We start from the raw sequence: 57,671 nt of genomic DNA, 5'->3' as shown, positions 1-57,671 counted from the left end.
CTTCCCTCTTGTTTTTTTCATGAAGTGTTCTGATGATAGTTCCGATTGCTTTTCCTCTCATACTTGGACTTTCAAAAAGTTTTTTCTTATACATATGATCTTCTGCTTTTTTGAATATTTCTTCGATTATTTCTTTCTCCGTATTCTTAGTTTCATAACCAAAGGAAATGGAAATATCAATGAATTCTATTTTTTCCTTTGCTGATAAATCACTTATACGCCTAATGATCTGATCTGCTTCAAATCCATCGGTTTTAGGTAATATGATAACAAATTCATCCCCGCCAAGTCTTGCGATAATATCATCCTCTCTGCATGCTAGTTTCATTACCCTTGCAACTTTCTTAAGAAGCTCGTCGCCCTTAACATGGCCAAACGAATCATTAACAATCTTCAAACCATTTACATCCCCCATAACAATGGTGAGAGGCAAGTTTCTAGGCGAATCCAGTCTCTTTAATTCTTCTTCATAAAATCTACGATTATATAAGCCAGTAAGCTGATCATAATAACTTAAGTGTTCTATTTCCTCTTGCTTTTGTTTAATCTCGGTGATGTCATTAATAGCAATAAAGCAATATTTCTTATCTTTAACATAAATATTTTCTGATGATAACAGAACATGCTTGATGTCTCCGTTCTTAGCTTTTAAATCTACTTCTACAGACCTTATATTTCCATTACTATCTGCTTTTAATAATACCTTATTTCTTGTTTGCGTGGTCATTATATCTAATTCTGCAGCTGTTTTGCCAATAACTTCATTTTTATCAAATCCTAATAAATCATAAAATGCTTCATTTACTTCAATGTATTTATGGTCTTCCAAATCACTTAAACCACAAGCAGAAGGATTGATGTGAAATAATTTTGAAAACTTCTCTTCACTTTCCATTAAGAGCCCTTCTGCCACTTTCCCTTCGGTGATATCTATAAGCAAGTAACTTACAAATCCTCTTTTTATATCAAATTTACTTTTTTTAACATCGAACCACTTAATTCCACTGTTAGTTTCAAAAAAAATCTGCTTTCTGTTTATCTCGCTATCACATAAATTTCCAATTATATAATCAATGCTTTTCGCTTGATTATGAAATAAAGTCTTTGCAATAATATTTGAGCAAACTATGTTTTCTGCTTTATCAATCAAAAATGCTGGTTCACCAATATTCTCATAGGTACCCTTCCACATTTTTTTTTGCACTTCAAGCATGTTATTTTTAATTTCATTAATAGCAAACAAACCAGCTAATATCATTATAGTTATTTCAACTGGTTCAACATATGTATCTAACTTTAGTAAAACAATTATTATTGCAACCCAAGGAATGTAAAATGATCTTTTTAAAAAAAGAACACTATTTTTTTTATTAGATTCCTCTACCATTTTATATGACTTTGTTAATGCAATAATTGAAAATAGCAACAACACTATATAGTATGTCAACATGGAATAGAAAGCATGTCCTCGTAGGGCATGAACTATACCAAATCCCCTCACAACTCGTAAATCAATGCTTTTATAAATTAAGTGATGAATCGGATTTGATATAAATAGTAACCATAAGAATGTGGAAACTGTAAATAAAACACTCTTTACTTTTTTCGATATTTTAATTTCTGTTAACTCTGCAATAAATAGAATTCCCAAAGTTGGGATAAACGTAGACCCTAGAAACTCAAAATTACGTACAAGTAAAAAAGTATTTAGATCTTCACAATTAAGTTCCAAGAAATATCCAAAAGAATAGACTGCAGCGGCAAACATAAGAAAAGAAAAATAATTAACGTTGATTTTCGCTATTTGCCTAAATAATCTAATTCCCACTACAATATAAACAATAGATAATATGGGGATAATATTTACCATTAAATTAACTATAATATTTTGAACATTCATCTCAATCCCTCATTTTTAATTTATTCCATTTTATAATTCTACAACCAATTACAAAATTCCTCTTTTTTAAACAAACTTCAATATAAAATCAAAGAAAATTTAAATGTGCTCCCACCTTATTCCCCATAATGATTTACAGTTGATTTATAACATTAAATATATATTATTAATTCAAGGAAGTGAACATATGAGAGTAATAAAAATTTTGCCATGTTTCGAAATCCTATTTGCATATAAAAAAGAGGCTGTCTCTTCAAATGATTTTTTAATCATTTTGAGACAGCCCACTTTAAGTATTAGTTGCTAAATAAACTTATTAATGTATCTAAATCAGAACTTATTTTTTGTAATACAGGTGTCTTGCTTGTTTGTAATGGTGCTATCTTATTAAGATCATTTACTAAAGTTGCATAATCTTTATTAGCAATATCAGTTTTATTAGTGTTTCTATTAGCTTTTAAATTTATGTTGATACCTTCTAATATATCTCTATCTGCTTTTATAACAACTCTTTGAGCTGTTATAGCCTCCTTCTTAGATTTCAAAGTTTTGTTAGCCTTATCTTGTGCTATTAATGTTTTTACTTGTGCAATTTCCCCTTTTATATCATCTTTAATTACCTGATTTGTATCATGGTTTTTCTTGATTGTTTCTCTTTCTAATTTTATCTGACTTACATAAGGTGCTTTAGGTGATTTTTTTTGAGTTGTTACTGCCTTAGCATCTGGTTCCGTTTTAGTTGTTAATGTTTGAGCACTTACACCAATTGGTATCAACATTGATAGTACTAATACACATAGTATGTTTTTCTTTAACATAATTTTAAGCCTCCATTATTTAAATTTGTATTACAATATTAATTATATATTTAAAATATGATGTAATTATTGAATTATCATGTTAAATTATGTGAAATTATGCCCTACATTTTAATACAAACCGCTTAAAGACTTACCACATAAAGCCCCCACATCCTTATAGAATGTAGGGGCTTTATTTACTATTCCTAACTTTTATTACATCTGCTTTAATGTACGCTGTAAAAATTCCTTGGTACGTTCCTCTGTAGGATTATTAAAAATTTGCTCTGGACTTCCTTCCTCTGCTATGACCCCTTTGTCCATAAATATTACGCGGTCAGACACTTCTTTTGCAAATGCCATTTCATGAGTTACTATTATCATAGTAAGACCAGACTGCGCAAGTTCCTTCATAACTTTAAGAACTTCTCCTACCATCTCAGGATCAAGGGCTGATGTAGGTTCATCAAAGAGCATTACATCCGGCTCCATAGAAAGTGCTCTTGCAATAGCCACACGTTGTTTTTGACCACCTGATAATTGTTTTGGCTTTGCGTTAACATATTGCTCCATTCCAACCACCATCAAATATTTCATAGCTACTTTTTCTGCCTCTTCTTTGGAACGTTTTAACACTTTCATTTGTCCCACCACACAGTTGCTTAGGACATTATAATTATTAAATAAGTTGAATTGTTGAAACACCATACCAAGCTTTGTACGGTACGCGAAGATATCATGTTTATCATCTAGTATATTTTCTCCTTTATAGATGATTTCACCACCACTTGGTTTTTCTAAAAGGTTAACACACCGAAGAAGAGTTGATTTCCCAGATCCAGAGGAACCTATGACGCAGACTACTTCTCCAGTATTTACTGAAAAATCAATATCTTTTAACACTTCATGAGTTCCAAAGGATTTACTTAAATGCTGTATATTAATTACTTTTTCCATATTTCCTACTCCCTCGCCTAATATTTATTTCCACCACTATTTTTGCTCTATGCAAAACATCTTAGTGAGTCTATACCTGCATTTGATTAGCATTCATAATATAATCTTCAGGACCATCTATCTTATTTTCAATATAACGCAAAATTCTTGTTACTGTGAAGGTCATTAAAAAATACAAAACACATGCAACAAAAAATGTATCAAAATAATTGAAATTATTTCCTGCAATTGATTTTGTTTGGAAATATAATTCTGTTACGGAAATTACATTAAGTACCGATGTATCTTTTATATTGATTACAAATTCATTACCCGTTGCTGGCAGAATATTACGAATCACTTGTGGTATTACTACATTAATCATAGTTTGAATATGATTCATACCTATAGCATGAGCTGCTTCAAATTGTCCTTTATCGATAGAAACAATACCGCCACGTATGATTTCTGACATGTAAGCCCCTGTATTAATTGAAACTATAAAGATTGCTGCATATAACCTGTTCATATTTATACCAAATGCTAAAGCAGATCCATAATAAATTACCATTGCTTGTACAATCATAGGAGTTCCACGGAATACCTCTATATAAACAAAAAGAATAGCATTAACCGTTTTAAGCATGACCTTTTTTATTCCTCGGTCAGCTACTGGAATAGTGCGTACAACTCCTATTAATAAACCGATTATGGAACCTATAACAGTACCAACCATGGAAATTAAGAGTGTCACACCTGCTCCACGTAGGAACATTGGCCAGTTATTTAAAATTATTTTTACTATCGATTCAATACTCATCTTTCTCCTCCTAACAGTCGAATATAAATACTATTTAGCTGATGGTTGGTTCTTTATAGCAGTATCCATAATGTTTTTACGATCTGCCTGTGATATACCAGCTAATGTTTTATTGATTTTTACAGTTAAATCACTACCTTTTGCAAGACCTACAGCAATTGACGTATCCGAGTCTGTTGTAGTAAATCCACTTTTAAATTCTACCATTTTAAAGTTAGTATTTGCAGCCTGCGAACTAATACCTTCAGGACGTTCTGATACGTAACCATCAATCATTCCTGATTGAAGAGCAACTCTCATGGTAGGAAAGTTGTCCATAGCTGTTTGCTTCTTTACACCTTTAATTTGATCTATTACTGAATAATGGAAAGTATTTAATTGAGCAGTTATCTTTGCTCCCTTAAAGTCCACAATAGAAGTAGCTGCATCATATTTTCCACCCTTTTTAACAACCATAACTAAATCTGATTTATAGTAGTTATCCGAGAAATCAATCACCTCCGCACGTTTTGCTGTGGGTGACATACCTGCAATAATTGCATCCACTTTGCCTGAAGCTAATGCTGGTACAAGACCATCCCATTCAGTTTTAGTAATAACCAATTCTTTTCCTAAATCTTTAGCAATTTTTTTAGCAATTTCTACATCATATCCGCCTGCATATTCTGCGCTGCCTTCAATTTTAACACCATCATTAGAAGCATCTATTTGAGTCCAGTTAAATGGCGCATATCCAGCTTCAAGACCTACTTTAAATGTTCCACCCGCCTCTTCTGCTTTTACCTCTTTTGAACTACTGCTTGACCCACATCCTGTTAAAAGCATAACTACTGATAGAGATACTGCTATTAATAATAATAATTTCTTTTTCATGATTACCTCTCCCCTTTTTTTACAAAATTTATATAATATATTCAAATTAAAAATGCCACCCTTACATGAAGGTGGCGCTATTAAGCCTCTTAGGAATTTTCCAAAACAAAAAAGACCTGAGATAAACTCAGGTCTCAACATGCATAGTTGTCCCTAAACCTCTTCTTTTCCCGAGTGAGATAGCACAACTCAATAAACTGGGAAGTTTATTGAGACAGTCCTATAGCTATTAACTACAGACCCAGCAAATATTCTTAAGATTATATTTACTTCGGCGACCTTTCCTTCTCTTTAGTATCAATGCTTCTCAAACTCCACTAAAGACTGTTAAATGTCGCGCCTCTACCCCACATATAAAAGTGAGGTCTTATTAAATTATACTTTTTACTTTACAACAATATATTACATTTGTCAACCTAATAAACCAAAATACGAATGCAGTATGTTTTAGATTTTATAATTTATGGTAGGAAAGTACCAATTAAGATAAAATATGGACTTGCATCACATATACATATATTTATAGTCCTCAATACATATGTAGCATATCTAATGATATATTAACAAAAAATATTGCTAGTACTATTATAATAATAGGTCGCGCTATTTTCATTCCATTTTTCGTAAAATAAATGGTACCAATGTAATTTCCCGCAATACTGAAAACTCCTGCAGTCAATCCCAAAATAAAAAATATTTTTCCGTTAATTATGAAGGTAATTAATGCTGCCACATTTGAAGATAAGTTAATAACTTTTGTCGTTCCTGCAGATATATTTAAATCTAAGTGAGCGATGCCTGTCAATAACAATAATAAAAATGTTCCCGTCCCAGGTCCATAAAAGCCATCATAAACTCCCACAATAAATGCGATTAGCATACAAATTATATAGGTCTTAGTGGGTGTTAATGTTTTAATGTCTTGATTGGCCTCAAGATTAGACTTGCGCAAAACATAGTAAGAAGTAATGGGTAAAATGAGTAACATTAAAATCTTAAAGTAGAAATCATCAATTTTTAAGGAAAGCATGGCACCAAGTGGTGATCCTATCAATGCACATACCGCACTACAAGCTGCCAATTTGAACTTAATATATCCGTTTTTGGCATAGCGATATGTAGCTAAAGCTGTTCCCATACTTGAACTCAATTTATTTGTACCAATAGCAAAGTGAACCGGCATTCCAGAAAGCATAAATGCCGGAAGTGATATAAGCCCTCCACCACCTGCAATTGCATCTATGAAGCCAGCAAGAAAAACCAATGGACATACAATAATGTATTCAATCATATTAAATCTCCTCTTAAACTCTTTAATGAATTGATATTATCATTGATTTGTTGTATAATCAAATTTATATATTTTATCTAATGTATAAATTTAATTTATAGAGGTGAAGAAATTGTTTGAAATCATGAATTATGTTTATGAGGTCTACAAGTCTGGGAGTTTCTCAAAAGCATCAAGAAACTTGTATATGACACAACCAGCCTTAAGTATTGCAATTAGTAAATTAGAAAAGAAAATTGGTCAGACTTTATTTGAACGAAAAACATCCCCACTTAAGTTAACGAATGCTGGATACATGTACATAGAGAAAGCGGAAAAAATTATATCAATGGAACAAGAATGCGCTGATTACTTTCAAAATTTGAATGAAGTCAAAGTTGGAAAAATTACAATTGGGGGTGCTATCATATCAATGACCTATTTGCTCCCTGAACTTATTGTTGGATTTTCAAATCAATATCCAGGAATTGAAATTGCTGCACAAGAAGCCTCTCTTCCTGTGCTAAAAAGTATGCTAGCAGATGGAAGCATTGACTTAATTTTAGATACTGATTGGTTTGAAGACGAAATCTTTCAATCTGTTCCTTTATTTACAAACCAAATTTTATTGGGCATACCTCTGAATCTTCCTGTAGATACGAACTTTTTTGCTTGTGGTATGACGTCTGAAGAAATCAGAGCAGATAAACATATTTCTCAGAGCCAGCCAGCTATTGACCTATATGGTATGGATGGATTCCCTTTTCTTTTGCTAGATACAACGAGTGAAATTTTTGGAAGATCAAAATCAATTTTTAATTATTATAATATTGAACCATTGGTAAAGATGTCATTTAATCAGCAGATGACTTCCTTCGAATTTGCTTCAAAAGGACTTGGAGCTGTTTTTATTTCAGATACCCTTGTCAAGTGTTCCCCAAGCGAAAATAATCTTCGCTTTTACAAACTCAATTGCCCTATGCCAAAACGAGGAGTGTCCATTGCTTATAAAAAGAAAAAGTATATTACCAAAGCAACTCAGTGTTTTATTGATTACACTACTGAATTTTATAAAAAGAAAGCACCTTACGTGACGTAATCATTTATACTTAAATTTAATTTAAGCATTAGGGTTAAAGGTTCAAACTGTTTAATCTGTATTTTATCAGTGGAGCTCTATTGTTCTATTTGTAAATAGTTTATTTTCTTATAACTCTAATTCTTAAATAAATAAGAAAAAGTTAAAGCAACCATAATTCCCATAATCAAGACAAAAACAAGGAAAATTTCAGATTTAAATGCAGCACTATATTTTCCTTTATTTAGACCATGTTCTTCCTTATATTTGTTTCTAAGGTCTATGAAGGTTGTTTTAAATCTCTTGTCTATTAACATAATAGCTAAGCATATAATGCACATACACAGGTAGAATAACACTGCTCTAATGCTTGTTTTTAATACTAGTTTTTCAAAATAAATTGCTCCTAAATTATATAGTGCATGAAGTGCAATAGGTGCTATTATGCTATCTGATATAACATACAGCAGCCCAAAAAATAAACCAGGAATCATGGTGAAAAATCTAGCCCCATGGGCAATTCCAAATATAATAGAAGAGACTACCACTGCAAACAAATCTCCATGCTTTCTCAATTTATTAAGTAATATTCCTCTATAAAGTAGTTCTTCTACAACCAAAGCAAATATAAAAACCAATAGTTGTACAATTTGACACAAAAAACATTAATGGTTCTCTGTATATCTTCTCTCATATTTGCCTCCTTGATTTTCTACTTTTAAATTCTTTTTTTATTAAAATATGCTTTCATAGCTAAAATAATAATTAATACTGACCCAAATAGAATTATAATGGATACTTTTACTTGAGTTGAAAATATTATCCTACAAACAGAATATCCCCCATATGCTATATCACAAATAGCTACAAATACCAATATTTTGCTTGGACGTTCAATATTAATATATTGGTAAAAAGCTATAGATCCTATAATCCATGAAACAATAAAAAACAAATATGAACTATTTTCAAGCATACTATTGGCGGAATTTTCATAATACATATTAATTCCAGTAAAAATTAGACCGATTATAAAAATACCAATTGCTACTTTTACCATCAATAAAGTATAATCAGTTTTCTTTTTCCATACGGTGCTCATTTCCGAAATAACATCATTTTCTTGTCCAAAATTCTTCAATGCTATTTTTATACTTTCATCTTCACTAAGACCTTGTTTTTCAAGCTCATGGGCTTCATCATAAAGACTCGCTTTTAATTCTTCCCTAAGTATCTGTATGTCCTTAGCAGACTCATTAAATTCATCACAAATACTATCTACATACCTATCTATTTCATTCATTAATACTCACCTCCAAAAATTGATTTAATAATTCTCTAAGAACAAGCCACTCTTGAACCTTCTCGCCAAAAAAGTTCAAACCTTCTTGAGTAATTTTGTAATAACGTCTTCTCCCTCCACCAGTATTTTCATCATCATTCCAATATCCCTCCAGATAATCTTTCTTTTCGAGTCTTTTTAAGGATACATATAAGGTTGCTTCCTTCATTTCAAAACTTTTATTTGTTTGCTTTATGGTTTTTCCAATTTCATAACCATACATATCTTTATGCTTTAAAACTGATAGAATAATTATATCAACATAGCCTTTTAATATTTCTTTTTCAAATTCCACTAGAATTTCGCTCCTAACTATTAGTATTTTATAATGTACTTGATAATATATAGTAGTTCTGTATTTAATTATATATGAACTACTATATAACATCAAGTAGTTTAGTGAAAATATTTTAATTTTCTGAATATATTTTAAATTTGTAAAGTTAAAGAAAAAATGTCTTTAACTTTCTATGTAATCAATTGATATACATAAATAATTAAAGACATTAATTATCAGATGGAAATGAAGTATCTTTTATCGTCCTTCGCATACAAAACTTGGTTTATTAAATGCTATGTCTAATATCCCATTAGTTAGAAGTCCTGTTTTAGAATCTATCTTACTCAAAATCACCTGATTACTACCTTGATTTGCTATAGCTAAAAAGTTATCCATATTTACTAATGATATATGTCTAGGCCATTCCCCAAAGCAAGAACAATCTCCCATCTTTTTAAGATTTCCATATTCAAACACACTAAAAACTGCAATGGTATTAGCACCACGATTAGCCGCATAAATATATTTACCATCAGCTGTCATACAAAGTGTGGAACAATAACTCTTTTCACAAAAATTCTCTGGAAGCGTGCTTACACTATCAAGCAATGTCATTTTTCCATTGTCATTATTAATAATAAATATTTTATTTGAATACTCTGAAATAACATATATGGTTTCTTCATTATGACTTAAAAGAATATGCCTTGGTCCTTCGCCCCTCGGAAGTTGCAAATAACCATTTTCAAACAATTTACCTTGTTTTATTTTATAGCTATAAATCATATCAAGAGCAATATTAGCACTATAAAGTATAGTTTCTGATTTATTTGGTACAACACAATGAGCGCGACTTACTTTATCCTTATTACCACCTTGCACTATAAAACTCAACATTTCCTCAAAACCATTTTCCCCTATTTTTATAGAAAAAATCTCACCACCTTCGTAGCAAGCTCCTACCAGCACTCTATTCTTAGGCAAATATGTTATATAGCATAATAAACCACCCTTTATCAGCTTTGTATCGATAAGAAAATATTCCTCCAAGTTCTTTTTAAACATATGAATATAACTATTACCTTCAAGCTCACTTATACCAATAATGTATTCCTCAAATACACTTAAATAGGATGAGCTTTCTGCATCCCTTATCAATTGATTTTCTAATATATTTCCATTCTCTATTTTAAAAATGCCAATAGATGTTGTAGCCCCTGACCCATATCCTGAAATATATAGCTTCAAATTAGTTACCTCCTCTCTATACTTTTTTATATTTTTTAATTTGGTTTAATTTCTTGCCTCGATCCCCTGTCTATTAATCGTTGAACTTTAATCACATAATTTTACCGAATCCGTCAAAATTAATATCTTCCAAAAACACATTTTCCTTTTTAGCTTCGTCTTTTGAACGATATACCATAAAATCCGATGGATTTTTGAGATTTGTTATAAGTAGTTTAATGGATTTAGGATTTTGAACAAGTTTAAGTTGTTCTGAAATCTCATGCTGATATTCAAAAAATTGTGAATGCTTTTTTCTCTGATTCTTCACTATATCAGATATATTATAAGGTAACTGCATTTGTTCATACTCAACTATGTCTCTCCAGTACGGATAAAAAATGAGAAGCTCCAGAAACTCTTTAAAACTGCCCGCTATTTTTCCATGCTTTCCTTCCTTATTTATATATCCAACTGGGTAATCATCATCACTCCCAAGTGCACCCATTCCACCGATTGTCCCGAAATATGTTCCATTACTATCAGCAGCGAAAATTGCTAACATGGGCACTGGATAAAATTCAAAGTTCCTCAATTTATCTGTGGTACAGAAAATCAAATCACAATTATCTTCCAGTAGTTTATAGATTTTGTTTTTATACTCATTCCCATCAACTGGAATAATCATTTTTCCTGATGCAATCATTTTAATTTCCTTACCATCTTCAGAACGAATAAAGTATCCACTCAAATTATTAGTCTTTTCAACGTCTATTAAAAGTTTTTCAGGTATATACATTATCTCTCATACTCCTTTATATCAAAACTTATCTTCGCATTATTCGTATAAAATAAAATTACTACATAAAATGCATAAAAAGAATCCAATAGTATTTAGAATAATATCATTTATATCAAATATTCCGCTGTGGGAAACATGCTGTATTGCTCCAATCATCAATATGTATACTACTGTTCTTATTTTTTTCTCTAATCCAATAGTAGCACCTATTAAGATAATAAAATATAACAATTATATATATATTTGTTATTAATATAAAAAAGTGCGAGAATGTCTCGCACTTTTTAAATTTATAGAGATTTATGAAATATACTGATTTAGTATCCTCGTGAAATCTTATAAAAAGATGATACTACAGTATACTTGTTATTACTGCGGAACCTTTGCTGTCACTTTAAGAGTTTCAGATAATAACTTAGCATCTGCCCAGTCACCATGGTCTTCGCTTATAATTCCACTTCCACCATCTGATACAATTAGCTTAAGTTCACTCTTTTTAGTAACATCAAGATTTATTAATTTAGCTGGTGCATCTTTTGTCATAGTTCCGCTATCAAAGGCCTTTAGACCATCTAAATATATTTGGAATCCTACTCCATCATAAGCTCCTCCTATTTCTTGATCTTGACCTACATAACATTGGAAGTTTTTGTAGGTGCCACCTGCTAAATTGTATACTACTTCAGAAACTGCATGAGTTCCTAGTCCTTTTGCAAAGGCCATTGGACCAGAAACACCTGCTAAAGTTATTACATTTTCATCAATTGATTTATCCTTCTGTACAGTTTTCCATCCAGAAATAGCACTCTTCCAATTCATATCACTTAAGTAAGTACACTGAGCAGTTACAAGTACATTGGCTTTGGCCATTCCAGGTACAACTGCTCCATTTGATGCTATTTCCCCATTTACCGAGAAGTTGCCCTCTTTTTCATATTTTAATGGATCAATCTTATCCCAAGTTACTGTTGCCTCTTCTGTGGACCCATCGCTATATTTTGCAGTAACAGACTGTGGTAAAATCGGTGCTACTTTAAGTCCAGTAGAAATATTAACAGTTATTGCACTTGTGATTTCTCTAACTGAAACATTAGCTATTGCTTTTAAATTAGAGCCCTCTATAACTCCCTCTACAGTGAATTTTTCTATTGCTGAATATTTAGATGCAGCTATAGCATCCCATTTTACTTGTAACTGCCTTGTTGCATCAGCACCTATAGCTGCTGTAACCGTTGAAGGCAGTATTGGTGCTGTGCCTTTATAAGTAGTCACATTTACAGGCTCAATACTCTGTTCATTAGCAGGTAATACCTGTTTGCTTATATCCATAGGACTTGATTTTTTAGATATAGGTTTTAATTTAATGTTATAAGAGTATGTCTTATTAGCTGGCAATGTATATTCTGCATGAGTCCGTGCACCCCAGCTGTTGTCTCCGCCTACCCCCATTTGTTTGTAGTTTAAATGGAGCATTGTGTCTTCAATTTTTGTAAGCTGATATGGATGCGCCTGCATAGTTAAATCTTCTGTTGTATAATGAAGGGCACTAGCCTCCATTAAAGGATCCCCAGAAATCATAAGTCCAGTACCCTTTCTGTTTGTAACAGTCATCCATCTTAAATCTGTTTTATTTCCAGTTTCTGATGGCTCAATATATGGTATATATTGGTCTGTTACTGTGCTGTTATAAACTCCTACATATGCTGCTGAATTTCTATCCATATAATTTTCCTGTGGTCCACGACCATAATAAGTTAAATTCTCAAATCCCTTAGGCATTTTCATCTCCATGCCTATTTCAGGTATCTCAGGAAGGGTTTTACTACCTGGTATAAGAGTGTTTGATATATCAACATCCCCGCTACCATATATGGTGTAAGAATATTTATACTGTGATTCAACTGTAGTTGGCAGTGTGGCCGTTACATCAATTTTCACAGCCTTCTCACTCAATTTTGTTACCACCACAGTTTTTATTGTTCTATTTTGCCCTGCATTACGCCAAGTGGCAGTTCTAGTAGGTCCACCATTTCCCTTATCATTATCTGTGGGAGCTCGCCAGAAATTAGGTGCAAGTTCGCCACTTACAAGTTCTGTTCCTTCAAAGTTTAAGGATGTAACAGAGCCTCTAGTTTTATCGAAATTAAGTTTAAAGTCTTCTCCTACTACGGATACCTTAGTACCTGTCTCTGTAGTTTTAAGTGATGACATTTTTGATACATCTAAGGTCTTCTTAATTGGTATTTCAAAAGGTACTTTATACTGATCTGATGCTATTTCATGACCAGATTTAGCCCAAATGGTGTCTTTAGGATTAGTAAAACTAAAGTTTAACCAATATTCAGCTCCACTTTTTGTTTTTAGTTTAGATTTAGCTATAGGTATTGTTATAATGCTACTAGTTTTGGGTGCTATATTAAGGTCTGAAATCTTACCTTTATTAATAACCTTGTCATCTTCCATAAGGTTCCATGAACCATTAAAGGCGTTTAGATTTGTAAATAAATATTTATTTGTAATCTTAACTTTTCCATTTAATAAATCCACAGGAGTAACCTTTATATTTTGATAAACATGTTTTACTTCAGTTAACTCTGGCTTTGGTGTTCCGTCTGCTAGAAGCTCTCCATTAGCACAAAAATTTCCATCATTAGGATTGTCTCCCCAATCTCCACCATATGCATAGTATTCTGAATTTGTTGGTGTTTTTGCCACTAAAGCTTGATCAACCCAATCCCATATAAATCCGCCTTGTAGATTAGGATATTTTTCTATAACGTCCCAATATTATTGTAAGTTTCCGTTGCTGTTACCCATAGCATGAGCATATTCACACATAAGATAAGGTTTTACATTTCCAGATGCACCATAACTTGCAACGGTATTAACACCTGGGTACATTTGACTTGTCATATCTGAATACTTACTGTCGCCTTCATAGTGCACAAGACGTGTTGAATCCGCCGAGTGTGCATAATCCTGCATGGCTTTGAAGTTAGTTCCAGTTCCAGCTTCGTTGCCAAGCGACCAGATAAGGACAGAGGCGTGATTTTTGTCTCTTTGCACTACACTTTTTATTCTGTCAACACAGGCATCAGTCCAATCTGGATTACTCTTTGGCAGAGTTCCACTTACCCCGTGACTCTCTAGGTTTGCTTCATCGATTACATAAAGTCCATATTCGTCACATAACTCAAGCCATGCTGGGTCATTTGGAAAATGTGAAGTACGAACTGCATTTAAATTATTCTGCTTCATTGTTGTAATATCATAAATCATATCTTTTACAGATAATGTTTTACCTGTTTTAGGATTTGTCTCCACTCTATCAGCACCTTTAAACATTATTGCAGTGCCATTTAATTTCATCTGATTTCCTTTTAATTCAAACTTTCGGAACCCAACCTTGTCCGCATCTGCTTCAATAACCTTTCCAGACTTATCTTTAACTGTTAATACAAGCGAATAAAGATATGGACTTTCTGCAGACCATTTCTTTGGGTTCTTTATAGATTTGCTTAAATTAACTGCTTGTTCAATTCCACTTGAGAAATCGCCAGTGGCAGTAATAGGCTTGTCAAATACAGGCTTTTTATGATCATCATAAAGCATGGCCTCTAGAGTAAATGCTCCACCTGTAGTATTATTTTCATCGTAGTTATGTAGATCTGCTTTTATTGATAGTGTAGCATCTGTATAGGTTGAATCTAAATCTGTTTCAACTTTAAAATCTCTTAAGGTTTCTTTAGGTGTTGAGTACATAAATACATCACGAAATATACCACTGAGCCTTATACCATCTTGATCTTCAAGCCAACTTCCATCTGACCATCTATAAACCTCCATAGAAATTGTATTATCACCAGTTTTTAAATATTTAGTTATATCAAAGTCTTTTGGTGAATAGCTATCTTCAGCATAACCAACCTTTTGTCCATTGATCCATAGATAAAATGCAGAAGATACTCCTTGAAATGACATGAAAGTTTGTCTTTGGTCCCAATTACTAGGTACAGTGAAGGTCTTTTTATAGGATCCCACAGGATTGTATACTGTAGGTGCTTTGGGCGGTGGTGTTTTTGTTAAACTTTCATAGCCTGTCCAAGGATATGTAATGTTTGTATATATTGGATAATCATAACCTTGAGTTTGCCAGTTACCAGGAACCTTTATTGAGCCCCAGTCACTTGTGTTATAGTTGTCCTTGTAGAAATCTACAGGTCTTGCTTCTGGATTTTTAGCAAGATTAAATGCCCAAGTTCCATTAATGTGTTTTAAATAAGTTGAATCAACTCTTATCCCTCTATTAGAAATATCCTTATTTATATCAGTAAGAGCTGCAGCTGCATTTTTAAAAGGAATAGAAGTTGCTGTAGTATGTACAGGTTCTCTATTTACTTGAAAGGTTTTAGGATTGTTATTCCATTCAGGATAATCATTTAAAAGAGTATCTGCTAAAACAGATATTCCACTACTAATAATTACATTACTTAAAACGAAAGTCATTGTCAGTACTGTAGCTAATAAACTTTTATACTTCTTTCTCATTAATATCCCCCCCATTTTTTATATTACTAAAATACTATACTTACAATATTCTTAAAATTCCATCTCCTTTCTTAAATAAATTTTGTATTATTATCATTTTTTTAAATTAATAATAATTTCCATTAAAATTGTTATTAGGAAATATTTCCCATACAAATTATACCATTGTATATAATATTGTCAATATTCTGTCTTTTTTTAAATAAAAACGCATTAATAGTTACTCTATTTCTTTATTTCCCAAGCAATATGTATGATTTTACATTATTTTTAATTTTGATACGTTTCAATTATGTACTAATGTAGACAATATAAGAATATTGTTACATACAATAATAGCGCTTGGCTTATTATCAATAAAAATAGCATGCTAATTATAAAGTTAATTAGCATGCTAAATCTTTGAAAGTGAAACGACATTTTATAAGTGTAAACCCCATACCGCATTTCTACTCTCGTCTATTTCTGCTCAGTCTGTTTTTAATCTTAGGATATATTTTGTTTATTCTTGCTAATTTAGTTACCAATTTGTATACGTAAACTTAGATTGTTTTAATTTAAGTTTTTTAATCACCCGACATACCCGTGGACGGTTATAACGTTGTGCCATAATTGGGTATAAGTTGAAAAATATATTCAGAAAAATTAACCAGATTGTTTCCTTAAAAGAATATGTTATACCTACATATATAGTGACTAACGCAATTATAATAGCGATAATTCCATGTCCAAATTCAGAAGCCCTTGTTCTATACTCATAATATTTTAATAAAGTCAATGATCTTCTAATAGGAGTTTCCTTTTTTCTGCTTTTCTCCCAACCACTAAGTACTAGTAATTTTCTAAAATAATGTACTCCGAGGTACTTGTATATTTTTCCTTCTTCTTCAATAGGATGACTATTAAAATAAGGTGATTTAAATGCTGGTATCAATAATGTTTCCCCTATAGACATCCAAATCATCAGTAAAAAGTTTAGTATAATACTATATGATAAGGAACTCATATTCATAAATGGAAATAGAATGAATACCCCTACTCCACATGTAGCAATGAATACGATAATCCACTTGAGATATGTATTTTTATTTATTTTAATCAAGTTGTTTGCGCCCCTTTATTATATGCATAGATATTCCATGAATTCTTAGTACATCTAGTTTGCTCTACTATAATGGGAGGGCTTTTGTTCAAATACATCAATTATATTAGCTAAATGGCCATATACCATTACTCTATCATTTTTCATAATAACTTCATCCTTTGAAATATCCCCCATTAACAGATCTTCCCTTTTAATATTTAGAACTCTTATTCCATAGTCATTACTAATTCTTGTCTCCAATAAAGTCATATTATTAAGCTTTTCAGGGACCTCAACAATCTTTATCTCCACAATTACAAATCCATGAAAATTATCAAAAATCAGCATAGGATTCGCCTTCTTACTAAAAATTAGCTTTGTTGCTATACGCTTTACGACATTATCAAAGCTTACTCTAAAAAATGGTATCTTTTTCATTATTGTAATAAAAGCCAAAAAAATTAAAAGATATAAAATAGAGTGAACTACATCAAAATCTTTATTTCTTGAAAAAGAAATAACCGTGTTGACCAACAGTGAAACTATTGCCACATTGAAAATATTACCGAAAAGCATAATTGTAATAGCACTTTTCCTCCTTTTTCTAGAACAAACAATAATTTCACTTTCTGTAGTTGTGAACCCACAATTTGTAAGCAGTGAAATAACTTGAAATTTAGCCCTAGTATTAGACACTCCAGTAAGCATCAAAATCACTGTAAATATTTCAATAATGGTAATATATAAGATAATTAAAAATAATAATATTAATAAAGCTAGATTAATAGACATCCTTTCATCCCCTCATAACAAACCTAAAAATACGTTCCTCTGAAAAAATATTTCCTATAAAAGCAAATAAATTTGATAATAGTACCCTCTTGTTGACTTGCATTTTAAGACTTGCTAACAGCTAGTTTTCCAATTTCCAGTACAAGATAATTTATAACATACACTACCAAACTAAGAACTCCGAATAAAAGTGTAAATTTAAGGGTCTTTAAATTTACGATACTTTGTAATATGGTTATTATATTTGTAGGATGGAGAATTATATCCCAGCTATTCCATCTATTAAATCTACCTATGAAAATAGCAAATCCAGTTAGTATATGAACAATTAAAACAAGTATCCAAGAAACCATACTATTATATTTCTTTATCAATGAATGATGAATTATATATAGCGAAATAAAACCAACTACATACCCTATCCATACACCTATACTAATATTCACAAAATCTAACCAAATATTTACATTGTCATTAAATATAATTCTAGCTTCTCTTGTATAAGGTGAATAATTAGGATTAATAAGATGATATTGATTAGAACTGAGATGAATAAAATCTGTAATTATATAGGTGGAGTTTGGATAAAATAATAGCCACAGTATGCCTAAAAAAATAGTTATAATTTTAATCAACCCATTTTTTTTATACTTTGAATTAATATAACATAATAATGATACTATTTCGAGTGGCACCCAGGCTAAAATTACATTCCAAATCATAAAAATGTTTTTTTGCCCTATCCCACCACTAAAAATATTCCAAATAAAATATAATAATGTTACAGCTCCAAGAAGCTTCTTAATCATTCGAAACTTATACTTAATATTACCCACACCATCATCCTCCCTAGTTACCATTCATTCTATCCATTAACGATAGCATATACCTTCTCAGGAATCAATATTTCTTGAATTTATGCCACTTCCTATGAGAATTTCTATCTTGTGTTCTGATTTCTCCACCATTTCTTTTAGAAGCTCTCTACCTTGCGTACAATCGTTTTTCTGACCTGAGGTTAGTTACAATGGGATTATTGGGGTTAGTGATGGGTTTAATACACCTAAAAAGGGTTCTAGCAAAGCTGCTAGAGCCCTTTATTTTGGAGCACATGAAGAGTGCCCCAGATGCTTAGTACGTTTAATAATGCCTGTACAGTTGTTGTCTTCTTAAGTTATCATTATGCATCATGGATATCATCTAATTTCGTTTAGTTTTTAGCAAACAATAAGTTGTCCATTGCAATATTTTGAAGGTTGACGCAGTTAAAAATGCATACAAGAAATTGAAAAATTTAGCTACAGCAATTATAAATTTCAATTATAAAAATGCTGTAGCTAAATTTATTGAAATGCACAGTATAGTAGCAAGCGGCCACTAAGGCAACTGCACCTCGGTAAAATTTGTTAATATTATACATATGAATTATTTAAAATGATTTGTTGCTTTAGCAACAGAATCCTTAAGCTCATTCCAAGCATTCTCAGTTCCTTCTTTCATATCTTTCCATGAGCTTTCACTGGCTTTACTAAGTTGTTCGTATTTTTTCTTCAATCCATCCCTTTTACCTTCAAGCATCTCCACCTGTTTAAGATATTCCAATTTCATGTCAACATTGATCTCAGTAGCTTTACCATGCATCTCCGATATTTTAGCACTATATTGTTCTAACTGCGCCTTAATTTTTTCTAAATACAAATCTCTTTTTTCCATTTCTAATACCTCCTTTTATTTTTTTGCTATCTCCTAAACTTTCTAGTGTCTTCTTCTTCCACCAACAAAATCAAAAATGAATATAATTACAGCAATGACAAGTAATGTGTGTATCATTCCGCCGCCAATATTAAGTACGAGCCCTAACACCCAGAAAATTATCATTATTCCTACGATCCAACGCAAAAATCCCATATATATCACCTCCTTTAATCTGATAGTATTTAGATGTCTTTTCCTTAATAAATTACATTAACCAGGCAATTATTCTTAGTATAATATTTTCTATGTTAATTTTTTTCCTAGAATCATATCCACCAGAAATAGTATTATGGCTAGTACAAGTAAAATATGGACCATACTGCCACCCAGGCTAAATATAAGCCCCGAAACCCAAAAGCATACTAATATTCCGCTTATCCAACGTAAAATTCCCTCATAAATAACTCCTTCATAAACTTCTTTGGGTTCTATAACTTCTTTATTCTTTTCTATTTCTGTGAAAACTTCATCATCTGTCAAGTTTTTATCTTTCTTTTTAAATAACTCAAGTATATATTCTTCCATAAGTGTCCTCATATTATATCTCCCTTTGAAATTATTTAATTTCAAAATATATATTATTTTATAAATTTAATTGTTTTAAATTAAAATAAATAAAAGAAATATAGCTATTCATTACTCCACCTTTGTCTAATCATTTTTAAAATATTTTATTGCCATAAGCCAAAAGTAAATTCTCTTATTTATACTAGCGTATTTATTGAATAACTCATTATTCGAATATTCCTACTAATATTTAAACTTCATTATTTGTAATATTCTACATTTCTACTATAATTCCTTTTTTTGTTAAGAAATATGTAGTTTTTTTTGTTTTTTACAAAAATAGTGTAAATTTAGATTTAAAACTACAAAAAATGATAAAATTCACGGTAACTAAAAAGGATTAAAAGGAAAAATCTATTTTACTGGAGATTTTGTGTTTTGCCTTAATTGTATATCCATTTATGATAGGTTTATAAAGTACTGCAGAGAGCAAAATTTCCACAATAAATTAGGCGATGAATGGATGTCATCGCCTTGCTTGAAATTATTTAGCTGACTTAAATATAGCTACTAATCTACGATACTTTGCAAGAGAATGACTGTGTGCCTGATGAATTTGAAATGTATAATTTTACAAAAGATCCTATAGAATCAATAAATCTTGCAAATCCTGAATTTGCAACAGTTGAATCTTCTGCTATCAGGGTTGTATTGGCTAAATTGTTGGCGGAGCAACGCAAAACAAAAAGACTTTATCCTACTAGTAGTGTTATGACAGGAAAACCTTCTTGTAAAGATTGCATACCTAATCTTGGCATATAATTTTACTTGAGTGGTCGCGTTCCGCAACCTTAACACATGAGCAAAAGTTAACTTGTTTTATACAGATCGAGATAACTGGTCACAAGAATCAGTCCATTATTGTAAATAAACATCATCAGATGTTAAAAAATGGATTACTAAAACTTATAAGCAAAACAAAATAATGCAATTGGTTAATGAGTTAAGCAACTTATTAGAAATAATTAGTCTAAAATTTTAAATATATCCGTTATTTTCTCAATGGTATAATTATAACTATCGACTTTACCAAATCCATAACTAGCAAATACAAATGGTATATCTGCAAACTTGGCGGCATCACAGTCAGTTTGAGCATCTCCAATATAAATTGTAGAATTAAGTTTATGTTTCTTTATAATAATTTTAATATTTTTTCCTTTTGCTAAACCAGTATTACCTGAACATTCAATATCTTTAAAATACTTTCCAATCTTATGATATTGTAGAAAGGCCTCTATATAGCCTTTTGGGCAGTTACTAACTATAAACAATGAATAATTCTGTGATAGAGTTTGTAAAACATCCTCTAGGTGTAAATAAAGTATTCCGCCTTCTTTTAGGAGTAACTTCCTTGCTTCTTCACCGCAAGCATGAATTCTATACATTCAGATTTTTCTAAATATGGAAATAGTCTATTACCCATTTGCTGAATCTACATTCCCATAACACTATGTACCACCTCGAGTGTTAGATGATCTCTAACCTTTTTATTACTATCAATAACCATATCCCAAGCCCTTAGCATTCCATCTGTTGAATCCCATAGAGTTCCATCTAAATCAAAAATAATTGAGTCTATATTCATGTATTATATCTCCTATTCTTTAAAAAACCACACAATGGATTAACTCCATCCTGTGGTCTATTTTTACTAGTTCATTTTTCATATCATGTTTTATTTATGAATAGAGTCCTGATAGAACTCATAAGCCTCTTTATCAGTTGCTTTGTGGTGGACGATCAAACGAATTGATTCTGCCATTGACACTGGTTGTTTACTTTGGAATATGTTACGTCCCATATCAAGTCCATGAGCACCTGCACTAATTGCTCGGTATGCCATTGTAAGAGCCTCATCTTCAGGCAGTTTTTGTCCTCCTGCTACAACAATTGGTACTGGACATGCCGCTACAACTTCTTCGAAATTTTCACAATAATATGTCTTAACAATATTGACACCAATTTCAGCCAAAGTACGTGTAGCAAGTTTGAAATAACGGTCAGTACGTTCCATATCCTTGCCTACTGCGACAACACCCATGGTAGGAATGCTGTAACGAAGACCTTCATTAATCACATTAGATAAGTTACGTATACTTTCCAACTGACCGTCTGCACCAATAAATGCTTGCACAGCCATACAATCTGCATTACAGCGAATCGCATCTTCGATATTAACAGCAACTATTTCATGAGACAAGTCATCGTTTAACATGGATGAACCCGATGAAACACGTAGCACAACTGCTTTATTACCAATTGGAGGTACACATGTACGAAGTGCGCCCCTAGTGCACATCATCACATCAATATGAGGCGCAAGTATAGGAATCAATAAATCCATTCTCTCTAGTCCTGCTACGGAACCCATGAAATATCCGTGATCAAATGCAAACATTACAGTGTTACCACTTTTTGCATCGAAAATGTTAGCAAGATGTTTCTTCATACCCCAATCCAAGTTATTTGCTCCCTTCACATAGAAGCTTTTACTGTTATTTGCAAATGGAACTTCAATTTGATAATCTTTTGCAACTTTGAAACCGTCTTTATCAGCCATAATGCTCATCCTCCTTAAAGTTATGTAATTTAATCCATGCGATGTATATTACTAAATTTAAACCATCATACTACTCTATTTTTTAAGAAATTTTTAAATACTCTTTTTAATGTCACAATTTTCATTATAACCCTTTGTGCTCCCTGTATCTGAAAGGAACACAAAAGGTATGATTCATAATAAATATCAATTACAAAATCTGTTTAAGTGATTATGCATAGACAATAAACTAAAAGTCGAAATTATCCATGTTATCCTTTGTGAATACAGTTCTTTCAGGTAGTAATACAACTCCCGAAGATGTATCAGCATCACTTGCTGCTGGATCAAGTACACTATTCGGCATAACTTCAACCGTACCGATATCAGGTATATTAATCTTATCACCAACTTTTACTTTATTTCCACTAGCTAAGTAGTTTGCAATATAACAACCCATACCACCTTGAACTCCACAATCCCAAAGTCCCCAACGAGTAAGAATACCATCCTTTATATACTGTTTCATGGAGTTAGGTGAAGCAAAACCAGTTATAGTAACATCTTTAGCTTTAAGTCCTTTGTTCTGTGCTGCCTGTGCCTGACCAGGAAGTGAAGTAGAGTCATTGCAAATCACTAAATCAATGTCAGAATGTGCCGCAAGTATAGATTCTCCAACAGAGATAGCTTGCTCAGCATCCTGATTAGAATAATAGTTACTTGGTGCAACATTTACCCATTTAGGATATTTCTGTTTAATGTATTTTTCCCCTTCTACCTGCCAAGAGTTTTGATCAGTAACAGATGCATTTGAATAATGCCAACAATATTTTATAGCATCTACATCCGGATTTTTGCCACGGTCTTTTAACGAATCGTAACTCATCTGAACTAACATCTCTCCTAACTGTTTCGGAGTGCCTTGGGAAACCATAATTTTACGAACGGTTGAATCTACATCTGAGTCCCATGTAGTTACAGTAACACCGGCAGCCGCTGCAGCTTTTAGAGCATCTTTAACGCCGGCAGCATCTACAGATGATAAGCAAATACCATTGGTACCTTTTTCAACTGCCTTATTAATTACAGCTACTTGTGCAGCTGCGGATGCAGTAGCATCACCTTCGTAATCAACCTTGAAACCCCATTTCTTAGCATACTTCTGCGCACCTTTGTTAGCAGATTCAAAGAATGCGTTACCAGTGAGCTTTGGAATGAATGTTATTGTAATATCACTAGCTTTAGTAGTATCAGTTGCTGGAGCAGTTGTTGTTTTTGATGAACTGCAGCCAACTAGGGTCGTAAGAAGCATAGCAAAACTAAGAGTCAATACAAGAGCTTTTTTCATATTAATTCCCCCTATTTCTATTAATTTATTTATGCAGACGTAGATACATCCGCCTGAATACACACATAATATTACTATTAAAAACATAAATGTTTGTTTATACTTAATTAGTGTTTAAAAGCTAAATGACGATGCATAAATGCATAAATCTTTTGATTTTTAGATGCAGTGCTTACCGCAACAACAACTACCAACATAATGCCAACCGGGATATCTAGGTACTGATTTGACAAACCAACCATTGAAAGACCAAATCTTAGAATGCCAATTACAATAGCTGCTAATGCAGTACCAACTACACTTCCTTTTCCACCTAAGGTAGATGCACCACCAAGTACTACAGCTGTAATAAGTGGCATAGTCAAGTCACTTCCAAAATCAGATTTAGATGAGCCAAGGTAACTTGTCATTATGATACCTGCAAAGGAAGCTGCCATACCTGAGAAAATATATGTGCTCATAATAACCAATCTTGTGTTGATACCCGAAAATTCTGCTGCATTTCTGTTAATCCCACAAAGGAATACTTTTCTCCCATATTTTGTACGATGGAGAATGACATATGCGATAATAACAAGCACAAGTAAGATAAAAAACTGTACCGGCACCACTCCGAAAAAACGTGCCTTTGTAAAGCCTGTGAAGTATTTAGGAAATCCGCTGATACCAAGATAAGCGGCCGTATTCGACATATTTGATACTGCAATAGCGAGTCCTGAAAATAGAAATGACCCTCCTAAAGTAACTACCATGGGCTGCACACCAGTAAATGCTATAAAAAATCCACTTAATGCACCACATAAAGCGCCAATAATCGTAGCTATCAGGCAAGCTAAATATATATCAATCCCAGCACTCTTCCAAAGTACACCAATTATGATTGATGTTAAGCCTACAATTGAACCTGCTTGAAGGTCAATGCCACCTGTAATAAACACAAAGCACATAAAAATGGCTATGACACCAATTGAAATAAAGTCATTTACACTGCCGAATAAAACACGAGGTTTTAAAAAATTCGGGTTCAAATTACCAAACAAAGCCACTTCTGCAATAAGGAATAAAAACAGGAAATATTCCCAACGAAACTTAAATTTTGAACAGCTTCCTTTTAACATTCGTTTCATTTCTAGCTCCCCCCTTCCATTTTATTTTCTACTATTGTTTCCGTTCTGGCTGCAAGACGTACACGTCTTGCCTTTTCCGTATTACGTTTCTGCACCACTGCATCTATAACAACGATTGTAATTAGTAGTATTCCTGTAATTGTATTATCATAGTTCGAAGAGAACCCTATGAATACGAGAATACGACTGATGGATGCCATTATTAAAGCACCAAATGTAGCACCGATCATATTTCCGATACCACCAGAAAGACTAATACCTCCGATAACGCAAGCAGCAATGGCTTTCATTTCATAACCATTTCCAGATGTAGGTGTAACAAACCCGATACGGCTTACAAAAATAATAGAAGCAATAGCTGCACACACCGAACATAAAATGAAGCTGATTATCTTAGTTTTATATACTGGAAGCCCTATATGAACAGCCCCCTCCTCATTATCGCCAACCGCTTGAAAATATCGACCGCGCTTTGTTTTCATTAAATAGAAGTGAATTAGAATCATGATAACGATTGAGCATATATATAGCCATGATAATCCTCCCATACCCTTCTGGGAAATTTTCTTAAAACTGCTAGGAACGTTTTCAACCCAAGCACCACCGGTATATACATAAGAAATACCTCGTACGATACCACTAATGCCGATTGTCATTATAATGGAAGGAACCTTAAGAATTCCTACACCTACCCCATTTATAAAACCGATAATGAGGCCAATGCAAACAGCAGCCACCACCGCCAATGGCAATGATCCTCCATCCCTCATAATAGATGCAACCACTGCAGCTGACAGCCCTAAAGTGGCGCCAATAGATGCATCAATCTCTCCAGTGTAGATAACAAATGCCATACCAACCGCACAGATTGTAAAAACCGTAGCGCCATTTAAGCAGAGCATAATATTAGCTGCTGCCAGAAATTTAGGATTTACAATTCCAACAATTGAATACAACGCAAGTAAAAAAATAATGGAGGAGAACTCTCTACGCTTTGACAACCTTTTCATGAAGCCCATGCTTTTATTCACCATCCTTTTTTACCTGATAAACACCAAACGCAGCACTCATCAAATTATTCTGATTGATGTCCGCCTTTTGAAAGGTGTGATTGATATGTCCCTGAAACATTGTCACTGCACGGTCTGATAGTTCTATAATTTCTTCCATATCGGACGAAATTAGTAAAAAGGAAAATCCCTGTTCCTTCAAATGATTTATAATAGCATATATATCACCACGGGCTGAAGCATCAATCCCACGTGTAGGCTCATCCATTATAATCAGTTTTGGATGTGTTGCAAGTGTTCTGGCAATTACAACCTTCTGCTGATTACCGCCTGAAAGACTGCCTATTAATTGATCTTGTCCCGTTACTTTAATACGAAAATCAGATATACATTGATCAGTAATCTTTTTTTCCACCTTATAGTTCATAAAGAATTTACCAAGATGCTTTAGACATCCACATGTGGTATTCATCGTGATATCTCCTATTTTAAAGATGCCATCCTGTCGTCTGTCTTCCGGAACATAATTTATACCTTTTTCCATAACATTGGCAGTGGACATTCCAGTAATATCTTCTCCTGAAAGATAAGCATTCCCGGAAAGAACCACATCTTTACCGAAAATTGTGGTTGCAAGCTCCGTACGTCCAGCACCTACTACACCTGACAGTCCTAAGATTTCACCTGGATATATATCAAAGGAAATATTCTTGAATCCATATCCACAGTATTTCTTCAAGCTAAAAATCGGTTTCAGATTTTTATAATCCGGCGCTTTACTCCTGAAGCTCTTCCCCTTCTTCATATCAGTAGGAAGTAGACCTTGCACAAGCATCTCAAGGGTAAAGTCTTTAATCTGTCCATTAAGTGTTATAATACCATCTCTCATTATCGCAACGCTTGTACCAATCGTAAATACCTCAGCAAGACGATGTGTAATATAGATGATACCGATATTTTTCTTTTTAAGATCCTCTATAATTTTAAATAAAGACTCTACTTCATCAAATGTCAATGCACTAGTTGGTTCATCCAAAATCAATATCTTAGCATTCCGTAGTAGCCCACGTAGTAATTCTACTAACTGTTGTTCTGCAATGGATAATGTCAAAGCCTTCCTATCTAAATCCATGTCCCAGCCAAGCTGTTTCAGTAAATTTGCAAGACGTCTGTGTAATTCACCTGGATTTTCATTAATTCCAATTACAACATTCTCTTCTACACTCATATTTGGGAAAAGCATGGGTTCCTGCGGTACAAGATACATTCCTAAATCCATTGCGTCTACAGGTTTGGAAATTGTAACTTTTTTACCACCAACGTAAATATCACCGACATCTTGCTTATAAATACACATTATAATTTTTACTAAAGTACTCTTCCCCGCACCGTTACCTCCAATAAGAGCTAATACTTCACCTGCACTGACATCCAGGTCAATTCCTTTAAGCACCTGGTTCTTAGCAAACGATTTATGAATACCACGGACGGAAAGAAGTGTATGCTTGGGATCTATTGTTATTTTTTCTAAAACATTCTTCACCATAATCTAGCCCCCATAATCAGATTCAGTTTCATTTGATATGTACTAGTGATTTTTGTTCTGTTTTTATTATAATAAAATATTTAACATGTTTTGTCAACTACCTAGAAATAATTTTTTTAGTTTATTTTATTTAATTTTATATATTGCTCAATATTCTTAGTATATTAATGAAAAAACCTTTACATTTAAATATTATGTAGTATTATAGTATTAAAAATAAACAATTTTTATTCCATTAATTCCTATGTTGACATTGAATAATCAAATTGTTATACTATCAATATATAAATCATATGTTTTAATACAAAACATATGATTATAATTCAAGTACGATTTTATTTCTATTAAACATCAATACAAAATTTACTGTTTTTAATATAATCGTATCAATCATCCTAACGTTAATTTATAGAAAGACTGAGGTAAGCTAAATGGATTATGAAGAATCGCTTATGATTAAAATAACCTGGTACTACTATTTTGATAATATGACCCAGCAACACATTTCGGAGCTTCTCGGCATCTCACGTATGCGTGTTGTGAAGTTATTAGACAAATCGCGCAAAACTGGTACTATTCAATTTAAGATACGAGATGACTCAGTTAACCCAATGCAACTAGAAAAAAGACTAGCTGATACCTATAACCTGAAAGATACATTCATCGTGCCTTCCCCCCCCAGTGACATTACCGTCAATGAGAATATTGCACGTGCTGCTGCTATGTACATCAGTAACCGCCTTGACAGTAATACCTTCATTAATATGGGATATGGTGATACTCAAAGCCGTATACTAAATAATTTGGCAACTATGACAGAGTATCCTCTTTCTGTAGTATCAATGACCGGTGGAGTCAGTTTTTATCTTCCAAATAATATGTCCACCATATTCAATGCTAAACTTTATTTGATTCCGTCACCTCTTTTGGTATCTTCTAAAGAAGTAGTAGATGCAATTTTGAACGAAACATCCGTTAATGAAATTTTACGTATGGTAAAGCTTTCTTCTCTGTCTGTAGTAGGTATTGGTTCTCTTGCAGATAATGCCACAATAGTAAAAAGCGGAATTTTAAGCAAGAATGATTTTCTCTACCTCAAAATGAAGGGTGCAGTCGGTGACATATTGTGCCATTTCATTGATAAAGACGGAAACCTTGTAGAGACAGATATCGAACGCCGCATGATTGGAACCCCACTTCCTACTCTTAGCAGTCTTAATAATGTAATTGGAGTTGCTGCGGGTGATGATAAAGTGGATGCAATCAAAGCTGTCTTAAAAGGTGGTTATATTGATATTCTTATTACAGATGAATCCACAGCTTTGCAGCTATTAGATGATAAGGAAGATTTTTCAAAAAATAAAGAGGACTAGATTTTTTAAATTTAACTCCTTAAGCTTAGTAAATATTTTTACAAAATTGTTTATTTTAATTTTTCAGTGTTCTTTAATTTGTTAATATCCTATATTTTAAAGGAGGTTTTATTAATGAATAAATATCTGATGGCCGTTGATGCCGGTACAGGAAGTGTACGTGCCCTTTTATTTGATTTGTTTGGAAAGCAAATTGGATGTGTGCAGCAGGAATGGACACATAATGAAGATCCAAGGTGGCCTGGAAGCATGGATTTCGATTGGACTCATAACTGGGAATCGGCATGTAGTTGTATCCTCGGTGTAATACATGAAACAAAAATAGATCCAAGTGAGATTTCTGCCTTATCTACTACTTGTATGCGTGAAGGCATTGTTATGTACGATAAGGATGGAAATGAAATCTGGGCTTGCGCAAATGTTGATGCCCGCGCTAATGATGAAGTTGAAGAACTCATCCGCATAAACCCGGAACTTGAAAAAGAAATATATCTTGAATCTGGACAAACCTTTGCCCTAGGTGCCCTACCACGAATACTGTGGGTTAAGAATAAGATGCCTGAAATATATGAAAATATTGCAACAATAGGCATGTTTAATGATTGGCTAATTTATAAAATGACTGGAAGGCTTGCCGTTGAACCTAGCAATGGTTCAACCACTGGTATATTTGATCTTCAAAAGTGTACATGGGATTCGTCTATTGCTAACAAATGTGGCATTAGAGACGATATTTTTCCCACCGTTTCTGAATGTGGAACTGTAATTGGCAACGTAAATGCAAAAGGTGCTAAAGATACCGGTCTTGCGTTCGGTACTCCCGTTGTTATCGGAGGCGGGGATTCACAACTTGGATGCATCGGGGTAGGTGTTGTAAAACCTAACGAAGCCGCTGTCTTTGGTGGAAGCTTTTGGCAGTATGAATATAATACCGATAATGGCAAAACCGATCCAGGTTGTCGTGTCCGTGTGAACTGTCATGCCGTCCCTGGTGTTTGGCAATATGAAGCAATTGCCTTTAAACCCGGTCTCGTGATGCGATGGTACCGCGACAGTTTCTGCCAACTTGAAAAGCAGGAAGGTGAACTTACGGGCAAAGATCCTTATGAGCTAATGGATAATAAGGCTGCTTCAATTCCAGTAGGAAGTTACGGTATGATGTGCGCATTCTCTGACGTAATGAATTTTATTTCTTGGAAGCATGCTTCCCCTACTTTTACGAATTTTGAACTTAATTCTGAGAAATTCAACCGTTATACCTTTTACCGCGCGATTTTGGAGAATACAGCAATGATTACAAAGGGTCATCTTGATCTAGTACGAGAAGCCACAGGTAATATGCCGGAAAGCATAGTATTTGCAGGTGGTGCCTCAAAGAGCCCGCTGTGGTGCCAGATTTTATCCGATGTTCTTGGCCTTATGGTTCGTGTCCCTGTAGTAAAAGAAGCAACTGGCTTAGGGGCTGCTATTCTAGCTGGTTACGGTATAGGAATTTATCCTGATATTTCAAAAGCAGCTAGTGAATTAGTTCGCTGGGATAAAACCTACAACCCGAATATGGCAAACCACTCCTTGTATGAAAAGCTTTATGAACCATGGCGCAAGGTATATGCCGCACAGTTGGAGCTTTGCAACCAAAATCTTACAAAGAACATGTGGATTGCACCAGGGTTATAAACAAATCAGATTAAAGTAATATAATTAATTATAAAAAACGGGAGGAATAGAGTATGTATATTATAGATGAAAAAGATAAAGAATATCGATTTGGCGACAATGGACCCAAGTATTTGATGAAAGGTCCCCGTATGAACTTTGCAATTGTACAATTTCAGCCTGGACAGGATTTCAAAGCACATTTTCACAATATTATGGAAGAGAATTTCTATGTTATTGAAGGTAAAATTGATATCATTGTAGACGGAAATGTAAGCCATCTTACAGAGGGTCAGTTTATTCACATTGAACCAGGTGAAGTTCATTACTGTGTTAACAATTCCAATGAACCTATCAAAATGATTTCCACACTAGCTCCTTTTCAACTGAAAGATAAAATAGACGTAGATAATTTCAAATATTAATTCATTTGCTACAAACATATCTTTATTTAGGTATTTATAATACGAACTAACCCTTCTAAAATATAATTAGATTTTAGAATTTAAAAGACAAGAACTGTATTGGATAATTTCAATACAGTTCTTGTTAAATATAATTTATTTTTACACCTACTTTTACAAGTATCAAACCGAAGTTGTACATTTTCAATTTCTGTTACTTCCCCTAAGACACTTCAAAAAATTAGAAAGTAGTGAGGATTTATGTTGCTAAAATCGCTTCAATTGTATTATTTCCCTTCAATAAATGAAGTCAATTCAATGTTAAATCTATCTTTCTCCTCATAGAATGATGCGTGACCACTAAATTCGAAAGGTACAAGCTTAGAATTTTTAATGCCTTGATTTTGTGCTTGCCCTAATTGGAAGAGGCATACCTTGTCATGAATACCATGAATAATTAAAGTTGTAACACTTATTTTACCAAGATCAGCAAATAACCCCTCTTCACCTAACCAAGTTGTGGAAGTTGCCGCAGTGCCCCAGCTTGATGCTTGTAGCCCTAATTGGAAAATCCAGTCTGAAAGTGGCTCAGTAGTATACTGAAAGAAAAATATGTCTCCAAATCCCCTAAGCATTTTAGGACGATCATTATATGTTTCCTTGATAATGTCTATGACAGCTTGCTTTGGCAAGCCATAAGGGAAATATGGACGCTGAATAAGACTAGGCGCTGCTGCTGCAAAAAGAGCTAGTTTCGATACTCCATATTCATTGTGTCTGGCCATATATCTAATAGCAATGGCTCCTCCTGTGGAGTGACCCGCAAGTGTAAAATTCTTTAATTTAAGAGCATCTACTACTTCTCGAACATCGTCGGATAATCTATCGTAGTCATAGCCCTCAAATGGCTTATCAGAGTCACCAAATCCCCTCTGGTCTATACCAATACACCTGTATCCCATCTTGGGAAGTTGATTAAACTGATATTCAAATAACTTATGACTTCCAGGCCAACCATGAAGGAACAATATTGTTTTATCTCCCTTTGGGTTAATATCCTCAACATAAATTTTTACTTTTTCATCTACTTTTAAAATGATTAATAGTTATATGATATAATATTTTTAGGTCAGACGACAACATAAAATAATTTTTCAGTCTGGTGCTAAAGAACAAAAATTTGAAAAATAAAAATAAATGGTAGCTTAAGGTTACTGTAGGTAAAATATAATTATGTTTTATATTTAAAAGGAGGATAGGTCTGTGAAATATACTGAATATGGGAAGACTAAAAAAAAGGTTTCTGTAGTAGGCTTTGGAGGATTAAGATTTGACTTAAGTAAAAGTAATGAGGAAAATGCAGAATTGATTAAATATGCCTATAGTAAAGGCATAAACTATTTTGATACTGCTCCCGGATATTGTGATGATAGAAGTGAAGATATATTTGGTGTTGCTTTTAGAGAAATGATAAAACAAGGAAAATCAGATTTTATTGTTTCTACAAAGGGAAAACCTAAGGTGTACGATACCGCAGAAAAGGCAGTTAATGCTGTAAAGTCCTCTTTAAAGAGATTAGGAGTTCCTAAAATTCATTTTTATCATGTTTGGTGTATAAGAAAAATGGAGCACTATGAATTGTGTATGAAAAAAGGTGGGCAATACGAAGGATTACTTAAATGTAAAGAGGCGGGCCTCATAGATCATATCGTTTTTTCCTCTCATCAACCAGGCGATCAAGTAATAAAGGTGCTAGATGAAAATAAGTTTGAAGGAGTTACCATGGGAATTAATTTACTGAACTTCCCGTATAGATGGAAGGGAGTAACTCATGCTTATAAAAATGAATATGGTGTTGTAGCAATGAATCCCTTAAGTGGAGGTTCTATTCCGAGTCATGAAAAAGAATTGGCTTTTCTAACAAAGAATGGAGAAACAGCCACGCAGTTAGCCTTGAGATTTAACATATCTAGTCCGGAAATTACTATAACTTTAGTTGGGTTTGGGAGCAAGCACGATATTGATGAAGCATGTAGTATAGCTGATGAATCAAAACCTTTTACAGAAGAAGACATTAATAAGATAAGAAATGTATTAGGCGAAAATATGAATGAGATTTGTACTGGGTGTGGATATTGCAGAGTTTGCCCAATGGGAATTAATATACCAGGATACATGTTATTTTACAATGAAAAACAAATGTTTAAGAAAAGCGACGCAGAAATGATTGAGTCTGTTTATGGCTTAGAATATTGGAATTACTCTATGAGTAATAAGAAATTTGCTGCTGAATGTGTTAAATGTGGCAAGTGCCAAGAAGAATGCACCCAACACCTTCCTATAATAGATAGGTTAAAACAAATTGCGGGATGGGAAGAAAAAGGAACTAATGATGTAACTGTATAAGGTGCGTCTCAAAATTGTAACATCAACAAGAGCGAGCTATTCATCATATAATTATATATAAAAAGTGGAAAAGAAAAAAGAGCTATCTCGCTGTAGAAATTACTTTCTATTTTGAGACAGCCTTCTAAAATTTAATTACTATGCCCACAAGTATCTTGACTTTGCAAGACATACTTAACACCATTAAATTTGAATATTGACACAATAGTTGTCGGCTTTGCCAATGGCTTATTTGTGCTTATTTTAGTGGCATATTTTGTTGTCCACGCATATAGTCTTAAATCATCGCTATTAATTTGATAACCACCAATCTTTAAACCGAGAATATCTTGAAAGGCCGTTCTCTCCTTTAGTGTTCCTATCCATGCCTCAACAAACTTGCTATCTTTCAAATACCATACATGACCATAAAAAATATCCATGCCCGATCCACCAGCACGAGTTGTCATTTCATATGCTTTATTGCCTCCATTAAGATCGTGCCAGTATTCCAAGTCCCATTTTTCTACTTTCCAATCTTTTTCTGCTACAAGAGAATATTTACCTTGGCTATTCTTGTCAAATATAAAGAAATAACCTACATGAACCCCTCCATCAATTTTTGCAACAATCTCAAAATCATCATCTTTATCGATATTAGCTACTTTATAGGAAAGCCCTTGGAAATAATAAGGATTTTTAGTTCCTTGTGTCTTTATTAATTTTATTACTTCCTCTTTAGGTATTGTTAATGAACTACTTTCAATCTTAATCACTGCAGCTTCTGCTATTTGTCCAATAATTCCACTGCAGTTTAGAATTATTAAAAAAGGCACTATTAAGAGTAATTTTTTAGGAATTAATTTGATTAACGCAGATTTTGTATTTATCATTCACTACACCTCACACTTTAAATAATTATATATATTATGTGTCTCTGCTGATTTAATATGTAGATATAATAAATTTGGACTATCTGATAGTTCATATAGGAAATTAGGTTTTCTATATATATTTTTCTTTGTTATATCTTAATGACAAGGTGAATATATTAATTTGTACATATTTTTAAATTTTAGGGAGATGATTATTATAATAAAAAAAATATCAACTATTGTTTCAGTAGCTATTATTACTATTTGTTTATCAAGGCATGTGTATGCAAAAGACAATTACAACGTAAAAAGAATAACTGGTGAAAATCGATATGAAACTTCAGCTAACATTTCAAGTGAATTCAGCAATAGCATAGTACAAAATATAATTATCGCAAGTGGAAATAATTTCCCCGATGCATTAACAGGAAGTGTACTTTCTAACACTTTAAATGCTCCTATTTTATTAGTAGACAAAACAATTGAGACAAGCTCTAACTCAATAAAATACATAAAAAATCATCTAACTAAGGGCGGTACAATTTATATACTTGGTGGAAATGGATCTGTAAATGAAAGTTTTTCAGATTACTTTAAATCATTGGACTACAATGTAAAAAGATTAGGAGGGAGCAATAGGTTTGACACAAATAAAACAATTGTCAGTTTCATGAATGTAGAAAAAGGTACACCAGTAATTGTAGTTAATGGGTATGGATTTGCAGATGCCTTAGGTATTTCAAGTATTGCTGCATCAAAGGGATATCCAATATTAATGGTTAATGAAACAAATTTGCCTAGCGAAAGTAAGGACATGCTAAAAGAAATTCAGCCATCTAAAGTATTTATAATAGGTGGTGAAGGATCCATAAATAAGTCTGTTATAGATGAATTGAAAAATAGAGTACCTTTCTTAGACAACAACAGTATTGTAAGGATTAGTGGAAGTAATAGATATGAAACCTCATTAAATGTATGTAAATATTTTAATTTAAGCACGAATTCTGCGATAGTTGTAAGTGGAAAAAGTTTTCCAGATGCTTTATCCGGTAGTGCTTTAGCAGCAAAATTAAATGCACCAATTATACTTACAGATGGCAGCAATATAATAGATCAGAAAAGATATCTAGACAGCACTAGTTGTTTAAATTTGATTTTACTAGGTGGAAAAGGTTCAGTAAGCCAAGCAGCAGAAGATTTATTAAACGGAAAAGAAACTCAATTATTTTATGTAAGTAAAGGTTATAAAAAAGATGGCAAAAAATATATCGATGGATATTTTGATAAATTTGTTACTGATTTAAACGAAGCTAGAGATTATGAAAAAAGAACTGGAAATTTTGTAATTTGGAATGATCACGATGGCACAGTTGATTACCTACCAGATGATGGTTTTGACATGGCTATTAGTAACACTGTTACTCTAGAAGTTAATGATAATGTTAATATTAGTGAAATAGATTTTAATAGTGAAGGAAATATTCTAAATGTTAATAAGGATTTCAATAGTATAATTGTTGGTAAATATAAAAGTAGACCAGTTTTTGATATAACTCTTAAAGATTATTTAATAACAAAAATGCATCAAGAATATAGACCTTAAAGTCTTAAAGGAGGCGGACTTGTTAGTACCTTTAGACCTATTCTTGCAGGATTAAATGATCGTTTCAACATGAATGCTGCAGTTATTGATCCATATTTTGCCCTTGCTGCTGCAAATAAGAGTTTAGGCAATTTAGCTTCCATTGTGGGGATGCTAGTAATTCCTCAAATGCAATATCGCAAAAACAAAGCAAATTAATTTTACACAAACAGATGAAAATTTAGACGTTTAAAAATCGATAATTTTAAAAGGAGAGATCTATATGAAAGTATTAGCAGCATGTGGAAATGGAATGGGTTCAAGTCAAATGATTAAAATGAAAATCATCAAAGTTTTCAAGAAACTTCAAATTGAAGTTGAGGTGGATCATCTTAGTGTTGGCGAGGCAAAATCCGTTATATCTTCTTACGATATGGTTTTTGTATCTAAATCACTAGTATAAAACTTTTCGAATGCTCGTAGTAAAACTAAAATTATAGGTCTTAGAAATCTATTATCAGAGGTAGAAATCGAAGGCAAAATTAAAGCAGCTTTGAATTTAGAATAAAAAAATAAGGGTAAGGTGATAACATGTCTAAAATAGATAAAATAACTAAAGAGTCATGGGTACTCAGTACTTTTCCTCAATGGAGAACATGGCTAAACGAAGAAATAGAAAGAGAAGTTGTGTCGCCTAATACTTTTGCAATGTGGTGGCTAGGCTGTACAGGCCTTTGGGTTAAATCTGAAGGAAGTGCCAACATCTGTATTGATTTATGGTGTGGGACAGGCAAGCGAACTATGAGTAATCCACTAATGAAACCAGAACATCAAATGGCAAGAATGTCTGGTTCTAAAAAATTACAACCAAATCTTAGAGTTGCACCTTTTGTCTTAGATCCATTCGCTATTAAAAATATAGCTGCAGTAGTAGCAACTCATGATCATAATGATCACATTGATATAAATGTTGCAACTGCAGTTATGAAAAATTGTGATGCTTCTGTACCTTTTATAGGACCAAAAACCTGTGTTGATCTTTGGATTAGTTGGGGGGGTACCTGCAGACCGTTGTATAATTGTAAAACCTGGTGATGTAGTTAAAATTAAAGATACAGAACTTATAGCACTAGAATCCTTTGACCGTACTGCCTTAATTACAGTTCCAAAAGGTGTTACCCTAGCTGGTAAAATGCCTGGAAACATTGATGACAGGGCAGTAAATTACATTATCAAAACCCCTGCTGGAAGTATATATCATAGCGGTGATTCACATTATTCAAACTATTATGCAAAACACGGCAATGATTACAAAATAGATGTGGCACTGGGTTCTTTTGGTGAAAATCCTAGAGGTATAACTGACAAAATGACTTCCTCAGACATACTTAGAATGGGAGAAGCTTTAAACACTAAAGTTATAATTCCCTTCCATCATGATATATGGTCTAATTTCCAAGCAGATACTGAAGAAATAAATGTACTTTTCGAAATGAGAAAAGACAGATTACAATATAAATTTCTTCCATACATCTGGCAGGTAGGTGGCAAATTTGTTTACCCAGATGATAAAGATAAACGTGAGTATCATTACCCTCGTGGTTTTGATAATTGTTTTGAAGGAGATATTGATTTACCATATAATTGTTTCCTATAAAAACTTTTATTGTGCGATTTATACAGTTATGATAAAATATTTAATAATGAAAAAATATATGATTATGAAAACATCGAAGGAGAATATATGAAGAAATTCAATGAGAAAGATACTATATTCGCAAGAATGAATTATAAAGAAGGAAGTGAAATTTATAAAGATTATTATAGTAATAACCCTCATTTAAAAGAAGTGGATGATTCATTAAGAAGCTTACCTCCTATGGGTGGCGAAGGTTCAGTGATGTTTAATAAAATAAACTCACCAATAGTAGATGCTTCTTTTAAATACTTATATGATATAAGAAAACTTAGTGAAGGTCCAGTAGCCCCCGAAAAAGCATCCATAGATCCCCCTGTTATGACAGAAAGAATTAAGGGTTTAGCTAAGTTTTATGGTGCAAAATTAGTTGGTATAGCTGAAATGAAAGATTACCATTATTATTCTCATAGGGGAAGACACGAAGAAAACTATGGCGAGGAAATCATTAAAAAACATAAGTATGGTATTGTATTTGCAGTGCCTATGGATACTGAAATGATTATGAGAGCACCAAAATTACCAGAATCAATAGCTGTTGTAAAAGGATATGTGGAGTCAGCAACTGTCGGAATGTTACTTTCATATTATATTAGAGAGCTAGGTTATGATGCTAGAAATCATATGGATGGTAACTATTTAGTAGTAGCACCCCTAGTAGCAAAAGATGCCGGACTAGGTGAATTTGGTAGGAATGGACTACTTATAACTAAAGAATATGGCTCCTGTGTTAGGCTTGGAATAGTAACCACAGATATGCCTCTTATACCAGACGCACAAGAAGATTTTGGTGTTGTAGAATTTTGCCTTGATTGTGGAAGATGTGCAAAGACATGTCCTGGGAAATCAATATCTAAGGTGGATATGGTAGAAGAAGATGGTGTACTAAGATGGAAGATAAATGCTGAGGAGTGCTACAGACGGTGGAGAAGTTTAGGTACTGATTGTGGTTTATGTATAGCTAATTGTCCATTTACTTATGGTATATCAGAAGATTTAATTTCTAATATTAAGTCCTCCTCGCAAGTCAGGCAAAATATTTTAAAAGACTTTGACGAAAAGTACGGTATAAGACCAATTATAAGAGAAGAAGTTGAATGGTTAAAAGAAGTGAAGTCATGATTTAGCCCCGTGGGTGACCTATATTCGTAGTGGTTTTTATTAGAAATTTATCAGTTTATGAAGGTCATGAAGCCCAACGAGCTAATCCTTTATAATATCTGTTTTAAAATGATTTGAGGAAATGATAAAATCCATGATAACTACTTTGTATAACCTTCTCTTCTGTAACCAGATCATGTAGGTAGGTATCTTTATATTAAATATTAATCAGTATTAAAGCTAAAATAACTATTAAAATAGCAACTTTATTCTTTTTAGATAACTTCTCCTTATATAATAACATTTCACCCAAACTTATAAAGATTATACTCCCTGCACTATATATAGGAAAAGCTATAGATGTAGGCATAAAGCTTAAAGCCATTATAAGAAAATATGAAGAAAATAAATTTGGTATACCAACTAAAAAGCCTACAATTAAGTCTTTCTTCCTTACCTTTGATCCTGATTTTATAACAAAATATAAACTCAAGAAAAAAGCCACAACAAATATAAAGAATAAGAATACATTCTTATATTCTGTTAGTGCATATTGTTGAAATAACTTATTTTGAAATTCTGCCATTCCTCCAAATAAGAATAACAATATTAAAGTTAAGTTTATACGTATATTGCCGTTCTCATCTTTATTTGAAGAAAAGTTCACAAAAATAATTGAAAATAAAGCCATAAAAATACCAACCTATTGTACAACTCCAGGAATCTCTTTCCAAATGATAACAGAGAATATCATTGGGACCAAAATTCCCAGCTTTCCAAATGTGCCTGAAATCGCCGCTCCATTTCTCCCTACACTCTTTTGATAATAAACAAATGATAAAAAGAAGGATATCCCACCTATAAGTCCAAGCAATATTGCCCATGTAAAACTGGCACTTTCTGAAAATGCACCATTATTTTTTAATATAATTTTTGTAAACTCATGAGTAAAATTAGTTAGAGAAATATTAATTCCATAAATTTTTATAGGCGATTGAAATAATATCATAAATAAGCTTACAGTAAATGCGGTAAAATAATTTGCACTGGTAACTGCATACCTATTCATTTCATTTCCCTCACTATATTTAAAAATAAGTGCAATGGATGAACTACATATTATAGCTAAAAATAAATAAATCATTTGAAGTATCCTTTCATAAAAAACAATTACAGTCTTATTATCCTTATTTTATCAGAAAATCACATTTTATTCTACACTATATGGTTAACATATTGTGGTTTGTGTAGATATGGTTTTGAAAAAAGAGCTACTGTTCCACTGACTAAAAATTAGTCAGTGGAACAGTAGCTCCTCAATTTTAAAAATTAACTACAAAGATTTTCCACAACACTTTTTATACTTCTTCCCACTACCACAAGAACATAAAGAATTCCTACTTACCTTATTTTCATTTATTGCTTTAACTTGAACTGTTTCATCATTATGTTATAGCAACTCATGCAATTTACAACTATATCTTTCTTCATTAAATAACTCCTCATTTTTCAAAACATAATAAAGTTCCTCTACTAAAACTGCTCCAATCATTTTCTTTGCAATATCTTCCGCATATCCACTAGTTACTAATTTCTCAAAAACTTCAGTTGTACATTTAGGGTTGTTATCCCTCATTTGATTATCGATAATTTCTATAATGTGGCCTTTTAATTTATCATTTGCCAAGATTTCATTTCCCCTTTTTTGCTTATTACTCTTGCTAAATATTATACCATGTTTTGAAAGTCCTAGTACCTTTTCTTCACGATTTACCCCCGGGGGTGAATCATACAAGCATTCGCCCTCAATTGATAATCTTCTTTGCTTCCTTTACTAAATCTTCTACTGTAAGACCATATTTTTCGTATAATTCTTTCGGACTTCCTGACTCTCCAAAATGGTCCATTACCGCCAACCCTCTGACACTACAAGGAAATTCACTAGCAGTCACTTCACAAACGGTGCTGTATAACCCACCATTTATAAAATGATCTTCTATTGTAATTATTTTTTTTGTTTCCTTCGCGGCTTTTATAATGATTTCTTTATCTATTGGTTTTATAGAAGTTGCAATAATTACTCTTGCTGATGTGCCCTGCTTTTGCAATTCAGCTGCAGCAGAATATGCAACTTCAACCATGCAACCATGGGCAATGAAGGTAATGTCCACACCTTCTTTTATTGTAACCCATTTTCCTATTTCATAGCTCCATTCTTCTTTAAAATATGCAGTGCATTCCTTTCTACCTACCCTTACATATACCGGTCCTTCATGTTCTATGGCTTTCTCTATAGCTTTTTTGGTTTCAATTTCATCCGAAGGAGTAAGAACTACGAAATTTGGTAGTTCCCTCATCAATGCAATATCGTCTAAGCTTTGATGAATAGCTCCATCAGGCCCAACTGAAAGCCCAGGGTGAGTAGAAATCACCTTTACATTTAAGTTAGAATAGGCAATAGATTGTCTTATTTGGTCATAGCATCTACCGGGAGCAAAACAAGCAAAAGTGCTCATAACAGGTATAAATCCTGTTCTTGCAAGTCCCGCTGCAACACCTACCATATTTTGTTCGCAAATCCCAACATTTATATACCTATTCTTAAATTTCTTTGCGAATATATCTGTTTTTGTTGCCGCTGCTAAATCTGCACTTACCACAAATACCTTTTCATTTATCTCTCCAATCTCTGCAAGGGTCCTTCCAAACGCATCTCTTGGTGATATTAAATTAGTCATTTATAAGCACCTCCTGAAGCTCCAACTCCTCCATAGCTATTATATATTCTTCATTATTTACTTTCTTTGAATGCCAAGGAAGACTGTTTTCCATAAAAGATATACCTTTTCCTTTCACAGTGTGCAGTATAATTGCAGTTGCTTCTCCTTCCTTTATACTTTCAAAAGCATCATCTAATTCTTCAAAATCGTGACCATTTATATCTATGACCGTAAACCCAAAGGGTCTTATTCTTTCTGATATATTATTTAAACTACATACATTTTCTACACTATCATCCAATTGTAATTTATTATAATCAATAATTGGTATTACATTATCCAGTTTTAAGTGTCCTAAAAGCATTAACGCCTCCCATACTTGTCCTTCTTCAAGCTCACCATCACCAATCATTACATACACCTTGCCATTCAAACCTTTCTTTTTCAGTCCTAAAGCGATCCCAATTCCAAAGGATAATCCTTGTCCCAAAGAACCGGTAGAGCACTCTATTCCAGGAGCCGAATCCATATGCGAATGTCCTTGAAGCCGGCTGTTTATTTTACGATAGGTACTTAATTCTTCTACAGGGAAAAATCCTACTCTTGCTAATACACAATAATAGCCAAGGGATGCGTGCCCCTTACTCAGAATAAAATAATCTCTATCTTCTTTTTTAGGGCTTCTAATATCTATGTTCATTTTATGAAAATAAAGATAAATCATACTCTCAATAGCAGAGAAGGAACCTCCTAAATGACCAGAACCCACTTCTCTTTGAGTATCAATACAATCTTTTCTAATTTGAATTGCCATTTGTTTTAGATATTTTATTTTTTCTTCTATCACTTTTCTTCACACCTTTCCAATTTATTAAAAAATGAGGTAGATACCTACCTCATAAATACTGCTTATTAATGTGCAAATATCTTTAAAAAATTTCCAAGAAGGATTCCTACCAGACTAAAGTCAGAATCACTAAATGTAGTATTTGCATATCCCAAATTTCCAAGTGTAGGCATTAAAAGTACTGGCAAGAAAGTAATGAGTATTCCTTGGGCAAAAGCTCCCCAGAAAGCGCCTCTTCTTCCCCCTGTTGCATTACCGAAAACACCCGCTGTAGCGCCACAGAAAAAGTGAGGAACTACCCCAGGAAGAATTATAGGTACAGAAATAGTTCTACCAATTAGAATTAATAAAATCATACCCACGATGCCACCAAGAAAACTAGATAAAAAACCGATTAATACTGCATTAGGTGCATATGGATATACCACTGGACAGTCCAAAGCGGGGATTGCTCCAGGAACCATTCTTTCCGATATTCCTATGAAGGCAGGCACAATTTCTGCAAGTATCAATCTTACACCTGCTAATATGATGTATACACCACCAGCAAAAGTTATTGCTTGAATCATTGAAAATATAATAAAGTTTTGTCCGCCACTCAATTTTGATTCTACATAAGTTGGACCACAAGCGATAGCTACAATTATATATAGAACTCCCATTGTTAAAGAAATAGCTACAGAGGTATCTCTTAGAAAACTCAACCCTTTTGGGAAATTCATTTCTTCTGTAGATTTAGAACCTTTTCCAACTAATTTACCAATGAAAGCTGAAAAAACATATCCTAAAGTTCCAAAGTGTGCAAACCCTACTTCGTCACTTCCAGTAATTTTCCTCATAGTTGGTTGAGCAATCGCAGGGAATATTGCCATAACAAATCCAAGCAATATAGAACCCACCGCTACTAAAGCTATACCCTTCATTCCCCCAGCTACAAGAATTGCTGCGATCATACAAGCCATGTATAAAGTATGATGCCCTGTAAGGAATATATATTTCAACTTAGTAAACCGTGCAATCAATATATTAGCTAGCATACCAAAAGCCATAATCAATGCAGTTTGTGTACCATAGGTTTTCAGTGCTAATGCAACAATAGCTTCATTATTTGGAACTACGCCTGCCACTCCAAACCCTTGCTCAAACATATTTCCAAAGTTACCAAGCGCAGCAACTACAATTCCTGCACCCCCACCAAGAATCAAAAATCCTAGAATTGTCTTAATAGTTCCTTTTAAAACATCTGAAGCATTTTTTTTCTGCAGCAATAACCCGATCATTGCAATAAGACCAACCAATATAGCAGGAACGCTTAATATATCTAATATGATCTTTAACATGTATAATCCCCCCATTTATATTTGATTTATTAGTTCTTGTTTTAAGTTCTTTACTTGTTTTTTATTTTCGTCAAAGCTTCAGTTAATTTTTCTTTTAATTCCTTTTTATCAATCATGCTATTTAAAGAAATCACTTGTCCCCCTAAGTTAATAAGTTCACTTGCTATATCTCTCGTACCTACGTATATATCAGATTTCATTCCCATAGCAGAAGATAAATCTGAATGGTCCACCTCAGCTTCTATGTTTAATTCCTTCAAAACCTTTTCAATGTTCATTTGAATCATAAATGAACTTCCAAGACCACTTCCACAACATACAAGTATTTTCATAAAATAAGCCTCCTCTAAAATTTTATTGTTTTGAATATTTTTTAATAATTTCTAATATTTGTTCCTTATTAGTTGAATTCATCACCGCATTTAAATCAGCAGAATTCATAAATAATTCCATTAGCTGAGATAAAGCTTTAAGATGAGTTTCGCTATCTGTCGCCGCCAGAGTTATAACTAGTTTTACAGGGTCATTGGTTTCATTTCCAAATTTCACTTCATTTCTTAAGGTTATAAGACTCATTGAAAGTTTTTTCACACCATTTTCCGGTCTCGCATGAGATAAAACAATTCCAGGTGCTACCACCATATACGGCCCAAACTCATTAAAATTATCTATAATTGCCTCTGAATACCTCTTCTCTATACAACCTTTTTCTTCTAGCAGCGATGTGCCTTCTAAAATGGCTTCTTTCCAAGAAGAACATTCTACATTTAATTTTATAACATCAAAAGTAAGTAAATCATTAAGCATGTAAACACATCTCCTTATAGGCCCTTTGTTATCGCTAAGCAGTTCATACATAAATTCATACTGAAGCTGCTGCTTGTCATTAATTGTGCAGTATTTTTCTGCAATGGATATAAGCTTATTTACCTTCTGCATCTGCATTTCATAATTGTTTTCAATTCCATAGTTCATTTTAAATTTTTGTTTTAAAATTTCATAATCTTTTTTCATGAGTAGAGGATTAATTTTTATATACTGTTCTTTAGCAAAGCTCGGTATGTCTACTGTACTAATTATAAAATCTAATTTTTCCATATTCATATTAGCTGCTGCCCTGCTGGATATAGTATCTACAATTTCAACATCAAATTCTTTTTCAATTTGAGAAGCTAACATTTTAGCTGTTCCAATTCCAGTACCGCAAACGATTACAATTTTTGCCTTCTCTTTCCTGCTTGACTTTGAATTTTCTAAAGCAGCTCCAAAGTGGAGTGCAATATAGGAAATTTCATGGTCATCTATAAAAGAATTAATATAGGTTTCTAAATGTCTCACTACACATTTTGTATTTAAAAATAGCTCTTTATATTTTTGTTTTATTTCTTCTAATAGTGGATTCATAAGTTTTAAATTATATTTAATTCTATATATTGAAGGTCTTAGATGAATTACAAGACCCTCCATAATCTTATCTTTTTTCTCACCAAAAGATGTGTTATATGTTTCTTCAATTTCCTCCGTCATGATTTTAACTACAGCTGAAAGCCCATTTTCTTTCCATTTCATTACGTTCATACTATCGCTATTTTTTATCACTTTTGCACCTAAAATATGAAGTGCTATATAACTTGTTTCTTCGCAGGGAACTAGAATCTTATACTTTTCTTCAATATAGGCTACCATTTTTTCAGCAATATTGTACTCCACTGTAGCATTTAAATTTTCTATGTTTACCTCCGGGATATAAATAATCTGGTTTAACTGAATTCGCTTTATCATTATAGCGATATGTGTTAAAAGATTGCTGTAAGCTTCATCACTAAATTCTCTACCCAAATTTTTTTCGCTTTTAATAATAATATTATCTAAAAAATTGACATCGATTTCAGAAAATAAAGTGTCAAACTGAAGACTATTTATTTTGGATAAAGTTATTTTTCTATTCATAAAGTTCACTATATCTTTTGTAGCAATAGTTTCAGAGGCTAAATCAATTAGTGCTTTTCTTCTATGAATTTCACTACCCTCTATAAGTATTCCAACTCTTGGCTTTTTAATCACCTTCATATCTCTATTCATAAGCCACTTTTCAATGCTTTTGATGTCCTTTGATATTGTGTTTTTTGAAACATAAAGCTTTTTCTCAAAAAAATCTTGTTTTAAAGGTTCCGTATTTTCAAGCAATTTAGTTATGATAAAATTAAATCTTTCTTTATCGGAGTGAGTATATGAATATGGAATATACTCTCCTGAAAATGTATTTATAAATTTTTTTAGAGAATCTTCTGCAGTAAGCATAACTCCTTTTGAGTGTTGTTTTTCTAAATATGAAAATCCGTTTTTCATCAAAAATCTTTCTATTTTGTCTATGGTATATCTCATCGTTCTGTCTGTGCAGTTATAATGGTCGGCTAGTTCTTTTATTTTAACAAAATCATTTTTATCTAATAGATAGTTGAGTATTTCTAGAGACTTTTTATTTAGTTCCATTAGGGTGGCCCTTCCTTCTGTAACTTATATAAGTTAATAATATAATTATATGGTATATTTATCTAATTTAAAACTCTTTATGTATCCATTCTTCTTCTAATCGTTTCGGAAAATTTTAACTATTCACACAATTTGTTGATGTTTTCAAAACCCTAACAAATTATAGGTAATACTGATCATTGACAATGATATTAGAAATTACACAGTTAAAAACTATATGATTGGTATAGCCTTACTTAAAAAAGTATTTGATGATCTTGATTTAAATATTAGAGTAATTATATACATAAGCTGTATAATTGAATTAGGAAACAATTTTACAATATTATGTATTTAGGTTTACTATTAACTAAAATAAAATATGGGAATTGAGGTGGGTGTTTTGGATAAATGGGAGTATACCAGTATTAAAACTGAAGCAAAAGGGTTTATGGGAGGAATACTAGATATAAGTCATTTTGATAATGAACTTAATAGTTTGGGAGAACAAGGTTGGGAATTAGTGTCGTGTTTCTCAACTACTCAAGATGGTGGAAAATGTAGAGAAATTATCGCAGTTTTTAAAAGAATGAAATAATTATGCTTTCTAAGAGGCTATAAGCCGATGACTAGACGTCATCGCCTTACTCATTTACCCCCGGGGGTGACCTTACAACTTTGCTTTAACACTGTTTATATATTCTAATTTTTCATAAACTTTCTTTTCAAGACCCTCCTGGGTCGGCTTATAATATTGTCGGTGTTTCAAATTATCAGGCAGGCACTGCATGTTAGTGATTTTTTCATCGGTGCTATGAGCATACTTGTAGTCTTTTCCATATCCAAGAGTATGCATAAGTTTAGTAGGAGCATTTCTTAACTGAAGAGGTACCCCCTCTGCAATGGTATTTAAGGCATCTTCTTTTGCACTTTCATAAGCAGTATAAAGCGCATTGGATTTTGGCGCCATTGCAAGGTAAACTACAGCTTGGGTAAGATTTACTGTACATTCTGGCATTCCTATATAGTGAGAAGCTTCATAGGCTGAGACTGCAATTTGAAGAGCATTAGGGTCTGCAAGTCCAACATCTTCAGAAGCAAATCGAATTAATCTTCTTGCAACATACAAAGGCTCTTCTCCCCCCTCTAACATGCGGGCGAGCCAATAAACAGCGGCATTCGGATCACTGTTTCTCATAGATTTATGAAGAGCTGATATAATATTGTAGTGTTCATCCCCTTTTTTATCATAAAGGAGAGTTTTTTTGTTAAGACATTCTTCAATTATTTTTCTAGTTAAAGTTAGCTTACCGGACTCCATAGGTGTACTACTAATTGCGAGTTCCAACAGATTGAGCGCCGTTCTAGCATCTCCGTTTGAAAAAAACGCAATAATCTCAAGAAGAGAGCTCTCAACAAATATTGGTAGACCCCCATACCCTCTTTTGTCCAAAAGTGCATTTTTTAAAACCTTGATAATATCATTAATGTCTAGAGGGTTTAAAACAAATACTCTAGATCGTGATAATAATGCTGAGTTAACCTCGAATGATGGATTTTCTGTTGTAGCACCAATTAGAACTATATTCCCTTTTTCTACATGGGGAAGAAAGGCATCTTGTTGAGACTTATTAAAGCGATGAATCTCATCAATGAATAAAATAGTTCGGATACCTTGTTGTCGGTTTTCTTTTGCTTTTGTCATGACTTCTTTAATTTCTTTTATTCCTGAAGTAGCCGCACTAAAGGTTATGAAATTAGCACGAGTAATTTCTGCAATAATCATAGCAAGTGTAGTTTTTCCAACCCCAGGTGGACCCCATAAAATCATAGAAGAAACATTATCTGATTGTATAATGTTTCTCAACACCTTTCCATTTCCTATAATATGCTCCTGACCCACATATTCCTCAAGAGATCTAGGCCGAACTCTATCAGCCAGTGGAGCCTTCTGCAATGTCTTATCAAATATTGAATTCTGCACATAATCCATTTTAACACCTTCACTTTTTATTTATAAGCAAATTCGCTTTGCTTATAAAAGTCTTAGTTACTCTTATTTTTCTAATTTGATTTTTTTAATTCTAGTGTTCTGACTAATAATAATTAATATAAATAATAATTATTAGAACGTTAGTTCGTATAAAGATATTATATCACTCTTTCATATTTTACATTATATAATATTTATTAAATAAATTAAAACAGTGTATTAATTTCATTAATTGTACAATATTGATTGTTATTTAAAAATAGTTCTTTACAAATATTTATTACTATGATATTATATAGATTATAAACAAAACAATAAAATTTAATTCAGTACAAGATTTAAAAGTAATTCAACTTAGGTATTAACTTACATTAAAAAACTAAAATACTTGCTAATAGAAAGGGGATAGTCCAATGGTTCAAATTAAATTTACAGAATTTTCAGAGGCTAGTTCGATTTTATAAGTAGGAGGTCTTTAAAATATGTAATAATATAAAAAACACGTTAATAAATAATTGCTATACTTAATTTAAAATTATATATGATATATTTTGAAAGGGAAGTTCATAAAATTGAACTCCCCTTTTGTATTTTATAAATGCTAATGGTTTTCTAATATTGGATTAATAATTCCCCTAAGAATTTCACTATCAAGATGGCCATGTCAGTCACCTTGGATAATTAAAACAAATCCTGCATTGCCATCTACCCTAATTCTCTGCCCAGTCCTTATAATCTTCGTAGCATCCGTAATTCCCACTACTGCAGGCATTCCATATTCTCTAGCAACTACTGTTCCATGAGTAAGAAGACCTCCTATTTCCATAACTAAGGCTGCTGCATTAATAAATAATGGTGTCCAACCTGGGTCTGTAAAGGGTGCAACCAGTATTTCACCTTTATTTATAAATGCCTTTGAAGGATCGGTGATTACTCTTGCTATTCCTTCTATTACCCCTGAAGATACAGGTGTGGCCACCAATGCGCCCTCTGGTATATTATCCCTTTTATAGCCTGATTTAATTTCTTCACCATCACTTGTTAGAACACGTGGCTCACTTAATTTTCTAAAATGTAGATATTCCTCTTTCCGAGGATTAATAAGTTCTATAAGGCTTTCATTGTTTTCCATACACCACTCAATATCCCGGAGATACAAGTCCTGATACAAGTGCCTCCCCCAACCCATAACTAGCATCTATGGATATTATTCCTCTGTTACCCGATACGGGGTCGGCTGTGAACATAATACCAGATACTTCTGGTATTATCATCTTTTGAATAACAACTGACATATAAACTTTTTCATGCTCTATCTGTAAATAATGAGTCCCAGCAATCTCTAACAGAATCAAGTAGTGATTTTTCTCCCTTGATATTAAGATATGTGTCCTGCTGACCTGCAAAAGAAGCAAACTCCAAATCCTCTGCTGTAGCACTTGATCTTACTGCATAGTATTTTCTACTCCGATTTTATTAATTGCTCTTACTATTTGCTGCTCTACTTCAAAAGGTATTTCACCCTGAATTATCCTCTGCTTCATAGAAAAATAGTATATATTTCTTATTCATAACCTTACCCCCTATAATTATAGTTTTTCACCATAATCTTTCTACCGTAAGCTCTGTTATTTCAGCTAAATCATCTAGTCCTACCCTAACTTTATTTTATCAGAATATTACATTTTATTCTACACTGTTACAAATAGACATTACTTTAAAATTTCATCTCCAACTAAAATACTACAAAGTATTCACATACTAGCATTCATAGTTTTTCCTAATACTCTATTTCCAAAGCAATATATTTTTTTTGATATTATTTTTCATAGCTCATGTCTTTCGATTATGTATTGATGTAGAAATTTGCATTTTCCTGAATAGTGAGGTTCTACAACTAATGCCATCATTGGTATAGACATAAATATTAATAGCTTTAAAACATAAAAAACATAAGAGGATGGGATAATATGAGTAGTGTAGAAATTATAAATTGCTTTAAAAGGTCAAAGAACTAATTTAATACAATCATCATATTATCAACAACACTTATATTAACCATGACTAAAATTTAAAATCAAAGGAGAAAAAACAGTATGTTATTAGATGTTACTCAGGATTCAAATGTGGGGAACTTGACCTCCAATAAAAAAATAAATTTAATGTTGGGTAATGAAAATAAACTTTTATTTGGAATATCAGGACTTCCTATTGGCGATGGATCCCGTAAATTCAATTACGCATCTGGAATTGAATATGTAAAATCCATAGGGCTTGATGCCATGGAACTCCTTTTCGTGAGATCAGTTAATGTAACAGCTAAAAATAAAGATATCATATTAAAAACTAAATTAGAAAACGATGTTTATCTATCTGCTCACGGATCACATTATATAAATCTAAATGCCCATGAAAGTGAAAAACAAGAACAGTCAATGGCAAGAATAATAAAAGCCATGGAAGGATTATCAGAAGTTAAGGGAAAAAGTTTAATATTTCATCCAGGCTATTATTTGAATGACTCAAAGGAAGATACCTATAATACTATAAAAAAGAATTTGTTAAAGCTTCCATACAAGGGAGTCGATTATAGGCTAGAAACTACGGGTAAGAGCACCCAGTTTGGGACACTAGAGGAATTAGTCTCTCTTTGCAGGGAAGTTAGTTCGTGCAAATTATGCATTGATTTCTCTCATATTCATGCAAGAGGAAATGGTAGTCTAAAAGGCTACAAGGACTTTTCGAAAATATTGCAATACGTGTTAGATATGCTAGGACGGCCTGCACTAGATGACTTACATATTCACATGGGTGGCATAGATTATAGTGAAAAAGGAGAGAGAAAGCATTTACCCTTATTAGAGAGCGACTTTAACTATACAGCTTGTTTGAAGGCATTAAGAGACTTTAACGTTAGTGGATGTGTAATTTTGGAAGGCCCATTAGTAGAGAAAGACGCACTGCTACTAAAGAATATCTATATGAAAATGTTAAACATATAGCAACAAAAAATACTGAAAGCTATGAATTATAATTCACAACTTTAATTTTTGTCCTGCTCATATTCTTCCAATATACCTCTGATTTCTATTTAGATTACCCTTTAGGTCACCTTTACTATAATGCTTAATTAACCGCACAAACACAATTTCTACCACTATTCTTTGCTTTATACAGTCTTAAATCTGCAACATTAAATAATTCATTAAAATACATTGCAGCGCAAGTCAAATTATCTGTAATTCCAATACTAATTGTAATTGGAATACGTTTTCCATCATTGAGTATATTTAAGTTTCTTACAATATTCAAAATTTGTTCAGCTTTCTTTTCTCCGTTTTCTAGTGTCATACCTTTTAATATAATAACAAATTCATCTCCACCAAAACGGGCAAATATATCATTTTCTCTAAGCATACTTGAACAAGCTTCACTGACTTGCTTTATAACTTCATCCCCAAAGAGATGACCATACTCGTCATTAATAGATTTAAAACCATCTAAGTCAAATACCATACATATTATTCTTTCATTGTCTTTATGTGCTTGCTTTAAAAATCCATTTACGGTAGTTTCCATATAACTACGATTATAAATACCAGTTAAATAATCAGTATTAGCCTTCTTTTCCATGAGAGTCATACTATGTTTAATTTGAAGCTTTATTGCTACCAACTCCAACTCACTTTTACTAATATCGCTGAGAAGTGCTATGTATTCCTTTTGAATATTATAAGCTAAATTAATATCACCCATAAGCTCGGCTAACTTACTTCTTTGTTTTTGAATATCCTTTAATAAATAAAGATCTTTGTAGCTTTCGACTAATATCTTTGACTGTGAAAAAGATTCAAATGCTTTGACATATAATTGTTGTTTATAGTAAAATACCCCTTGCAGATGGTAACATTGCGTTTTTTCTCTTATAAAAGAATCTAAAATTGAATCATTTATCATTTCTTCGATTAATGATTTTGAAACTTCAAAGTTTCCAAGCTCTATAAGTGCTTTAGCAATATTTAACTTAACCCTTAGTTCTAAAATTGGAGTAACCGGCTTATGCAGTTTTGCCATTTCAAGACCCATATTTGCCATTTCTAATGCCTGTTCATAGTCTTCCTCAAGTTGATATATATGGCTATAATTAGCATACGCATTGCTGATTATATTGTACTTGTTTAATTTTTTGCCTAAAGCAATACTTTTATCAAGTGTTTTCTTAGCCATATCTAAATCTTTGTTATAATCATAAAGCAAAAATAAAACATTATATGAACCTAATATATCTTCCGCGTCACCATGTTTATCACAAATTTGTTTGTGACTCTCAATGCTATTAAATGTTGCTTCCATATCTCCAATACAATAGTATGAAGCGGCCAAATTCATATAAGCAACTAAAAGAGCTTTATAATCTTTAAGTTGCTTTCCATTCTCAATAAGCTCATAACAGTTCTCAATAGCTTCTTTATATTTCCCCTCAACTCTTAGCATACCAACTTTCTTTTGGAGTATAACTAACTCTTCTTTTACCATCTTTTCTTGCCCCAACCTACTTATGATTAAAATATTTATTGTATATTAATTCAACACAAGCCTGTTGTTTTCCTTTAATACTTTTCAAATCCATAAATTTGAGCCGGGGTACCATAAAGAAACATGTGTGACCATCGTGAAATTGTTTAATATAGACTCATTTTTAGTAAAAAGAAAAGGATTAAAGCTTTAATGCCTTAATCCTTTTCTTTCATTTATGTTATCTATATAACTTATAATAATAATTAATATCTCTTATTTATCGCTTAAAGCTTTTTTAAGGGCTTTAATTTCATTTTGGTGTATTTGCTTATTTTTGCTATCTCTCTTTTTATCATCTAAAACTAATTGGGCCTGTAATGTTTTAATTTGTCTCTTTATTTCATCTTTATCTTTTGGCATTTCTAATTTTGACATTTATTTGACCTCCTTTAAATAATCTTATATATACATATTCTTCATTTGAGTGCTGTTTCCTTCTAAATAATTGTTTTTTATTAAATAAATGTAATATGTAATTAATTAACTATATCTGGTGACTGTTTAGGTTTATCTTTTAATTATATATTAATCAATATTTATTATTAATTAAAAATAAGTCTTTACAAACATAAATTATTATGTTATTATAAGTTCATAAACATAGAAAGAAAATTTAAATCAATCCAAGAAAAGTGGAAGTAATTCCACACAGTTATTAACTTTCATTAGATTAACTCAAATAATTGCTAATAGAAAGGGGATAGTCCAATGGTTCAAATTGAATTTCCACAGTTTATAGAGGATAGTATGATTTTATAAGTAAGAGGTCTTTAATATATGTAAAAGACACAGATGAATACTTTAATTAATTAATAATGTCTATGCTCTACTTAATTTAAAACTAAATATGATATATTTTGAAAGGGAAGTTCATAAAATTGAACTCCCCTTTTGTATTTTATAAATAGTATAATCTCTAAAGTGGATGCCTCAAAATTGTCCTCCATAGAGTTTGAGTAATTTGTTATTTATGATTTCCATCAATCCTATTGTCTATATCTTTCAATACACTTTCTTCATATTCTCCAAACCAGCTTTTTAGTTTTGCTTTCGATTTTTTCTTAACCTTATCATCAATAAACATAGCTACAGCTACTATCGCTAATGCTAATACGCCCAAATCATCTGAATATCCAACAGCTGGAGTAATGTCTGGAATTACATCTAACGGAAAAATAAAATAGCCCAAAGCACTAGTTATTGTTGCCTTTGCCCATTTTGGAACAAATGGTTTTTGTAAAACATAGAATAATAATAACCCTGCATATACTACATTAATTCCCGCCTTTTGTGATACTTTCACTATTTTATTAAGTAACGAATTTTGTTTGTCTTTTTTTGAACGTTTATTTAATAGTATTTTATTTTTTTTCATATCATTATTCTCCTTCTACTTAATTTTAAAAGAACCTACAAATAGATTCCTATAATTTTAGTATTAGTATTAGTATTAGTATTAGTATTAATATTAATATTAGTATTAGTATTAGTATTAGTATTAGTTTCATTATAATATATTACTATATTAAAATATATAAGCATCTTTTAATTATAAATTAACCGATATTTGTTATTAATTAAAAATATATCTTTACAAACATTTATTATTATGTTATTATTAGCTCATACCAAATGAAGAAAATTCAAATCACTCCAAAAGTGTGGAAGTAATTCCACAAACTTATTAACTTTCATTAGATTAACAAAATTAATTGCTAATAGAAAGGGGATAGTCCAATGGCTAAAATTGAATTTCCACAGTTTATAGAGGATAGTACGATTTTATAAGTAAGAGGTCTTTAATATATGTAAAAGACACAGATGAATACTTTAATTGAAAAATAATGGCTATGCTCTACTTAATTTAAAATTAAATATGATATATTTTGAAAGGGAAGTTCACAAATTGAACTCCCCTTTTGTATTTTATAAATGTACTTAATCCACCTTAACAACCGGATGCCTTAAGACCATTTTTAACTTTTAAGGTGATGTTTTTCTTGGATCTGACAAATAAATTTCATGATGCCTACGTATTCTTCCATCGGGGTAAGCAGTTGAAATTGCATCTTTTAAGTTCTTCACATGCCCATTCGAACACCTCTTTAGTAACAAACTCTGGTTGTCTTATCATTGAAGTCCAAAGATATTTGTCCTTTAGTGTGAAATCCATATTATCATCTTCTAACCACCATAATCCTTCTAGCGGCGGTACGACATAATCAAAGTAACCTTCTGGCTCACAACCATTCCTCTTACTCATCTTTATTGTATAAGCCAATCCATATAGTAGCTCCACTGCCTTATGATATTCCCCATCTTCGTTATTAGGGTTACCACTTCCATTAACCATGATAAATGTCATAGCAGGTACATCAACCACCATTGGTTTTTGCTTTGGTAAATACAAATTCTTATATTTTTTCTTATAGTCTATCTTCTCTACAATCATGGTTTACGCCTCCTTTTTAATTGGAATAATAATTTCAGTAATATAGTTACTGGGATTACCTTTAAATATCATTCCAGGCCCCTTTATATATCTTATACTCCGCACAATGTATTAGAAAATCCTTATATTTAATTTTAAGGATTTTTTAACTGGTATTTTAGAGAATAGTGTTAAATATTTACATATTTTATATGATAAAGATTATTATATTTTTTTCTGTGTTACATATAAATTCTAAATCATTAACAATAGAACGTTAGAATATTATCTTAAAAATAATATTAAAGATAGAAAAACCATTTGTTTTTATTCATTCCAGTAAAACACTCGTTCAGATATACCCAGATATTTCAGCAGTTTTTTATGACTTTCCGAAATTGGACGAGCCAAAGAACGATACTTCTTACCTTCAAAAGTAATCACTTTAACACCTAGACCTGTGTTAAAAACACCTAATATTGCTACTAAAGATGGTTGCTTCATTTTTATGCCGCCAGGCCCTATTATAATGTAGTGCGTCAAAATATAGCTTTATAGAACTGCATTCCTAAGTCAAATTATAACTATAATATTAATAATTATCTAGTTATTAATTGCTTTTTTAATAAGCACATTATTTCTATGACAAAAGCTCCTAATGACTTGACATCATCAGGAGCTTAATTTATGCTTATTATTAAAACTAGAGAAAGGAAAAGGGAGAACCCCAGCCATCCAAAGCAACGTTCTCCCTTTAAAATAAGAGTTAAAAACTCTTATAAAACTACTATTATGATAAGATTAAATTTACAATTATGCAAGTGTTTTAAGCAAATTTCTTTTGAAAATGAGATAACTGCCTTTAATAGATATGTAAGCTCTGTTAATATAGAGACTTTAGTATGTCCATTTTGTGGCGCTAAACATGCGTTATCTCCATTTGCGTCTTACAAACGCCATCTTGTGACTTATAATAATAATAATAGTAATAATAATAATGTCGCTCAAGATAATATAATCATCATTTCTAGATATATTTGTTCTTCGTGTAAACGTACCCATACCCTCCTACCTTCGGTAATTGTGCCGTATATGTCATTTAGTTTTAATTTCACTGTGTACCTCATCTATGACTATTTTGTACATAAATATCACTCTGTAGAAGCTATGTGTGAACATTATTGCATTGCTATATCTACATTCTATCGAATTTTAAAGAAGTTTAAAGAACATAAACAGATATGGCTTGGACTTTTAGAGGACAAGCTCATTTCAAACTTAAGTTTTGTACAGCATATCATAAATAGTTCCTTTGATGAACTTGAGGACTTCATAATACAATTTTTCAAACAAAATGGCTCATCGTTTTTTCAAGGAACGTCGTAATTTAACTATAACCATATTTTCTTCATTTTAAATTATACCTACCACTTAATACGATAATGGTCATTGAAATACCAATGTGATACCATTTTTCTAGAGGTGATTATAAATGAATAACAAAGAAATGATCGAAATAGCAGCTATTAGATTAGCATTAATAGCCCCTGCTATAAATAATACTTTTACTGAGCACTCTAAAATTGCTTATTATAGACGTGTTTCTATTAACCCTGTAAAATTACCTAACGGTAGTTCAGTTTTGTATAGCCCAGGAACTATTTCTAATTGGGAATCAGAATATAATAGATTTGGTTTTGATGCCCTTCTTCCGAAGACGCGTAGCGATATAGGTCAAACTAGAAAGCTAAGTGATGTGGCCATAGAACAGATATACACTTTAAAAAACAACTTTCCTAAAATTAATGCTACACTTATATATTTTAAACTCATCGAAGATGGCTTTATTAAAGAAAAGGATGTATCAATTTCAACAGTTCAGAGGTTTATAAAGAATAATGATCTTAGATCTGCTAGATGTATCAACATGAAAGATAGAAAAGCTTTTGAAGAAGAGTTTGCAACTGGAATGGTTCAAGGAGACACTTGCTACGGACCATTTATAACAGAAAATGGTGAACGCAAGCGTACATACGTAATTATGCTAATAGATGATAAATCTAGGCTAATAGTAGGCGGTAGATTCTTTTACAATGATAATTCTTATAACTTTCAGAAGGTACTTAAAGAGGCTGTAGCCAGGTATGGAATTCCAAAAAAACTTTATTTGGATAATGGTTCTCCATACAGAAATGAGCAACTAAGTCTTATATGTGGCTCTCTTGGAATAGTAGAACTGCACACGATGGTAAGAGATGGAGCTTCAAAAGGAAAAATTGAAAGGAATTTCAGAACATTAAAAAGTAGATGGCTAAATGCTTTGGATGTAGAATCCATTTCCTCCTTAGCGGAGCTAAATGATGAATTATTCACCTATATTAATAAACATAACATAACTGTTCATTCTTCTACAAAGCAGCGTCCTATTGATAGATATAAAAACGATTTAGCTCATGTAAAAACAGTATCTGACAGTGAATGGCTTGATTATCTTAATGAAACTAGAGGCATCGGGTTATTTACGGCTTCGGCTGGGTCAGGAAAAACTTTTGCTTTAAGATGTTTCGCGAA

At 32.4% G+C, this 57,671-nt stretch carries 56 protein-coding genes, 4 pseudogenes and 1 riboswitch (2 of these 61 running past the window's edge); of the genes and pseudogenes, 14 read left to right on the top strand and 46 right to left on the bottom strand.

Features of this window, described 5'->3' with window-relative positions:
• The 6 genes from KPL51_RS02305 to KPL51_RS02280 all read right to left on the bottom strand — a co-directional run.
• Positions 1 to 1,900 carry the 5' portion of an HD domain-containing phosphohydrolase gene (locus KPL51_RS02305; protein ID WP_224853586.1) on the bottom strand. It extends 503 nt beyond the left edge of the window, so the window shows 1,900 of its 2,403 coding nt (coding positions 1-1,900); its start codon is at positions 1,898 to 1,900; the stop codon falls past the left edge of the window.
• Between the two features lie 296 nt (positions 1,901 to 2,196).
• Positions 2,197 to 2,718: a DUF874 domain-containing protein gene (locus KPL51_RS02300; RefSeq protein ID WP_216156723.1), complete on the bottom strand. Its 522-nt coding sequence runs from the start codon at positions 2,716 to 2,718 to the stop codon at positions 2,197 to 2,199.
• 198 nt (positions 2,719 to 2,916) lie between these two features.
• Complete coding sequence (locus KPL51_RS02295; RefSeq protein ID WP_216156720.1) at positions 2,917 to 3,657, bottom strand: amino acid ABC transporter ATP-binding protein; 741 nt, start codon at positions 3,655 to 3,657, stop codon at positions 2,917 to 2,919.
• 70 nt (positions 3,658 to 3,727) lie between these two features.
• On the bottom strand, positions 3,728 to 4,456 hold the full coding sequence (locus KPL51_RS02290; protein ID WP_216156717.1) for an amino acid ABC transporter permease: 729 nt from the start codon (positions 4,454 to 4,456) through the stop codon (positions 3,728 to 3,730).
• Between the two features lie 30 nt (positions 4,457 to 4,486).
• Positions 4,487 to 5,329 carry a transporter substrate-binding domain-containing protein gene (locus KPL51_RS02285; protein ID WP_216156714.1) on the bottom strand — a complete coding sequence of 281 codons (843 nt, stop codon included), beginning with the start codon at positions 5,327 to 5,329 and terminating at the stop codon, positions 4,487 to 4,489.
• A gap of 172 nt (positions 5,330 to 5,501) precedes the next feature.
• Positions 5,502 to 5,682: riboswitch (Lysine riboswitch) on the bottom strand.
• 176 nt (positions 5,683 to 5,858) lie between these two features.
• Entirely contained in the window at positions 5,859 to 6,620 is a 762-nt protein-coding gene (locus tag KPL51_RS02280) for a sulfite exporter TauE/SafE family protein (RefSeq protein ID WP_216156711.1), read from the bottom strand.
• Positions 6,621 to 6,732: 112 nt separating this feature from the next.
• On the opposite strand from KPL51_RS02280, the gene KPL51_RS02275 reads away from it, so the two are divergent.
• Positions 6,733 to 7,698, top strand: coding sequence for a LysR family transcriptional regulator (locus KPL51_RS02275; protein WP_216156708.1), 966 nt, complete (start codon positions 6,733 to 6,735; stop codon positions 7,696 to 7,698).
• Between the two features lie 116 nt (positions 7,699 to 7,814).
• Here the strand turns inward: KPL51_RS02275 and KPL51_RS02270 are convergent, their stop codons facing one another.
• The 13 genes and pseudogenes from KPL51_RS02270 to KPL51_RS02205 all read right to left on the bottom strand — a co-directional run bounded on the left by KPL51_RS02270 (position 7,815) and on the right by KPL51_RS02205 (position 20,044).
• On the bottom strand, positions 7,815 to 8,315 hold the full coding sequence (locus KPL51_RS02270) for a CPBP family intramembrane glutamic endopeptidase (protein ID WP_216156705.1): 501 nt from the start codon (positions 8,313 to 8,315) through the stop codon (positions 7,815 to 7,817).
• A gap of 80 nt (positions 8,316 to 8,395) precedes the next feature.
• Positions 8,396 to 8,980: a permease prefix domain 1-containing protein gene (locus tag KPL51_RS02265; protein ID WP_216156702.1), complete on the bottom strand. Its 585-nt coding sequence runs from the start codon at positions 8,978 to 8,980 to the stop codon at positions 8,396 to 8,398.
• Positions 8,973 to 9,314 (bottom strand): PadR family transcriptional regulator, encoded by a 342-nt coding sequence (locus KPL51_RS02260; RefSeq protein ID WP_216156699.1) that lies wholly within the window; start codon positions 9,312 to 9,314, stop codon positions 8,973 to 8,975. The genes KPL51_RS02265 and KPL51_RS02260 overlap by 8 nt, the downstream gene beginning before the upstream one ends.
• Before the next feature lie 240 nt (positions 9,315 to 9,554).
• On the bottom strand, positions 9,555 to 10,547 hold the full coding sequence (locus KPL51_RS02255; protein ID WP_216156696.1) for a lactonase family protein: 993 nt from the start codon (positions 10,545 to 10,547) through the stop codon (positions 9,555 to 9,557).
• Between the two features lie 91 nt (positions 10,548 to 10,638).
• Positions 10,639 to 11,325: a hypothetical protein gene (locus KPL51_RS02250; RefSeq protein WP_216156693.1), complete on the bottom strand. Its 687-nt coding sequence runs from the start codon at positions 11,323 to 11,325 to the stop codon at positions 10,639 to 10,641.
• A 372-nt stretch (positions 11,326 to 11,697) separates the two neighbouring features.
• Positions 11,698 to 15,834 (bottom strand): annotated as a pseudogene (lacZ, locus tag KPL51_RS23290) (beta-galactosidase, LacZ type).
• A 562-nt stretch (positions 15,835 to 16,396) separates the two neighbouring features.
• Positions 16,397 to 16,810 carry a glycosyl-4,4'-diaponeurosporenoate acyltransferase CrtO family protein gene (locus KPL51_RS02235; protein ID WP_216156684.1) on the bottom strand — a complete coding sequence of 138 codons (414 nt, stop codon included), beginning with the start codon at positions 16,808 to 16,810 and terminating at the stop codon, positions 16,397 to 16,399.
• Positions 16,811 to 17,032: 222 nt separating this feature from the next.
• On the bottom strand, positions 17,033 to 17,752 hold the full coding sequence (locus tag KPL51_RS02230) for a TrkA C-terminal domain-containing protein (RefSeq protein ID WP_216156682.1): 720 nt from the start codon (positions 17,750 to 17,752) through the stop codon (positions 17,033 to 17,035).
• 104 nt (positions 17,753 to 17,856) lie between these two features.
• Positions 17,857 to 18,588, bottom strand: coding sequence for a DUF1361 domain-containing protein (locus KPL51_RS02225; protein ID WP_216156678.1), 732 nt, complete (start codon positions 18,586 to 18,588; stop codon positions 17,857 to 17,859).
• A 57-nt stretch (positions 18,589 to 18,645) separates the two neighbouring features.
• Positions 18,646 to 18,762, bottom strand: a pseudogene (locus tag KPL51_RS23285) (copper homeostasis protein CutC); the annotation flags it as partial.
• A 415-nt stretch (positions 18,763 to 19,177) separates the two neighbouring features.
• Positions 19,178 to 19,465 carry a sll1863 family stress response protein gene (locus tag KPL51_RS02215; protein WP_216156675.1) on the bottom strand — a complete coding sequence of 96 codons (288 nt, stop codon included), beginning with the start codon at positions 19,463 to 19,465 and terminating at the stop codon, positions 19,178 to 19,180.
• Between the two features lie 42 nt (positions 19,466 to 19,507).
• On the bottom strand, positions 19,508 to 19,660 hold the full coding sequence (locus tag KPL51_RS02210; protein ID WP_216156672.1) for a lmo0937 family membrane protein: 153 nt from the start codon (positions 19,658 to 19,660) through the stop codon (positions 19,508 to 19,510).
• 90 nt (positions 19,661 to 19,750) lie between these two features.
• Positions 19,751 to 20,044 (bottom strand): lmo0937 family membrane protein, encoded by a 294-nt coding sequence (locus KPL51_RS02205; protein ID WP_224853583.1) that lies wholly within the window; start codon positions 20,042 to 20,044, stop codon positions 19,751 to 19,753.
• Between the two features lie 573 nt (positions 20,045 to 20,617).
• Here KPL51_RS02205 and KPL51_RS02200 point away from each other — a divergent pair.
• Complete coding sequence (locus KPL51_RS02200; protein WP_216156670.1) at positions 20,618 to 20,836, top strand: hypothetical protein; 219 nt, start codon at positions 20,618 to 20,620, stop codon at positions 20,834 to 20,836.
• Between the two features lie 203 nt (positions 20,837 to 21,039).
• Here KPL51_RS02200 and KPL51_RS02195 read toward each other — a convergent pair whose 3' ends face one another.
• The 7 genes from KPL51_RS02195 to KPL51_RS02165 all read right to left on the bottom strand — a co-directional run bounded on the left by KPL51_RS02195 (position 21,040) and on the right by KPL51_RS02165 (position 27,647).
• Entirely contained in the window at positions 21,040 to 21,462 is a 423-nt protein-coding gene (locus KPL51_RS02195) for an HAD family hydrolase (protein WP_216156667.1), read from the bottom strand.
• Between the two features lie 47 nt (positions 21,463 to 21,509).
• Positions 21,510 to 21,662, bottom strand: coding sequence for an HAD family hydrolase (locus KPL51_RS02190; RefSeq protein WP_216156664.1), 153 nt, complete (start codon positions 21,660 to 21,662; stop codon positions 21,510 to 21,512).
• Positions 21,663 to 21,752: 90 nt separating this feature from the next.
• A complete protein-coding gene (gene lsrF, locus KPL51_RS02185) occupies positions 21,753 to 22,637 on the bottom strand; it encodes a 3-hydroxy-5-phosphonooxypentane-2,4-dione thiolase (protein WP_216156660.1) in 885 nt (294 codons plus the stop codon).
• 229 nt (positions 22,638 to 22,866) lie between these two features.
• Entirely contained in the window at positions 22,867 to 23,964 is a 1,098-nt protein-coding gene (locus tag KPL51_RS02180; RefSeq protein ID WP_216156658.1) for a substrate-binding domain-containing protein, read from the bottom strand.
• A gap of 107 nt (positions 23,965 to 24,071) precedes the next feature.
• Positions 24,072 to 24,992: an ABC transporter permease gene (locus KPL51_RS02175; RefSeq protein WP_244997962.1), complete on the bottom strand. Its 921-nt coding sequence runs from the start codon at positions 24,990 to 24,992 to the stop codon at positions 24,072 to 24,074.
• 101 nt (positions 24,993 to 25,093) lie between these two features.
• Positions 25,094 to 26,110 carry an ABC transporter permease gene (locus KPL51_RS02170; protein WP_216156651.1) on the bottom strand — a complete coding sequence of 339 codons (1,017 nt, stop codon included), beginning with the start codon at positions 26,108 to 26,110 and terminating at the stop codon, positions 25,094 to 25,096.
• 4 nt (positions 26,111 to 26,114) lie between these two features.
• Positions 26,115 to 27,647 (bottom strand): sugar ABC transporter ATP-binding protein, encoded by a 1,533-nt coding sequence (locus KPL51_RS02165; protein WP_216156648.1) that lies wholly within the window; start codon positions 27,645 to 27,647, stop codon positions 26,115 to 26,117.
• 431 nt (positions 27,648 to 28,078) lie between these two features.
• Between KPL51_RS02165 and KPL51_RS02160 the strand changes: the two genes are divergently transcribed.
• The 3 genes from KPL51_RS02160 (at position 28,079) to KPL51_RS02150 (ending at position 31,101) form a co-directional block, all read left to right on the top strand.
• The gene (locus KPL51_RS02160) at positions 28,079 to 29,020 is read left to right on the top strand and encodes a sugar-binding transcriptional regulator (protein ID WP_216156645.1); all 942 of its coding nucleotides are present in this window, start codon (positions 28,079 to 28,081) and stop codon (positions 29,018 to 29,020) included.
• 114 nt (positions 29,021 to 29,134) lie between these two features.
• Complete coding sequence (gene lsrK / locus KPL51_RS02155) at positions 29,135 to 30,697, top strand: autoinducer-2 kinase (RefSeq protein ID WP_216156642.1); 1,563 nt, start codon at positions 29,135 to 29,137, stop codon at positions 30,695 to 30,697.
• Positions 30,698 to 30,750: 53 nt separating this feature from the next.
• A complete protein-coding gene (locus KPL51_RS02150) occupies positions 30,751 to 31,101 on the top strand; it encodes a cupin domain-containing protein (protein WP_216156639.1) in 351 nt (116 codons plus the stop codon).
• A 266-nt stretch (positions 31,102 to 31,367) separates the two neighbouring features.
• Here KPL51_RS02150 and KPL51_RS02145 read toward each other — a convergent pair whose 3' ends face one another.
• Complete coding sequence (locus KPL51_RS02145; RefSeq protein WP_216156780.1) at positions 31,368 to 32,180, bottom strand: alpha/beta fold hydrolase; 813 nt, start codon at positions 32,178 to 32,180, stop codon at positions 31,368 to 31,370.
• A 163-nt stretch (positions 32,181 to 32,343) separates the two neighbouring features.
• Between KPL51_RS02145 and KPL51_RS24230 the strand changes: the two genes are divergently transcribed.
• The gene (locus KPL51_RS24230) at positions 32,344 to 33,486 is read left to right on the top strand and encodes an aldo/keto reductase (protein ID WP_216156636.1); all 1,143 of its coding nucleotides are present in this window, start codon (positions 32,344 to 32,346) and stop codon (positions 33,484 to 33,486) included.
• A gap of 131 nt (positions 33,487 to 33,617) precedes the next feature.
• Here the strand turns inward: KPL51_RS24230 and KPL51_RS02135 are convergent, their stop codons facing one another.
• The gene (locus KPL51_RS02135) at positions 33,618 to 34,358 is read right to left on the bottom strand and encodes a hypothetical protein (protein ID WP_216156633.1); all 741 of its coding nucleotides are present in this window, start codon (positions 34,356 to 34,358) and stop codon (positions 33,618 to 33,620) included.
• A 190-nt stretch (positions 34,359 to 34,548) separates the two neighbouring features.
• On the opposite strand from KPL51_RS02135, the gene KPL51_RS02130 reads away from it, so the two are divergent.
• A complete protein-coding gene (locus tag KPL51_RS02130) occupies positions 34,549 to 35,943 on the top strand; it encodes a cell wall-binding repeat-containing protein (RefSeq protein WP_216156630.1) in 1,395 nt (464 codons plus the stop codon).
• On the opposite strand, the gene KPL51_RS23900 is transcribed toward KPL51_RS02130, so the two are convergent.
• Positions 35,940 to 36,074 (bottom strand): hypothetical protein, encoded by a 135-nt coding sequence (locus KPL51_RS23900; protein WP_263628174.1) that lies wholly within the window; start codon positions 36,072 to 36,074, stop codon positions 35,940 to 35,942. The genes KPL51_RS02130 and KPL51_RS23900 overlap by 4 nt on opposite strands.
• 131 nt (positions 36,075 to 36,205) lie before the next feature.
• On the opposite strand from KPL51_RS23900, the gene KPL51_RS24445 reads away from it, so the two are divergent.
• The 3 genes and pseudogenes from KPL51_RS24445 (at position 36,206) to KPL51_RS02115 (ending at position 38,740) form a co-directional block, all read left to right on the top strand.
• Entirely contained in the window at positions 36,206 to 36,385 is a 180-nt protein-coding gene (locus KPL51_RS24445; protein WP_224853576.1) for a PTS sugar transporter subunit IIB, read from the top strand.
• 128 nt (positions 36,386 to 36,513) lie between these two features.
• A pseudogene (gene ulaG / locus KPL51_RS02120) lies at positions 36,514 to 37,579 on the top strand (L-ascorbate 6-phosphate lactonase).
• Between the two features lie 87 nt (positions 37,580 to 37,666).
• The gene (locus tag KPL51_RS02115) at positions 37,667 to 38,740 is read left to right on the top strand and encodes a 4Fe-4S dicluster domain-containing protein (protein ID WP_216156627.1); all 1,074 of its coding nucleotides are present in this window, start codon (positions 37,667 to 37,669) and stop codon (positions 38,738 to 38,740) included.
• A 196-nt stretch (positions 38,741 to 38,936) separates the two neighbouring features.
• On the opposite strand, the gene KPL51_RS23275 is transcribed toward KPL51_RS02115, so the two are convergent.
• From KPL51_RS23275 to KPL51_RS02075, 9 genes are all read right to left on the bottom strand, one after another.
• Positions 38,937 to 39,410 carry an SMR family transporter gene (locus tag KPL51_RS23275; protein WP_224853573.1) on the bottom strand — a complete coding sequence of 158 codons (474 nt, stop codon included), beginning with the start codon at positions 39,408 to 39,410 and terminating at the stop codon, positions 38,937 to 38,939.
• A 12-nt stretch (positions 39,411 to 39,422) separates the two neighbouring features.
• On the bottom strand, positions 39,423 to 39,863 hold the full coding sequence (locus tag KPL51_RS23270) for a hypothetical protein (RefSeq protein WP_224853570.1): 441 nt from the start codon (positions 39,861 to 39,863) through the stop codon (positions 39,423 to 39,425).
• A 189-nt stretch (positions 39,864 to 40,052) separates the two neighbouring features.
• Positions 40,053 to 40,139 (bottom strand): SEC-C metal-binding domain-containing protein, encoded by an 87-nt coding sequence (locus tag KPL51_RS23895; protein ID WP_216156777.1) that lies wholly within the window; start codon positions 40,137 to 40,139, stop codon positions 40,053 to 40,055.
• 30 nt (positions 40,140 to 40,169) lie between these two features.
• Positions 40,170 to 40,514, bottom strand: coding sequence for a hypothetical protein (locus KPL51_RS02100; RefSeq protein ID WP_216156624.1), 345 nt, complete (start codon positions 40,512 to 40,514; stop codon positions 40,170 to 40,172).
• A gap of 10 nt (positions 40,515 to 40,524) precedes the next feature.
• Entirely contained in the window at positions 40,525 to 41,457 is a 933-nt protein-coding gene (locus tag KPL51_RS02095) for a transketolase family protein (RefSeq protein ID WP_216156621.1), read from the bottom strand.
• Positions 41,450 to 42,286 (bottom strand): transketolase, encoded by an 837-nt coding sequence (locus KPL51_RS02090; protein WP_216156616.1) that lies wholly within the window; start codon positions 42,284 to 42,286, stop codon positions 41,450 to 41,452. The genes KPL51_RS02095 and KPL51_RS02090 overlap by 8 nt, the downstream gene beginning before the upstream one ends.
• A gap of 65 nt (positions 42,287 to 42,351) precedes the next feature.
• On the bottom strand, positions 42,352 to 43,626 hold the full coding sequence (gene ulaA / locus KPL51_RS02085; protein ID WP_244997960.1) for a PTS ascorbate transporter subunit IIC: 1,275 nt from the start codon (positions 43,624 to 43,626) through the stop codon (positions 42,352 to 42,354).
• Between the two features lie 50 nt (positions 43,627 to 43,676).
• On the bottom strand, positions 43,677 to 43,958 hold the full coding sequence (locus tag KPL51_RS02080) for a PTS sugar transporter subunit IIB (protein ID WP_216156610.1): 282 nt from the start codon (positions 43,956 to 43,958) through the stop codon (positions 43,677 to 43,679).
• A 22-nt stretch (positions 43,959 to 43,980) separates the two neighbouring features.
• On the bottom strand, positions 43,981 to 46,119 hold the full coding sequence (locus KPL51_RS02075) for a BglG family transcription antiterminator (RefSeq protein WP_216156607.1): 2,139 nt from the start codon (positions 46,117 to 46,119) through the stop codon (positions 43,981 to 43,983).
• Between the two features lie 373 nt (positions 46,120 to 46,492).
• On the opposite strand from KPL51_RS02075, the gene KPL51_RS02070 reads away from it, so the two are divergent.
• On the top strand, positions 46,493 to 46,696 hold the full coding sequence (locus KPL51_RS02070) for a DUF4177 domain-containing protein (protein ID WP_224853567.1): 204 nt from the start codon (positions 46,493 to 46,495) through the stop codon (positions 46,694 to 46,696).
• Between the two features lie 72 nt (positions 46,697 to 46,768).
• Here KPL51_RS02070 and KPL51_RS02065 read toward each other — a convergent pair whose 3' ends face one another.
• From KPL51_RS02065 to KPL51_RS02055, 3 genes and pseudogenes are all read right to left on the bottom strand, one after another.
• On the bottom strand, positions 46,769 to 48,091 hold the full coding sequence (locus KPL51_RS02065; protein ID WP_216156602.1) for a replication-associated recombination protein A: 1,323 nt from the start codon (positions 48,089 to 48,091) through the stop codon (positions 46,769 to 46,771).
• Between the two features lie 664 nt (positions 48,092 to 48,755).
• Positions 48,756 to 49,223 (bottom strand): PEP-utilizing enzyme, encoded by a 468-nt coding sequence (locus KPL51_RS02060; protein WP_224853564.1) that lies wholly within the window; start codon positions 49,221 to 49,223, stop codon positions 48,756 to 48,758.
• Positions 49,224 to 49,230: 7 nt separating this feature from the next.
• Positions 49,231 to 49,513, bottom strand: a pseudogene (locus tag KPL51_RS02055) (PEP/pyruvate-binding domain-containing protein).
• Positions 49,514 to 50,253: 740 nt separating this feature from the next.
• Between KPL51_RS02055 and KPL51_RS02045 the strand changes: the two are divergent.
• Complete coding sequence (locus KPL51_RS02045; protein WP_216156774.1) at positions 50,254 to 51,093, top strand: TIM barrel protein; 840 nt, start codon at positions 50,254 to 50,256, stop codon at positions 51,091 to 51,093.
• Positions 51,094 to 51,217: 124 nt separating this feature from the next.
• On the opposite strand, the gene KPL51_RS02040 is transcribed toward KPL51_RS02045, so the two are convergent.
• The 5 genes from KPL51_RS02040 to KPL51_RS02020 all read right to left on the bottom strand — a co-directional run bounded on the left by KPL51_RS02040 (position 51,218) and on the right by KPL51_RS02020 (position 55,604).
• Positions 51,218 to 52,627, bottom strand: coding sequence for a tetratricopeptide repeat-containing diguanylate cyclase (locus KPL51_RS02040; RefSeq protein ID WP_216156590.1), 1,410 nt, complete (start codon positions 52,625 to 52,627; stop codon positions 51,218 to 51,220).
• Between the two features lie 255 nt (positions 52,628 to 52,882).
• Positions 52,883 to 53,044: a hypothetical protein gene (locus tag KPL51_RS02035; protein ID WP_216156588.1), complete on the bottom strand. Its 162-nt coding sequence runs from the start codon at positions 53,042 to 53,044 to the stop codon at positions 52,883 to 52,885.
• A 589-nt stretch (positions 53,045 to 53,633) separates the two neighbouring features.
• Entirely contained in the window at positions 53,634 to 54,044 is a 411-nt protein-coding gene (locus tag KPL51_RS02030; protein ID WP_216156585.1) for a YkvA family protein, read from the bottom strand.
• 654 nt (positions 54,045 to 54,698) lie between these two features.
• On the bottom strand, positions 54,699 to 55,121 hold the full coding sequence (locus KPL51_RS02025; protein ID WP_376770069.1) for a GyrI-like domain-containing protein: 423 nt from the start codon (positions 55,119 to 55,121) through the stop codon (positions 54,699 to 54,701).
• 306 nt (positions 55,122 to 55,427) lie between these two features.
• The gene (locus KPL51_RS02020; protein ID WP_216156583.1) at positions 55,428 to 55,604 is read right to left on the bottom strand and encodes a hypothetical protein; all 177 of its coding nucleotides are present in this window, start codon (positions 55,602 to 55,604) and stop codon (positions 55,428 to 55,430) included.
• A gap of 183 nt (positions 55,605 to 55,787) precedes the next feature.
• Between KPL51_RS02020 and KPL51_RS02015 the strand changes: the two genes are divergently transcribed.
• Together KPL51_RS02015 and KPL51_RS02010 are read left to right on the top strand one after the other, a co-directional pair.
• The gene (locus KPL51_RS02015) at positions 55,788 to 56,486 is read left to right on the top strand and encodes a DUF6431 domain-containing protein (RefSeq protein ID WP_216156580.1); all 699 of its coding nucleotides are present in this window, start codon (positions 55,788 to 55,790) and stop codon (positions 56,484 to 56,486) included.
• A gap of 106 nt (positions 56,487 to 56,592) precedes the next feature.
• Positions 56,593 to 57,671 carry the 5' portion of an AAA family ATPase gene (locus KPL51_RS02010; protein WP_216156577.1) on the top strand. It continues 613 nt past the right edge of the window, so only the first 1,079 of its 1,692 coding nucleotides appear in the window; its start codon is at positions 56,593 to 56,595; its stop codon lies beyond the right edge, outside the window.

Source organism: Clostridium bowmanii (genome assembly GCF_018861315.1).
Taxonomy (GTDB): Bacteria; Bacillota; Clostridia; order Clostridiales; family Clostridiaceae; genus Clostridium_AD; species Clostridium_AD bowmanii.
Note: the sequence above shows the minus strand (reverse complement) of the source record. Positions and strands in the feature narration are given on the sequence as shown.

What these genes read in the sequence shown, in the direction of transcription:
- KPL51_RS02300 (WP_216156723.1), bottom strand. Translation starts at nt 2,718, where the DNA reads ATGTTAAAGAAAAACATACTATGTGTATTAGTACTATCAATGTTGATA.
- KPL51_RS02295 (WP_216156720.1), bottom strand. Translation starts at nt 3,657, where the DNA reads ATGGAAAAAGTAATTAATATACAGCATTTAAGTAAATCCTTTGGAACT.
- KPL51_RS02290 (WP_216156717.1), bottom strand. Translation starts at nt 4,456, where the DNA reads ATGAGTATTGAATCGATAGTAAAAATAATTTTAAATAACTGGCCAATG.
- KPL51_RS02285 (WP_216156714.1), bottom strand. Translation starts at nt 5,329, where the DNA reads ATGAAAAAGAAATTATTATTATTAATAGCAGTATCTCTATCAGTAGTT.
- KPL51_RS02280 (WP_216156711.1), bottom strand. Translation starts at nt 6,620, where the DNA reads ATGATTGAATACATTATTGTATGTCCATTGGTTTTTCTTGCTGGCTTC.
- KPL51_RS02265 (WP_216156702.1), bottom strand. Translation starts at nt 8,980, where the DNA reads ATGAATGAAATAGATAGGTATGTAGATAGTATTTGTGATGAATTTAAT.
- KPL51_RS02250 (WP_216156693.1), bottom strand. Translation starts at nt 11,325, where the DNA reads ATGTATATACCTGAAAAACTTTTAATAGACGTTGAAAAGACTAATAAT.
- KPL51_RS02230 (WP_216156682.1), bottom strand. Translation starts at nt 17,752, where the DNA reads ATGTCTATTAATCTAGCTTTATTAATATTATTATTTTTAATTATCTTA.
- KPL51_RS02215 (WP_216156675.1), bottom strand. Translation starts at nt 19,465, where the DNA reads ATGGAAAAAAGAGATTTGTATTTAGAAAAAATTAAGGCGCAGTTAGAA.
- KPL51_RS02210 (WP_216156672.1), bottom strand. Translation starts at nt 19,660, where the DNA reads ATGGGATTTTTGCGTTGGATCGTAGGAATAATGATAATTTTCTGGGTG.
- KPL51_RS02205 (WP_224853583.1), bottom strand. Translation starts at nt 20,044, where the DNA reads ATGAGGACACTTATGGAAGAATATATACTTGAGTTATTTAAAAAGAAA.
- KPL51_RS02195 (WP_216156667.1), bottom strand. Translation starts at nt 21,462, where the DNA reads ATGTATAGAATTCATGCTTGCGGTGAAGAAGCAAGGAAGTTACTCCTA.
- KPL51_RS02190 (WP_216156664.1), bottom strand. Translation starts at nt 21,662, where the DNA reads ATGAATATAGACTCAATTATTTTTGATTTAGATGGAACTCTATGGGAT.
- lsrF (WP_216156660.1), bottom strand. Translation starts at nt 22,637, where the DNA reads ATGGCTGATAAAGACGGTTTCAAAGTTGCAAAAGATTATCAAATTGAA.
- KPL51_RS02180 (WP_216156658.1), bottom strand. Translation starts at nt 23,964, where the DNA reads ATGAAAAAAGCTCTTGTATTGACTCTTAGTTTTGCTATGCTTCTTACG.
- KPL51_RS02170 (WP_216156651.1), bottom strand. Translation starts at nt 26,110, where the DNA reads ATGGGCTTCATGAAAAGGTTGTCAAAGCGTAGAGAGTTCTCCTCCATT.
- KPL51_RS02165 (WP_216156648.1), bottom strand. Translation starts at nt 27,647, where the DNA reads ATGGTGAAGAATGTTTTAGAAAAAATAACAATAGATCCCAAGCATACA.
- KPL51_RS02160 (WP_216156645.1), top strand. Translation starts at nt 28,079, where the DNA reads ATGGATTATGAAGAATCGCTTATGATTAAAATAACCTGGTACTACTAT.
- lsrK (WP_216156642.1), top strand. Translation starts at nt 29,135, where the DNA reads ATGAATAAATATCTGATGGCCGTTGATGCCGGTACAGGAAGTGTACGT.
- KPL51_RS02150 (WP_216156639.1), top strand. Translation starts at nt 30,751, where the DNA reads ATGTATATTATAGATGAAAAAGATAAAGAATATCGATTTGGCGACAAT.
- KPL51_RS02135 (WP_216156633.1), bottom strand. Translation starts at nt 34,358, where the DNA reads ATGATAAATACAAAATCTGCGTTAATCAAATTAATTCCTAAAAAATTA.
- KPL51_RS02130 (WP_216156630.1), top strand. Translation starts at nt 34,549, where the DNA reads ATGATTATTATAATAAAAAAAATATCAACTATTGTTTCAGTAGCTATT.
- KPL51_RS24445 (WP_224853576.1), top strand. Translation starts at nt 36,206, where the DNA reads ATGAAAGTATTAGCAGCATGTGGAAATGGAATGGGTTCAAGTCAAATG.
- KPL51_RS02115 (WP_216156627.1), top strand. Translation starts at nt 37,667, where the DNA reads ATGAAGAAATTCAATGAGAAAGATACTATATTCGCAAGAATGAATTAT.
- KPL51_RS23275 (WP_224853573.1), bottom strand. Translation starts at nt 39,410, where the DNA reads ATGGCTTTATTTTCAATTATTTTTGTGAACTTTTCTTCAAATAAAGAT.
- KPL51_RS23270 (WP_224853570.1), bottom strand. Translation starts at nt 39,863, where the DNA reads ATGATTTATTTATTTTTAGCTATAATATGTAGTTCATCCATTGCACTT.
- KPL51_RS02095 (WP_216156621.1), bottom strand. Translation starts at nt 41,457, where the DNA reads ATGACTAATTTAATATCACCAAGAGATGCGTTTGGAAGGACCCTTGCA.
- ulaA (WP_244997960.1), bottom strand. Translation starts at nt 43,626, where the DNA reads ATGTTAAAGATCATATTAGATATATTAAGCGTTCCTGCTATATTGGTT.
- KPL51_RS02080 (WP_216156610.1), bottom strand. Translation starts at nt 43,958, where the DNA reads ATGAAAATACTTGTATGTTGTGGAAGTGGTCTTGGAAGTTCATTTATG.
- KPL51_RS02075 (WP_216156607.1), bottom strand. Translation starts at nt 46,119, where the DNA reads ATGGAACTAAATAAAAAGTCTCTAGAAATACTCAACTATCTATTAGAT.
- KPL51_RS02065 (WP_216156602.1), bottom strand. Translation starts at nt 48,091, where the DNA reads ATGGATTATGTGCAGAATTCAATATTTGATAAGACATTGCAGAAGGCT.
- KPL51_RS02060 (WP_224853564.1), bottom strand. Translation starts at nt 49,223, where the DNA reads ATGGAAAACAATGAAAGCCTTATAGAACTTATTAATCCTCGGAAAGAG.
- KPL51_RS02045 (WP_216156774.1), top strand. Translation starts at nt 50,254, where the DNA reads ATGTTGGGTAATGAAAATAAACTTTTATTTGGAATATCAGGACTTCCT.
- KPL51_RS02040 (WP_216156590.1), bottom strand. Translation starts at nt 52,627, where the DNA reads ATGGTAAAAGAAGAGTTAGTTATACTCCAAAAGAAAGTTGGTATGCTA.
- KPL51_RS02035 (WP_216156588.1), bottom strand. Translation starts at nt 53,044, where the DNA reads ATGTCAAAATTAGAAATGCCAAAAGATAAAGATGAAATAAAGAGACAA.
- KPL51_RS02030 (WP_216156585.1), bottom strand. Translation starts at nt 54,044, where the DNA reads ATGAAAAAAAATAAAATACTATTAAATAAACGTTCAAAAAAAGACAAA.
- KPL51_RS02025 (WP_376770069.1), bottom strand. Translation starts at nt 55,121, where the DNA reads ATGATTGTAGAGAAGATAGACTATAAGAAAAAATATAAGAATTTGTAT.
- KPL51_RS02020 (WP_216156583.1), bottom strand. Translation starts at nt 55,604, where the DNA reads ATGAAGCAACCATCTTTAGTAGCAATATTAGGTGTTTTTAACACAGGT.
- KPL51_RS02015 (WP_216156580.1), top strand. Translation starts at nt 55,788, where the DNA reads ATGCTTATTATTAAAACTAGAGAAAGGAAAAGGGAGAACCCCAGCCAT.